General features: G+C 69.4%; 52 protein-coding genes (2 of these 52 cut by a window edge). 25 read left to right on the forward strand and 27 right to left on the reverse strand.

The window, feature by feature from the left end; all coding sequences use genetic code 11:
* A protein-coding gene (locus NWFMUON74_RS07025) for a metallophosphoesterase (RefSeq protein ID WP_187687147.1) crosses the window boundary here: on the reverse strand, positions 1-199 show its start. 1,505 nt of this gene lie to the left of the window's left edge; the window shows 199 of its 1,704 coding nt (coding positions 1-199); its start codon is at positions 197-199; its stop codon lies beyond the left edge, outside the window.
* 120 nt (positions 200-319) lie between these two features.
* Here NWFMUON74_RS07025 and NWFMUON74_RS07030 point away from each other — a divergent pair, with 120 nt between their 5' ends.
* The 3 genes from NWFMUON74_RS07030 (at position 320) to NWFMUON74_RS07040 (ending at position 4,296) form a co-directional block, all read left to right on the forward strand.
* Positions 320-655, forward strand: a complete 336-nt coding sequence (locus NWFMUON74_RS07030; RefSeq protein WP_187687148.1) for a TfoX/Sxy family protein — start codon at positions 320-322, stop codon at positions 653-655.
* Positions 656-849: 194 nt separating this feature from the next.
* Entirely contained in the window at positions 850-2,520 is a 1,671-nt protein-coding gene (gene casG, locus NWFMUON74_RS07035) for a steroid-24-oyl-CoA synthetase (protein ID WP_187687149.1), read from the forward strand.
* 36 nt (positions 2,521-2,556) lie between these two features.
* Complete coding sequence (locus tag NWFMUON74_RS07040; protein WP_187687150.1) at positions 2,557-4,296, forward strand: N-acyl-D-amino-acid deacylase family protein; 1,740 nt, start codon at positions 2,557-2,559, stop codon at positions 4,294-4,296.
* A gap of 41 nt (positions 4,297-4,337) precedes the next feature.
* Here NWFMUON74_RS07040 and NWFMUON74_RS07045 read toward each other — a convergent pair whose 3' ends face one another.
* The 9 genes from NWFMUON74_RS07045 to NWFMUON74_RS07085 form a co-directional block, all read right to left on the reverse strand.
* Positions 4,338-4,850, reverse strand: coding sequence for an anthrone oxygenase family protein (locus tag NWFMUON74_RS07045; protein WP_187687151.1), 513 nt, complete (start codon positions 4,848-4,850; stop codon positions 4,338-4,340).
* Between the two features lie 93 nt (positions 4,851-4,943).
* Positions 4,944-5,375: a type II toxin-antitoxin system VapC family toxin gene (locus NWFMUON74_RS07050; protein ID WP_187687152.1), complete on the reverse strand. Its 432-nt coding sequence runs from the start codon at positions 5,373-5,375 to the stop codon at positions 4,944-4,946.
* Positions 5,372-5,644 carry a type II toxin-antitoxin system Phd/YefM family antitoxin gene (locus NWFMUON74_RS07055; protein ID WP_232110888.1) on the reverse strand — a complete coding sequence of 91 codons (273 nt, stop codon included), beginning with the start codon at positions 5,642-5,644 and terminating at the stop codon, positions 5,372-5,374. Before NWFMUON74_RS07055 ends, NWFMUON74_RS07050 begins: the two co-directional genes overlap by 4 nt.
* Positions 5,645-5,680: 36 nt before the next feature.
* Positions 5,681-6,424 carry a respiratory nitrate reductase subunit gamma gene (gene narI, locus NWFMUON74_RS07060; protein WP_187687153.1) on the reverse strand — a complete coding sequence of 248 codons (744 nt, stop codon included), beginning with the start codon at positions 6,422-6,424 and terminating at the stop codon, positions 5,681-5,683.
* Positions 6,421-7,101, reverse strand: a complete 681-nt coding sequence (gene narJ, locus NWFMUON74_RS07065) for a nitrate reductase molybdenum cofactor assembly chaperone (RefSeq protein WP_187687154.1) — start codon at positions 7,099-7,101, stop codon at positions 6,421-6,423. The genes narI and narJ overlap by 4 nt, the downstream gene beginning before the upstream one ends.
* A gap of 46 nt (positions 7,102-7,147) precedes the next feature.
* On the reverse strand, positions 7,148-8,890 hold the full coding sequence (gene narH / locus NWFMUON74_RS07070) for a nitrate reductase subunit beta (protein ID WP_232111119.1): 1,743 nt from the start codon (positions 8,888-8,890) through the stop codon (positions 7,148-7,150).
* A gap of 42 nt (positions 8,891-8,932) precedes the next feature.
* Positions 8,933-12,607, reverse strand: coding sequence for a nitrate reductase subunit alpha (locus tag NWFMUON74_RS07075; RefSeq protein ID WP_232111120.1), 3,675 nt, complete (start codon positions 12,605-12,607; stop codon positions 8,933-8,935).
* Between the two features lie 462 nt (positions 12,608-13,069).
* Positions 13,070-13,381, reverse strand: a complete 312-nt coding sequence (locus tag NWFMUON74_RS07080) for a hypothetical protein (protein WP_187687157.1) — start codon at positions 13,379-13,381, stop codon at positions 13,070-13,072.
* A gap of 54 nt (positions 13,382-13,435) precedes the next feature.
* The gene (locus NWFMUON74_RS07085; RefSeq protein ID WP_187687158.1) at positions 13,436-15,733 is read right to left on the reverse strand and encodes an arylsulfatase; all 2,298 of its coding nucleotides are present in this window, start codon (positions 15,731-15,733) and stop codon (positions 13,436-13,438) included.
* Positions 15,734-15,997: 264 nt separating this feature from the next.
* Between NWFMUON74_RS07085 and NWFMUON74_RS07090 the strand changes: the two genes are divergently transcribed.
* From NWFMUON74_RS07090 to NWFMUON74_RS07105, 4 genes are read left to right on the forward strand one after another with little or no spacing between them, the layout of a single operon-like run.
* Positions 15,998-17,584, forward strand: coding sequence for an ABC transporter substrate-binding protein (locus NWFMUON74_RS07090; RefSeq protein WP_187687159.1), 1,587 nt, complete (start codon positions 15,998-16,000; stop codon positions 17,582-17,584).
* Positions 17,581-18,540: an ABC transporter permease gene (locus NWFMUON74_RS07095; RefSeq protein ID WP_187687160.1), complete on the forward strand. Its 960-nt coding sequence runs from the start codon at positions 17,581-17,583 to the stop codon at positions 18,538-18,540. Before NWFMUON74_RS07090 ends, NWFMUON74_RS07095 begins: the two co-directional genes overlap by 4 nt.
* Positions 18,537-19,397, forward strand: coding sequence for an ABC transporter permease (locus NWFMUON74_RS07100; protein WP_425300798.1), 861 nt, complete (start codon positions 18,537-18,539; stop codon positions 19,395-19,397). Before NWFMUON74_RS07095 ends, NWFMUON74_RS07100 begins: the two co-directional genes overlap by 4 nt.
* A complete protein-coding gene (locus NWFMUON74_RS07105; protein WP_187687161.1) occupies positions 19,397-21,034 on the forward strand; it encodes a dipeptide ABC transporter ATP-binding protein in 1,638 nt (545 codons plus the stop codon). The genes NWFMUON74_RS07100 and NWFMUON74_RS07105 overlap by 1 nt, the downstream gene beginning before the upstream one ends.
* A 14-nt stretch (positions 21,035-21,048) precedes the next feature.
* Here NWFMUON74_RS07105 and NWFMUON74_RS07110 read toward each other — a convergent pair whose 3' ends face one another.
* From NWFMUON74_RS07110 to NWFMUON74_RS07150, 9 genes are all read right to left on the reverse strand, one after another.
* Positions 21,049-21,522 (reverse strand): GtrA family protein, encoded by a 474-nt coding sequence (locus tag NWFMUON74_RS07110; protein WP_187687162.1) that lies wholly within the window; start codon positions 21,520-21,522, stop codon positions 21,049-21,051.
* Positions 21,523-21,602: 80 nt separating this feature from the next.
* Entirely contained in the window at positions 21,603-23,339 is a 1,737-nt protein-coding gene (locus NWFMUON74_RS07115) for an NTP transferase domain-containing protein (RefSeq protein ID WP_187687163.1), read from the reverse strand.
* 129 nt (positions 23,340-23,468) lie between these two features.
* Positions 23,469-24,038 (reverse strand): hypothetical protein, encoded by a 570-nt coding sequence (locus NWFMUON74_RS07120; RefSeq protein ID WP_187689629.1) that lies wholly within the window; start codon positions 24,036-24,038, stop codon positions 23,469-23,471.
* 340 nt (positions 24,039-24,378) lie between these two features.
* A complete protein-coding gene (locus tag NWFMUON74_RS07125) occupies positions 24,379-24,693 on the reverse strand; it encodes an MGMT family protein (protein WP_187687164.1) in 315 nt (104 codons plus the stop codon).
* Position 24,694: 1 nt separating this feature from the next.
* Positions 24,695-25,462, reverse strand: a complete 768-nt coding sequence (locus tag NWFMUON74_RS07130; protein WP_187687165.1) for an alpha/beta fold hydrolase — start codon at positions 25,460-25,462, stop codon at positions 24,695-24,697.
* A gap of 39 nt (positions 25,463-25,501) precedes the next feature.
* Entirely contained in the window at positions 25,502-26,278 is a 777-nt protein-coding gene (locus NWFMUON74_RS07135; RefSeq protein WP_187687166.1) for an alpha/beta fold hydrolase, read from the reverse strand.
* Positions 26,279-26,295: 17 nt separating this feature from the next.
* Entirely contained in the window at positions 26,296-27,033 is a 738-nt protein-coding gene (locus NWFMUON74_RS07140) for a MerR family transcriptional regulator (RefSeq protein WP_187687167.1), read from the reverse strand.
* Positions 27,034-27,044: 11 nt separating this feature from the next.
* Positions 27,045-27,968 (reverse strand): alpha/beta fold hydrolase, encoded by a 924-nt coding sequence (locus tag NWFMUON74_RS07145; RefSeq protein WP_187687168.1) that lies wholly within the window; start codon positions 27,966-27,968, stop codon positions 27,045-27,047.
* Positions 27,969-28,046: 78 nt separating this feature from the next.
* Positions 28,047-28,484, reverse strand: coding sequence for a MarR family winged helix-turn-helix transcriptional regulator (locus NWFMUON74_RS07150; RefSeq protein ID WP_187687169.1), 438 nt, complete (start codon positions 28,482-28,484; stop codon positions 28,047-28,049).
* 77 nt (positions 28,485-28,561) lie between these two features.
* Between NWFMUON74_RS07150 and NWFMUON74_RS07155 the strand changes: the two genes are divergently transcribed.
* The gene (locus NWFMUON74_RS07155; RefSeq protein ID WP_187687170.1) at positions 28,562-29,197 is read left to right on the forward strand and encodes a maleylpyruvate isomerase family mycothiol-dependent enzyme; all 636 of its coding nucleotides are present in this window, start codon (positions 28,562-28,564) and stop codon (positions 29,195-29,197) included.
* 171 nt (positions 29,198-29,368) lie between these two features.
* Positions 29,369-30,250 carry a glycoside hydrolase family protein gene (locus NWFMUON74_RS07160; protein ID WP_425300899.1) on the forward strand — a complete coding sequence of 294 codons (882 nt, stop codon included), beginning with the start codon at positions 29,369-29,371 and terminating at the stop codon, positions 30,248-30,250.
* A gap of 54 nt (positions 30,251-30,304) precedes the next feature.
* Here NWFMUON74_RS07160 and NWFMUON74_RS07165 read toward each other — a convergent pair whose 3' ends face one another.
* Positions 30,305-31,387: an NAD(P)H-dependent amine dehydrogenase family protein gene (locus NWFMUON74_RS07165; protein WP_187687172.1), complete on the reverse strand. Its 1,083-nt coding sequence runs from the start codon at positions 31,385-31,387 to the stop codon at positions 30,305-30,307.
* The gene (locus tag NWFMUON74_RS07170) at positions 31,384-32,391 is read right to left on the reverse strand and encodes a Rieske 2Fe-2S domain-containing protein (RefSeq protein WP_187687173.1); all 1,008 of its coding nucleotides are present in this window, start codon (positions 32,389-32,391) and stop codon (positions 31,384-31,386) included. The genes NWFMUON74_RS07165 and NWFMUON74_RS07170 overlap by 4 nt, the downstream gene beginning before the upstream one ends.
* Positions 32,392-32,570: 179 nt before the next feature.
* Between NWFMUON74_RS07170 and NWFMUON74_RS07175 the strand changes: the two genes are divergently transcribed.
* On the forward strand, positions 32,571-33,125 hold the full coding sequence (locus NWFMUON74_RS07175) for a TetR/AcrR family transcriptional regulator (RefSeq protein ID WP_232111121.1): 555 nt from the start codon (positions 32,571-32,573) through the stop codon (positions 33,123-33,125).
* On the opposite strand, the gene NWFMUON74_RS07180 is transcribed toward NWFMUON74_RS07175, so the two are convergent.
* On the reverse strand, positions 33,110-33,514 hold the full coding sequence (locus NWFMUON74_RS07180) for a hypothetical protein (protein WP_187687174.1): 405 nt from the start codon (positions 33,512-33,514) through the stop codon (positions 33,110-33,112). The genes NWFMUON74_RS07175 and NWFMUON74_RS07180 overlap by 16 nt on opposite strands.
* 152 nt (positions 33,515-33,666) lie before the next feature.
* Positions 33,667-34,335 carry a TetR/AcrR family transcriptional regulator gene (locus tag NWFMUON74_RS07185; RefSeq protein WP_232110889.1) on the reverse strand — a complete coding sequence of 223 codons (669 nt, stop codon included), beginning with the start codon at positions 34,333-34,335 and terminating at the stop codon, positions 33,667-33,669.
* A 103-nt stretch (positions 34,336-34,438) separates the two neighbouring features.
* On the opposite strand from NWFMUON74_RS07185, the gene NWFMUON74_RS07190 reads away from it, so the two are divergent.
* The 6 genes from NWFMUON74_RS07190 to NWFMUON74_RS07210 all read left to right on the forward strand — a co-directional run bounded on the left by NWFMUON74_RS07190 (position 34,439) and on the right by NWFMUON74_RS07210 (position 39,705).
* Complete coding sequence (locus tag NWFMUON74_RS07190; protein ID WP_187687175.1) at positions 34,439-35,410, forward strand: SDR family oxidoreductase; 972 nt, start codon at positions 34,439-34,441, stop codon at positions 35,408-35,410.
* 144 nt (positions 35,411-35,554) lie between these two features.
* Entirely contained in the window at positions 35,555-36,622 is a 1,068-nt protein-coding gene (locus NWFMUON74_RS35895; RefSeq protein WP_232110890.1) for a hypothetical protein, read from the forward strand.
* A 91-nt stretch (positions 36,623-36,713) separates the two neighbouring features.
* Positions 36,714-37,526, forward strand: coding sequence for an SAM-dependent methyltransferase (locus NWFMUON74_RS07195; RefSeq protein WP_232110891.1), 813 nt, complete (start codon positions 36,714-36,716; stop codon positions 37,524-37,526).
* A 103-nt stretch (positions 37,527-37,629) separates the two neighbouring features.
* Positions 37,630-38,112, forward strand: a complete 483-nt coding sequence (locus NWFMUON74_RS07200) for an MTB12 C-terminal domain-containing protein (RefSeq protein WP_187687177.1) — start codon at positions 37,630-37,632, stop codon at positions 38,110-38,112.
* Positions 38,113-38,128: 16 nt separating this feature from the next.
* Entirely contained in the window at positions 38,129-38,866 is a 738-nt protein-coding gene (locus NWFMUON74_RS07205; RefSeq protein ID WP_187687178.1) for an ABC transporter ATP-binding protein, read from the forward strand.
* On the forward strand, positions 38,863-39,705 hold the full coding sequence (locus tag NWFMUON74_RS07210; RefSeq protein ID WP_187687179.1) for an ABC transporter permease: 843 nt from the start codon (positions 38,863-38,865) through the stop codon (positions 39,703-39,705). The genes NWFMUON74_RS07205 and NWFMUON74_RS07210 overlap by 4 nt, the downstream gene beginning before the upstream one ends.
* A gap of 17 nt (positions 39,706-39,722) precedes the next feature.
* Here the strand turns inward: NWFMUON74_RS07210 and NWFMUON74_RS07215 are convergent, their stop codons facing one another.
* Complete coding sequence (locus NWFMUON74_RS07215; protein WP_269475323.1) at positions 39,723-41,033, reverse strand: cytochrome P450; 1,311 nt, start codon at positions 41,031-41,033, stop codon at positions 39,723-39,725.
* 328 nt (positions 41,034-41,361) lie between these two features.
* Here NWFMUON74_RS07215 and NWFMUON74_RS07220 point away from each other — a divergent pair, with 328 nt between their 5' ends.
* The 4 genes from NWFMUON74_RS07220 (at position 41,362) to NWFMUON74_RS07235 (ending at position 50,876) form a co-directional block, all read left to right on the forward strand.
* Positions 41,362-42,054 (forward strand): hypothetical protein, encoded by a 693-nt coding sequence (locus NWFMUON74_RS07220; protein ID WP_187687181.1) that lies wholly within the window; start codon positions 41,362-41,364, stop codon positions 42,052-42,054.
* Positions 42,051-43,337, forward strand: coding sequence for a hypothetical protein (locus NWFMUON74_RS07225; protein ID WP_187687182.1), 1,287 nt, complete (start codon positions 42,051-42,053; stop codon positions 43,335-43,337). Before NWFMUON74_RS07220 ends, NWFMUON74_RS07225 begins: the two co-directional genes overlap by 4 nt.
* Before the next feature lie 181 nt (positions 43,338-43,518).
* Entirely contained in the window at positions 43,519-47,010 is a 3,492-nt protein-coding gene (locus tag NWFMUON74_RS07230) for an ATP-dependent helicase (protein WP_187688995.1), read from the forward strand.
* Positions 47,011-47,060: 50 nt separating this feature from the next.
* Positions 47,061-50,876: an ATP-dependent helicase gene (locus NWFMUON74_RS07235; protein ID WP_187688994.1), complete on the forward strand. Its 3,816-nt coding sequence runs from the start codon at positions 47,061-47,063 to the stop codon at positions 50,874-50,876.
* A gap of 10 nt (positions 50,877-50,886) precedes the next feature.
* Here NWFMUON74_RS07235 and NWFMUON74_RS07240 read toward each other — a convergent pair whose 3' ends face one another.
* Complete coding sequence (locus NWFMUON74_RS07240) at positions 50,887-51,279, reverse strand: DoxX family protein (protein ID WP_197986979.1); 393 nt, start codon at positions 51,277-51,279, stop codon at positions 50,887-50,889.
* A 97-nt stretch (positions 51,280-51,376) separates the two neighbouring features.
* On the opposite strand from NWFMUON74_RS07240, the gene NWFMUON74_RS07245 reads away from it, so the two are divergent.
* Both NWFMUON74_RS07245 and nudC read left to right on the forward strand, forming a co-directional pair.
* Positions 51,377-52,432: a potassium channel family protein gene (locus NWFMUON74_RS07245; protein WP_187688997.1), complete on the forward strand. Its 1,056-nt coding sequence runs from the start codon at positions 51,377-51,379 to the stop codon at positions 52,430-52,432.
* Positions 52,433-52,493: 61 nt separating this feature from the next.
* Positions 52,494-53,420, forward strand: a complete 927-nt coding sequence (gene nudC, locus NWFMUON74_RS07250) for an NAD(+) diphosphatase (protein WP_187687183.1) — start codon at positions 52,494-52,496, stop codon at positions 53,418-53,420.
* 11 nt (positions 53,421-53,431) lie between these two features.
* On the opposite strand, the gene NWFMUON74_RS07255 is transcribed toward nudC, so the two are convergent.
* Positions 53,432-53,683, reverse strand: a complete 252-nt coding sequence (locus NWFMUON74_RS07255) for a mycoredoxin (RefSeq protein ID WP_269475324.1) — start codon at positions 53,681-53,683, stop codon at positions 53,432-53,434.
* A gap of 73 nt (positions 53,684-53,756) precedes the next feature.
* On the opposite strand from NWFMUON74_RS07255, the gene NWFMUON74_RS07260 reads away from it, so the two are divergent.
* The 3 genes from NWFMUON74_RS07260 (at position 53,757) to NWFMUON74_RS07270 (ending at position 56,811) form a co-directional block, all read left to right on the forward strand.
* The gene (locus NWFMUON74_RS07260) at positions 53,757-55,925 is read left to right on the forward strand and encodes an ATP-dependent DNA helicase UvrD2 (RefSeq protein WP_232111122.1); all 2,169 of its coding nucleotides are present in this window, start codon (positions 53,757-53,759) and stop codon (positions 55,923-55,925) included.
* Positions 55,926-56,031: 106 nt separating this feature from the next.
* A complete protein-coding gene (locus NWFMUON74_RS07265; protein ID WP_187687186.1) occupies positions 56,032-56,364 on the forward strand; it encodes a hypothetical protein in 333 nt (110 codons plus the stop codon).
* A 162-nt stretch (positions 56,365-56,526) separates the two neighbouring features.
* On the forward strand, positions 56,527-56,811 hold the full coding sequence (locus NWFMUON74_RS07270; protein ID WP_425300410.1) for a WhiB family transcriptional regulator: 285 nt from the start codon (positions 56,527-56,529) through the stop codon (positions 56,809-56,811).
* 89 nt (positions 56,812-56,900) lie between these two features.
* On the opposite strand, the gene NWFMUON74_RS07275 is transcribed toward NWFMUON74_RS07270, so the two are convergent.
* Positions 56,901-57,671, reverse strand: partial view of an ABC1 kinase family protein gene (locus NWFMUON74_RS07275; protein ID WP_187687187.1) — the 3' portion only. Its footprint extends 573 nt past the window's final position; 771 of the gene's 1,344 nt are visible here — the last part of the coding sequence; its start codon lies beyond the right edge, outside the window — the gene reads right to left on this strand; the stop codon is at positions 56,901-56,903.

Here is a 57,671-nt window from a genome sequence, read left to right on the forward strand (position 1 = left end):
CGAACGGTGTGGCGCCGACCGCCGCGACGGCGGCCGCCGCGGCCGAGCCGCGCAGGAAATTGCGCCGCGAGACCGGGTGCCGGCGCAGGTGCGCGCGGTGCCACTCGTACTGCTCGGCCATGGTCAGGGTGGCGGCCAGCGGCTCCGGGATCCCCGTGTCGGGAATATCGCCGGCCGGGTTCAGGCGATTCGACGGCATGAGATCGGATGCTGGTCCACCCGCTGTGGCTGGGCAACCGCCCACCTCGCCGTCGCTGGGGAATTCTCGGTGAATTCTGCGCGCGGCCGAACCTGTCGGTGGCCGGGGTCACAATGCGGTATGGCCTACGACGAGGAACTGGCGGACCGCATCCGGGACCTGCTCGGCCCGGCCCTGCCCGAGACGGTGGAGAAGAAGATGTTCGGCGGGCTGGCCTTCCTGGTCGGCGGCAATATGGCCGTCGCGGCCAGCGGCAAGGGCGGTCTGATGGTCCGGGTCGACCCGGACGAGGCCGCCGGGCTGGCCGACGGGGAGCATGTCGCGCCGATGGTCATGGGCGGCCGCTCGATGCGCAACTGGCTGCGCGTGGATTCGGAGGTCGTGGCCGACGACGATGCGCTGGACCAGTGGATACAACGCGGCGTCGCCTACGCACGCGGCCTGCCGCCCAAGTAGGCGGTGTTGTCTCGACTCCGCCGGACTCGTGGTCACGGGGTCGCGTCAGGTGCTACGGTGTGTCCCACGCCACGATAACTGCAACGAGTTCTAGTTAGAGTCTCGGGACCGCGTCCGGCTCGGGGCCCGCGATGAACGACTCGTACGGGTGAACGACGTACCCGGCGGCGACGCGGCGCGGAGGAGAGTGTGCCTTGACGAATACCGTTGACCCGCAAGCCGTCGCGGCCCGTGTCACCGCCGAGCTGACCGGTCCCGGCGGCCCCTTCGAATCGGCCGTCGAGGAGGTGCTGGGCGCGCCGATCCCGGTGATGCGCACGCGGCGTCGCTCGCTGGGGGAGATGCTGGACGACTCGGCCGCCTGGGGCGAGCGGGAGTACCTCGTCACCGCGGATGCCCGGATGTCGTTCGGTGCGCACGCGGCCGCGGCGGGAGCGCTCGCACAGGCGCTGGCGCAACGATACGGCGTCGGCAAGGGCGACCGCGTCGCGATCCTGGCGGCCAACACCCCCGAATGGGTGGTGACGTTCTGGGCGGCCCAATGCCTCGGCGCGATCGCCGTCGGATACAACGCCTGGTGGGCTCCCCGGGAGATCGAATACGCCCTCGGGCACACCCGCCCGGCCGTGGTGATCGCGGATGCGAAGCGAGCCCGGCGACTCGGTGACATTTCGAGCCGAGCCGAGGGCCGAGGTTCTGTCATTCCCGTGCTCACCATGGAGCACGATCTCCCGCGACTGATCGCCGAATACTCCGGCGCGCACCCTCGCACGGCCGTCGCCGAGGACGATCCCGCGGTGATCCTGTACACCAGTGGCACCAGCGGCCGCCCCAAGGGCGTCGTGCATTCGCATCGGAACCTGGTGGCCGTCACCGACTATCACCGGTTCACCGATGCGATGGTGGCGGGCCTGCGCGGACTGCCCCATCACGAGCCCAGCGACAAGCGTTTCCTGCTCACCTCACCCCTGTTCCACATCGCCAGCCTGCACAACCTGGTCATCCCGCGCCTGGCCACCGGCGCCGCCGTGGTCATCCATCAGGGCTCGTTCCAGGTCGATCGGGTGCTGCGCCTGGTCGAGCGGGAGCGGGTCACCAACTGGGGCGCGGTGCCGACGATGGCGAGCCGGCTGCTCGAACACGACCTGTCCGGCTACGACCTGTCGTCGCTGGCCGCGTTCTCGCTCAATGCCGCGCCCTCCTCACCCGCGTTCCATCAGCGGCTGCGCGAGCGGCTGCCCGTCGCGCAGGTGGCGCTGACCACCAGCTACGGCCTGACCGAAAGCGGCACGGCCGCAACGGTCGCCACGCCGCCCGAGCTGGCGGCGCACCCGGACACGGTCGGCCGCCCCATCCTCGGCGTCGCCGTGCAGATCCGCGACCCGGACGGCACGCCGGTGCCCGACGGCACGGAGGGCGAGATCTGCATCCGCAGCCCGTACGTGATGCTCGGCTACTGGGACGACGAGCAGGCCACCGCGGCGGCGATCGACGGCGAACGCTGGTTGCGCACCGGCGATTTCGGCATCCTCGAGCAGGGTCGGCTCCGATTGTCCGGCCGCCGTAGCGATCTCATCCTGCGTGGCGGGGAGAACGTGTACCCGACCGAGATCGAGAACGTGCTCGACGAGCACCCGGCGGTGCTCGAATCCGCGGTGCTCGGCGTCCCGCACGACGATCTCGGCCAGGAGGTCGCCGCCGTCGTGGTCGTCGGCGATCCGGCGGCCGTCACCCCGGCGGCGCTCCGCGATTTCGCCGCCGAACGGCTGGCCTACTTCAAGGTGCCCGCCCGCTGGACGATCACCGACAAACCGTTGCCGCGCAATGCCACCGGAAAGGTCGTCCGTCGTGAGATAACGCTCTGACGGCGAGTGTCCCCGGGCACCGAAAGAGGAAACACGATGTACGACAGCATCATCAAAGGCGGCCGCTGGTTCGACGGCACCGGCGCGCCGTCCGCCCTCCGGCACCTCGGCATCCGCGACGGCCGCGTCGCCACCGTCTCGGCGGTGCCGCTCGACGAAACCGGTTGCGGCACAGTGATAGACGCCGAAGGCAAATGGGTGCTGCCCGGCATGATCGATATCCACACGCACTACGACGTCGAGGTGCTGCTGGACCCCACCCTGTCGGAATCGGTCCGTCACGGCGTCACCACGGTGCTGCTCGGCTCCTGCTCGCTGTCGACCGTGCACGTCGACGCCGAGGTCGCGGGCGATCTGTTCGGCCGGGTGGAGGCGATCCCGCGCCGCCACGTCATCGACGCCGTCGGCGATCTGAAGACGTGGCGCAGCGCCCACGAGTACGCCGCGGCGCTGGAGGAGTTGCCGCTCGGCGCGAATGTCGCGTGCTTCCTGGGGCATTCGGACGTGCGCGCCGCCGAGATGGGCTTGGACCGCGCCACCCGCAAGGACGTGCGACCCGGCGCCGACGAGGTCGCGGCGATGGAACACAAGCTGGTCGAGGCCCTCGACGCGGGCTTCATCGGCATGTCGTCGCAGCAGCTGCTGTTCGACAAGCTCGACGGCGAACTGTGCCGCTCGCGCACCCTGCCCTCCACCTATGCGACGACCCGCGAGCGGCGCCGCCTCAACACGGTGCTGCGCGAGCGCCATCGCGCGCTGCAGGGCGGGCCGGACGTCTCGCGCCCGCAGAGCCTGCTGACCATGGCGGCGAGCAGCCTCGGCCTCTGGCGCGAACCGCTGAAGGTGAGCCTGCTGTCGGCCGCGGACATCAAGGCGATCCCGTTCATCGCCTACATCTTCCCCGCGCTGGCGCGCGTGATGAACGCACTCGGTGGCGACTTCCGCTGGCAGCACCTGCCGGTGCCGTTCGAGGTGTATGCCGACGGCATCGACCTGGTGGTGTTCGAGGAATTCGGTTCCGGCGCAGCGGCGTTGCACCTGTCGAACCAGCTGGCGGAGCGCGAGGAACTGCTGCGCAGCGAGGCGTACCGGCGGCGGTTCCGCAAGGACTACGACAAGCGGTTCGGCCCGCGGGTGTGGCATCGCGACTTCTTCGACGCCGAAATCGTCGACTGCCCCGACAGTTCCGTGATCGGCAAGACCTTCGGGCAGGTCGGGCAGGATCGCGGCGGCCTGCATCCGGTGGACGCCTTCCTGGATCTGGTCGTGCAGTACGGTGGCAAGGTGCGCTGGCGCACCACGATCTCCAATCACCGGCCGCGCGTGCTCGACAGGTTCGCCGCGGATCCCGGTGTGCAGCTGGGCTTCTCGGACGCGGGCGCGCATCTGCGCAATATGGCCTTCTACAACTTCGGGCTGCGGTTGCTGCGCCGGGTGCGGGACGCGCAGGAGTCGGCGCGGCCCTTCCTGACCATCGAGCGGGCCGTACACCGCCTCACCGGCGAGCTCGCCGACTGGTACGGCCTGGACGCCGGGCACCTGCGCGTCGGCGACCGCGCCGACGTGGTGGTCGTCGACCCGCGACACCTGGACGAGCGCCTCGACGCGTACGCCGAGCAGACGGTCCCGTACTACGGCAATCTGTCCCGCATGGTGAACCGCAACGACGCCGCGGTGTCGGCGGTATTCATCGGCGGCGCTTACGTGTTCGGCGACGGACAAGCGGGCGAGGCACTGGGGCGCCGGCGCACCGGCCGCTTCCTGCCCGCCGCCTGAGCGCGACATCGGGAGACGGCCGTACGCCCCTGACCGGGCCCTCATCCACGCCCGGCGCACCGCAGTGCCCAGGCCAGGGCGCCGATGGCGGCGGTATTGGCGACACCGCGCAGGATGTTCAGCCGCACCCACGAATCCTCGAATTGCTCGCGCAGTGCGGCGAAATCACCACCCGAGGTATCGGCGAGCTGATTGTTGAGCGGAATGTTGCCACCGGCCGTGATCAGAAAGCTGATCACATTGAGCACCAGCGCCGCCAGAATCCACCACAGCACCGTCCGCTGATCTCCCCGCAGGTGTAGCGCCGCCGCCACCCCCGTGAACACGATCGAGCCGAGAAACCCGAACATGAACGCCGGATTGACTATCACCACGTTGATCCGGTTCATCACATCCACGAACGTCCGATCATCCACCTGCCGCAGCGCCAACATCACCGAACTGGCATAGGCGTAGAACACCCCGGCCAGCAGCCCGGTCGAAATGGTAGCCACCACAAGGGAAGCGGAGCCCAGCGCGGAGGTAGCGGTACTTGCTTGCGTCGTTGTCGTCATGCCACAAGTACACCGCTCCGCCCGACTTCCCGACATCGCCACAACGCTCCCCTACATAAGCGAGCGTCCAGGGGTGGTCGAAATCCCCGATTCTTACTGTGGTGTGTTCGTGTCGGCGGTGGTCAAACCCAGTTTCGAGCATGCTTCGAGGAGTTTGCGGTCGCCACTGACGAAAACGAGATCGGGATCGTCGAGTTCTTCGGCCGAAGCGGCATGGACGGCGTCGTAGCCGCGCAGGGCAAGCTGAAAGGCGAGTACGGCGGCGCGCTCGGTGACTCGATCGTCGGCTTCGATGACATCGAACTCCCGCCACATGCGCAGATGTAACCGAAGGGCGTCGGCGTGCTGCGCTTCGGTCAGCCGCCCGAGCCGGGTGCCTTGGGCCAGGGCCGCCGCCGTCTCGACGTAGAGGAGTCGGGAGGTGACGACGCTATCGGCGGTATTCCACAGTTCCTGGCAGCAGGACGTGCTGGGCTCGGCGACGAGCAGCGGCACATACCCCGAGGTGTCGAGGTAGGCGATCATCGGCGTTGCTCGGAAACGAGATCGCTCACCGAGCCCTCGGTCCGAATCGGCTCCGGGGCGTGCCGCCTGGGCCGTGCGGCAGGCTTGACTCGGCCTTCTTCGATCAATCGTTCCAGGGCGGTCGGCTGCCCGGCCGGCACGATGCGGGCGATGACCGTGCCGTGATCGGTCACCGTCACGGTGTGACCTGCCCGCACCATGGCCAGATGGCGACTCAACGCATCGCGTAGATCGCGCACCCCGACTCGCATCTCGCCTCCTGTGGCCATAATTCCGCCTCCTATTATAGCCACAATAGTGCGGGTTCAGCGGGTTCTGGTCGGGGGGATCACCGGGGAGTCCCAGGCTCGGGCGTAGCGGCGTTTGTCGGCGGCGTTGTGTTCCTTGCTGCGGTAGACGACGTAGGGGCGGACGAGGTAGCCGAGGGGTGCGCTGAACATGTGGACCAGGCGGGTGTAGGGCCAGAGGCCGATGAGGGTGAGGACGATGAGGCCGTGGGCCTGGAAGGTCCAGGGGGTGCCGACCATGAGATCGGGTTCGGGGTGCAGGGTGAAAAGGCTCCGGAACCACGGGGATACGGTTTCGCGGTAGTTGTGACGGCCCCACAGCAGGTTGCTGCCGACGGTGTTGAGCAGGCCGGTGATCAGCGCGCCCGCCAGCAGGGCGTACATCACCTTGTCGTTGGTGGTGGTGGCCTGCCGCACCGCGGGCACGGTCAGGCGACGGTACAGCAGGATGGCGATGCCGGCGATGACGGCCACCCCGGCGACGGTGCCCGCCGACACCGCGACCAGGTGATACAGGTGTTCGGAGACGCCGATCGCCGCGGTCCAGGACTCGGGGATCAGTACGCCCAGCACATGTCCGCCGATGACGCCGAGCATCCCGAAGTGGAACAGCGGACTGCCCAGCCGCAGCAGCCGGCTCTCGTAGATCTGCGAGGATCTGGTGGTCCAGCCGAACTGGTCATTACGGTAGCGCCACAGGTGGCCGAGCAGGAACGACGTGAACGCCACGTAGGGCAGCGTCATCCAGAGCATGGTGGTCATCGGCGGCCTTCCGATCCGGTGAACAGCGAGGGGTCCATGGCGAACGGGTCCAGCCCGACCTCCTCCTCCGGCGGTCCCTGCGCCGCGAGTTCGGCGATGCGGCGGCGGTCCGCGGTGGTCAGCGGCGGCAGGGTCGCGACCACCGCCGCGAGGATGTCCGCATAGGGAGAGCCGCTGTCGGACAACGACAATCGCAGCAGCTCGAGCACCGGGACATGCTCGCCGAGCAGCCGTTCGCCACCTATCGGGTCTACGGTGGCGGCGAATTCCAGCAGCACCGGCAGATGATCGGGCAGCTCGCTGTCGTCGAGTTCGACGCCCGCGTGCCGGTAGGCGTGCTTGAAGCGCAGCAGCGCCATGCCGCGTTTGCGGGTGTCGCCGTAGGCGTAGTAGGTCAGGTGCAGGCTGGCGCGGCGGCGCAGGTCGAATGTCTCGACGTACTGCTGCGCGAGCGCCAGCGGGTCGGTGTCGCACAGGTGCCGCAGGAACCGGTCCAGGTTCTCGCGCACCTGCGGCGGCAGTTCTGCTGTGGCGCCGGACAATTCGCCGACCAGCGCCAGGGTTTCGCGGCCGGGGTAGTCGAGCAGCAGGGCGGCGATCCGCCACACCAGGCGGCGGTCGCGCTCGGAGATCGGTATCGCGGGCCCGGGGCGTCGCCGCACTTTCAGCAGGTTCACAGCTCGGCTCCGCCGCGGTGCGGTGGAACGGCGGCCGGTAGAACGCTCATCGACTCGCCCCGGTCGGCTCGGGCTCCGCGATATCGTTCGCCGCGCCGTTCGCGGTACCGCCGTTGTGATCGCCGTTGGCGCCGACCATGCCCACAGCCGGACCGTCGGCCCCGTTCGCTCCGTCGGCATCGAGACCCGACCCGTTGTGCCCGTTCCGCTCGGGCAGCAGCCCGCTGGTCGACTTCCCGTCCCAGTTGAGCAGATTCACCCGGCTCGACTTCTCCTCGGGCGCGGCATCATTGGTGTCGGTGAGGTGGAACTTGTCCGCCATGACGTCGAACGCGGTCATCCCGGGTCCGCCGTCGTTGTCCAGGCTGCATCCGGTCGCCAGCGAATCCAGTTCGTGCGCACGGGAAGTCGCACCGCTGGGGATCACGTAGCGGTGCTCGTACTTGGCGATGGCCAGCAGCCGGTACATGGCCTCGATCTCCTCGGGCTCGAGCCGCACCGCCTCGGGGATGGTGAGGTCGGGTTCCTGGCCCAGGTTGATCGAGCGCATGAACGCCCGCATGCCCGCCAGCCGCTGCAGCGCGGCCCGGACCGGGCCGACCTCACCGGCGGTGAACAGCTCGGCGAGATATTCGACCGGGATGCGCAGCGCGTCGATGGCGCCGAACAGATTGGCCATGTTCTCGCCGTCGTGCCCGGTCTCCGACAGCACGTCCACCACCGGCGACAGCGGCGGCACGTACCAGACCATCGGCATGGTGCGGTATTCCGGATGCAGCGGCAGCGCGATCTGGTAGTCCACGATCAGCTTGTACACCGGCGAATCCTGCGCCGCCTGAATCCATTCCGTCGAGATCCCGGCCCGCTCGGCCTCGGCGATCACCCGGGGGTCGTGCGGGTTCAGGAACACGCCGAGCTGCGCCGGGTAGAGGTCCTTGTCGTCGGTGACCGACGCCGCCTCGAGCACCGCGTCGGCGTCGTAGAGCATGACGCCGATGTAGCGCAGTCGTCCGACGCAGGTCTCCGAGCACACGGTCGGGATGCCGACCTCCACGCGCGGGTAGCAGAAGGTGCACTTCTCCGCCTTGCCCGTCTTGTGGTTGAAGTAGATCTTCTTGTAGGGGCAGCCGGTGACGCACTGCCGCCAGCCGCGGCACTTGTCCTGGTCGACGAGCACGATGCCGTCCTCGGCGCGCTTGTAGATCGCGCCCGACGGGCAGGACGCCGCACACGACGGGTTGAGGCAGTGCTCGCAGATGCGCGGCAGGTAGAACATGAAGGTCTGCTCGAACTCGAGCTTCACCTGCTCGGACAGCTTGCCCAGCAAGGGATCCCGGCCGACCTGCTCCGGCCCGGAGCCCAGGTCGTCGTCCCAGTTGGCGCCCCAGGTGACCTTGGTGTCCTCGCCGGTGATCAGCGATTTCGGCCGGGCCACCGGCGTGGTGTCCATGGCGGGGGAGCTGAGCAGATTGTCGTAGTCGTAGCTCCACGGGTCGTAGTAGTCCGACACCGTGGGCAGGTCCGGGTTGGCGAAGATGTTGAGCAGCCGCTTCATTCGCGAGCCGGACTTCAGGGTGAGGCGGCCCCGGCGGTTCAGGGTCCAGCCGCCCTTCCACTTCTCCTGGTCCTGGTACCGCCGCGGATAGCCTTGTCCGGGACGGGTTTCCACGTTGTTGAACCACACGTACTCGGTGCCGCCCCGGTTGGTCCACGCCTGCTTGCAGGTGACGCTGCAGGTGTGACACCCGATGCACTTGTCCAGGTTCATCACCATGGCCAGCTGTGCCATGACGCGCATGTCAGTACTCCTTCCGTCCACGAGGCGCGCGCATCAGTACGCCACCTGCTGCGAGCGGCGCCGGATCGTGGTGACCTCGTCGCGCTGGTTGCCGGTGGGCCCGTGGTAGTTGATGGCGAACGACTGCTGCGCGTAGCCGCCGATCAGGTGCGAGGGCTTGATCATGATGCGGGTCAGCGCGTTGTGGATGCCGCCGCGTTTGCCCTTGGCGCCGTTGACATTCGGCGTGCCCTCGATGCGCGGGACATCGACGGCGCGGTCCTGCGCGTGGTACATGAACACGGTGCCCTCGGGCATGCGGTGGCTGACGATGGCGCGGGCGACGACGATCCCGTTGCGGTTGATCGCCTCGATCCAGTCGTTGTCGGCCACGCCGATCTTCGCGGCGTCCTTCTCCGACATCCAGATCGCCTGACCGCCGCGCGAGAGCGTGAGCATGTGCAGGTTGTCCTGATAGGCCGAGTGGATCGACCACTTGGAGTGCGGCGTGAGGTAGCGGACGGTGACGCCGTTGTCACCGACGCTCCCCACCCCCGGCTCACGGAACAGTGCGGACATGTCCAGCGGGGGGCGGAAGATCGGCAGTTGCTCGCCGAGTTCGATCATCCAGTCGTGGTCGAGGTAGAAGTGCTGGCGGCCGGTGAGGGTGTGCCAGGGCTTGAGCCGCTCGGTGTTGATGGTGAACGGCGAGTACCGCCGCCCGCCGGTCTCGGAGCCGGACCACTCCGGCGAGGTGATGACCGGAACGGGCCGGGATTGCGTGTCGGCGAACGTGATTCGCTTGCCCTCGTGTTCGGCGGCCAGGTCGGCGAGCCGGGTTCCGGTGCGCCGCTCGAGCGCCTCGAACCCCGCCACCGCGAGCCGCCCGTTGGTGGTGCCGGACAGCGCCAGGATGGCCTCCGCCGCGTGTGTGTCCTTGGCCAGTGACGGACGACCCTGTGCCGCACCGGAGATCACGGTGCCGTTGACTCCGGCCAGATACTCGACCTCGGTGTCGGGATAGGTGGTGACGCCCTTGGTGGTGACGCCCAGCGTCTCGATCAGCGGCCCGAGGGCCGCCATCTTCTCGGCCAGCTTCGGGTAGTCCCGCTCCACCACAACGAGTTTCGGCATCGTCTTGCCGGGAACGGGCTCGCACTCCCCGGCCTTCCAGTCCAGCACCCGCCCGCCGGGCTGGGCCAGCGCGTCGGGCGAGTCATGTTGCAGCGCGACGGCGACGAGATCCTTGCGCACACCGAGGTGCTTCTCGGCCAGCCAGGAGAAGCCGCGCGCGATGCGGTGGAACGCCTCGAAGTCGGTCTTGGCCTCCCACGGCGGGGAGATGGCGGGGGAGAAGGCGTGCACGAACGGGTGCATGTCGGTGGAGGACAGATCGTGCTTCTCGTACCAGGTGGCCGCGGGCAGCACGATGTCGGAGAACAGCGTGGTCGAGGTCATCCGGAAGTCAAGCGACAGCAGCAGATCCAGCTTCCCGGTCGCCGCCTGGTCGCGCCATTCCAGTTCCTGCGGGCGCACCCCGGCCACGTCGGTCGTCTGCAGGTTCGAGTCCGTGCCCAGCAGGTGCTTGTGGAAGTACTCGTTGCCCTTGCCGGAGGAGCCGAGCAGGTTGGCCCGCCACACGGTCAGGCAGCGCGGGAAGTTCTCCGGCGCGTCCGGGTCCTCGCAGGCGAACCGCAGTTCGCCGGACTTCAGCCCGTCGACCACATAGTCCTGCGGCGTCTTGCCCGCCGCCTCCGCCTCGTCCACCAGGTCGAGCGGATTTCGATTGAGGGTCGGGTAGCTGGGCATCCAGCCCAGCCGCGAGGCGAGCGCGATGTTGTCGGCGGCGGTGCGCCCGGCGAACCGGCCCGGGGCCATGGGGGAGGAGAAGGTTTCGGCGGTGAACGGGTCGTAGCGCCACTGGTCGTTGGCCAGGTACCAGAAGATGGTGCCCTGCATCTGCCGTGGCGGGCGCTGCCAGTCCAGGCCGAAAGCCAGTGTGGCCCAGCCGGTCACGGGTCGGCACTTCTCCTGCCCGACGTAATGCGCCCAGCCGCCGCCGTTCACGCCCTGGCAGCCGGTGAGCAGGGTGAGGGTGAAGAACGACCGGTAGATCTGGTCGGAGTGGAACCAGTGGTTGGTGCCGGCGCCCATCAGGATCATCGAGCGGCCGCCGGACCGGTCGGCGTTGTCGGCGAACTCCCGCGCGATCCGGGCGGCCTGCACGGCGGGCACGCCGGTGACGGCCTCCTGCCAGGCGGGCGTGTAGGGCTCGCTCGCGTCGTCGTAGCCCGTCGGCCAGATGCCCGGCAAACCGGGTCGGCCCACGCCGTACTGTGCCAGCAGCAGATCGAAGACGGTCGTCACCCGTTTGCCGCCGACGATTCTCGTCGGCACCCCGCGGGTGAGTACGCCCTCGCCGTCGTCGAAGCGGGGGAACTGCACGGCCACAGCGTCGTCGGTGTGGCCGTGCAGGGTCAGCAGGGGATCGACGTCCCCCAGGTCCAGATTCCAGCGGCCGGTGCCGGACGCGGAGAAGCGGTCGCCGAGTGTGCCGTTGGGTACCACGGGCTCGCCGTCGGCGTCCAGCAGCACCGTGCGGTGCGCGGCGCCCTCGCCGCTGTGGCCGAGATCGGCGGCGGTGAGGAATTTTCCGGGGGCGAAGGCATGGCCGCGATACTCGCCGTCGGCGTTCCAGCCGCCCTCCCGCTCGTCCAGAGTGATCAGGAACGGCAGGTCGGTGTAGCGCTTGACGTAGTCGAGGAAGCGGGGCGTGTCCCGGTCGAGGAAGAACTCCTTCAGGATCACGTGGCCCATCGACATGGCGAGGGCCGCATCGGTTCCCGGCCGCGCCGGCACCCATTCGTCGGCGAACTTGGTGTTGTCGGCGTAATCGGGGGAGACCACCACCACCTTCTGGCCGCGGTACCGGGCCTCGGTCATGTAGTGCGCGTCGGGTGTGCGGGTCACGGGAACGTTCGAGCCCCACATGATCAGGTAGCCCGCGTCGAACCAGTCCGCGGACTCCGGGACGTCGGTCTGGTCACCGAACACCTGCGGCGAGGCCACCGGCAGGTCCGCGTACCAGTCGTAGAACGACAGCATCGACCCGCCGAGCATGGAGATGAACCGGGCGCCCACCGCGTGCGACACCATCGACATGGCGGGGATCGGCGAGAACCCTGCCACCCGGTCCGGGCCGTACCGCTTGATGGTGTAAACGTGTGCGGCGGCGGCGATCTCGGCCGCCTCCCACCACTCGGCGCGCACGAAGCCGCCCTTGCCGCGGGCCGACTTGTACCGTTTCGCCTTCTCCGGGTCCTCCACCAGCGACTCCCACGCCGCCACCGGATCCTTCACCACCGCCTTGGCCTCGCGGTACATCTCCAGCAGCACGCCGCGGATGTACGGATACCGCACGCGCGCAGGCGAATACGTGTACCAGGAGAACGACGCGCCGCGCGGGCAGCCGCGCGGTTCGTACTCGGGCTTGTCGGAGCCGACGGACGGGTAGTCGGTCTGCTGGGATTCCCAGGTGATCACGCCGTCCTTGACGTAGATCTTCCACGAGCAGGATCCGGTGCAGTTCACGCCGTGCGTGGAGCGCACCACCTTGTCGTGCGCCCACCGGTCCCGGTAGAACTCGTCTGCGCTGCGCCCGCCCACCTTGTGCAGGGTGCGCAGATCGCCGGAGACCTCGCCGCGGTGGAAGTATTTGCCCAATCGCAGCAGTGCGTCACCGGATGCCGCGGATCGTCCGTTCGTATCGGAGGGGGTCGAACCCTTTGTATGCGAATTAACCACAACGCCCCCTTCGAGCTGTGAACCGGGCTGTTGCACCGAGAGTAAGGACGTCGGGGGAGGGGACAAAACGGTTCTCTCACAACGCTCGCGGCCCCGTGGTGAGTTGTGAGGTGGGGGAAACGTGGTGGTCACTGTGCGGCATGGGGCCCACCCGACCTGGGCGGAGGCGACCTGGGCCGATGCCGTTTCCGGCGGGCCGGGCGGGCGGTGACGCTGTTTCCGGTGATGCTTTGGAAACGGCCGGTTCTCGGGCACTTTACATTTGTTTACATATCCGGGACCCGGTGCGACCACCGTTTTTGCCATCCCGATGAGACGGACGTCGCACAGGTTACGAGATCCGAATTACCGCGTGGTAAATCGTTTGCCCGGCGCTCGCGGCCGAAATCACCAGCAGAATCGCACCGGGTGGGCGAACATGGCCGCGACCACGATCAGGTCGACGACGACCGCCGCCCAGGCCGCCGGGACGGCCCAGCGGGAGCGGAACACGAACGCGCAGAGCACGAACGGCAGCGTCCAGACCGCGAGGGTGACGATGACCCACCAGCCACCGGCCATGTTCACGCGCGGTGTGGTGGCGCCGCAGCGGGTGTCGGCCGCGGCGAACAATCCGGTCGCCACACTCCACGCCGCCGCGGCCGTCCACGCGATCGCCGCGGCCGCCACCCAGGGAATGCGCCGGTGCACGATCCTCATCCTGCAACGGCGAACGCCGGGCCGTGGTCGTTTCCGTGCAGACCGTTCGCCCGCCTATTCGGCGACCAGTTCGGCCTCCGCCTCGACCGCGCGGACGGTCCGCTCGGGGACGCGCAGCGGTCCCGGCGTGTAGGTGATCGCGCGCAGGTCACCGGTGTAGCGGAACGGGCCGCGGCGGGCGCGCAGGTCCCAGTCGACCGGCCCGCGCGCGTCCACGCCGACCGAAATCCCTGTCCACGGGGACATTCCGACCAACTGCACCTGATCGGGCAGGCTGCCCACCGGTACGCCGTCGATGTGCAGGGTGAAATCCCAGCGCAGCCTCGGCCGCACCGTCGCGGCGAGGCCGATCTCGCGCGCCCCCGCCGGGATCGCAGCCGTGACGGTGACGTAGCGGCCATAGCCGTTGAATCCGAACACGACCCGGCCGTTCTCGACATACAGCAGGTAGCCGCCCTGCGGATCACCGTGCGCCACCAGCACGCCCTCGTCCCCGTCGACGTAAGCCGCCAGTTCCGCCGTGACGGTGAAGTCGCGGTAGGCGATCAGCCGTTGCGAGCGGTACCGCTCCAGGGTCGGGGTGCCCGGCAGCAGCCGCACCGGCTCGGCCAGCCGCGCCTCCTCGGGTCTGCGCCGCGCCAGGTCGGCGCGGGTGAGCAGCGGGAACACGGTATTGTGCCAGGCGGCCTCGTCCCAGGCGTGGGCCAGTTCGGCGACCTTCCCGGGGAATTCGTGCGCCACGTCGTGCAGTTCGGTCGGATCGGCGCGCACGTCGAACAACTGCCAGCGCGGGGCGTCGACATCCGCGCCGGGTTCGTGCAGAGCCAGCAGCTTCCAGCCGTCGCGGTAGAAGCCGCGATGACCGGTCATCTCCGAATACTGCTCGACGTGCGCCGACGCGGCCCGCGGATCGCGCAGCACCGGCGCGGCCGAGACGCCGTCGAACTCCTTGGCGGGCAGGCCGTTACGCACTGACGGCCGCCGCAGACCCGCCAGCTCCAGCAGGGTCGGCGCCAGATCGGTCACATAGCTGTACTCGCGGCGAATCTCGTCGGCGGGCAGTCCGTTCGGCCACGACACCAGAAACGGGACGCGCACGCCCCCGGCGAAGGTCTGGCCCTTGTAGAACCGGAACGGGGTGTTCGACGCCTGGCCCCAGCCGCGCGGGTAGTGCACGCCGAGCCGGGCGGTGCCGATCAGCTCCTCGTCGTGCGGCACGTCACCGACCCAGTCCGGATCATCGACGTGCGCGAATTCCGCCAGGTAGCTGCGGGTTCCGACCGGGCCGCCCTCCGCGGTGCCGCCGTTGTCGGAGGTGAACACCACGATGGTGTCGTCCAGCTCGCCGAGCTGTTCGACCGTGTCCAGCAACCGGCCCAGATTCTGGTCGATGTTGTCGACCATGGCGGCGTAGACCTCCATGTAGCGCGCGAAGCGCCGCTGTTGCTCGACGGACAGCGAATCCCATTCCTGCGCTTCGTATCCGGGCTCGGTATTGCGGGGTTTCTGCTGTGTCCCCGGCGGAAACAGGCCCTGTGCGAGCTGGGCGGCGAAACGGCTGTGCCGCAGCCGATCCCAGCCCTCGGCGTAGCGTCCCCGGTACTTCTCCAGGTCGACGCGCTTGGCCTGCAGCGGGCCGTGCATGGCGACGTGGGCGAAGTACAGGAAGAACGGCTTCGCCGCATCGTGCGCGCGCAGGTCCTTCAGATACGAGATCGCCTTGTCGGTGAGATCGTCGGTGACGTAGTAGTCGTCGGGGTACGCCTCGACGTCGACCACCGAGCTGTCGGAGACGATCTGGTTCGGGTAGAAGAAGGAGTTGAACCCCTCCAGCGACCCGTAGTAGCGGTCGAAGCCGCGCTGCGTCGGCCACGAATCGCGGTGTGCCGCGGGGTTCATGGTGGCATCGCGCACCAGATGCCACTTGCCGACGGCGTAGGTGGCGTAGCCGTTGGCGCGCAGGATCTCCGGCAGCGTCAGCACGTCGTCGGCCAGTTCCAGCCGCAGCCCGGGATAGCCGGGATCGGCATTGGCGACGAATCCGAAGCCCGCCCGGTGCGGGTTGATGCCGGTGAGCAGCGCGGCCCGCGACGGCGAGCACAGCGGGGTGGTGTGATAGTTGGTGAGCCGGATGCCGCGCTCGGCCAGGCGGTCCAGCGTCGGGGTCTCGATCTCCGAGCCGAACGGCCCGATGTCGCTGAAGCCCATATCGTCGACCAGCACCACGATGATGTTCGGCGCGTCGGCGGGCGCGGCGGGCGGATAGGTCCACCGCGGGCTGGAGTCGGCGGTGGTCCGCCCGATCGTACCGGTGAAGTTCTCGTAGCCGCGGGCATGATCAGGCACAGACATCGTTTCAGCGAAGCCCGGCGCCGACCGGGATCGCCAGGGTTTCGCGCAGGGTGCGCGCAACCGGTGCCGGACGGGCCGGGGCTGATTACCGTGACCGCTGTGCACACGAGTCGACGCCGCGCGCCCCGGATCGGTCCGGGCGACTCGTCGTGCTGCTGTTGTCGCGGATGTGACTGAGGCCCAGCATATTTCGCCCGGCACCGGCCGGGATCGCAGTCGGTCGCCACGCGACAGTGGCCCCGGCGGTATTTCGAGGATCCAACCATGAGTTCACCACCCGGCATCATAGGTCGCCGCAGCTTCCTGCGCGGGGCGGGCGCCGCCGCGCTCGCGTTCGCCGGCGGCGGGGCCGCGGCGGCCTGCACCTCGGCGGTACACGAACTCGACGCCGCCGGTGACGACGCCACCCCCGTGCGCGGCGGTACCCTGAAGGTCGGCACGCCGTGGGATATCGTGCCCGCCAACATTCTCACCAACACCGCGACCACGCCCGCGCTGATCGGCCTGGTGTACGAGTCGCTGATTCGCTACCCCAACGACCGGCTGGAGCCGCGCCCGCTGCTGGCGAAGTCGTGGAGCCTGGCTCCCGACGGACTCTCGATCGCCCTGGAGCTGCGCGACGACGTCACCTTCCACACCGGTCGCCCGTTCACCTCGGCCGATGTCGAATTCGCGCTGCGCACCTACGCCGACCCGAAATGGTCGGCGCAGCTGAAGAGTACGGCGGCGGCGATCACCGAGTACGACACCAGCGCGCCGCATCGCATCGTGCTGAAATTCGCGCACCCGCTGGGCAATATCTTCGACCTGCTCGACACCGCGCCGATGCTGGACCGGGAGACCATCGGTCGGCTGGCCACCGGCGACGCCTTCGTCGGCACCGGGCCGTTCCGGTTCGTCGACCGAATCCCCAACAGCCGGTTGGTGTTCGAGCGCAACGAGCACTACTGGGTGCCGGAGCGGCCGTACCTGGACAGGGTCCAATTGTCGATCATTCCGGACAGTCAGGCGCAGCTCAACGCGCTGCGGTCGGGCCAGGTCGGGCTCGCGCACGGGCTGAACCCGCGTGACATCGAAAACCTCGCCGCGCGACCGGGTTTCAAGTCGATCACCTACGACGGCGCCGAACTGCAGATGTATGTCGGTGTGAACGTGCGGCATCCGGCGCTGGCCGATGTCCGGCTGCGGCAGGCCATCGCGTACGCCCTCGACCGCGACCGCATCATCGGGGAGGTGTTCCGCGGCGCCGGATATCCGCTGAACGTGCCGTGGCCGCGGAACTCGCCCGCCTACGACGCGGCGCGCAACACCAAGTACGCCCGCGACCTGGGCAGAGCCCGGGAACTGGTCGCGCAGGTGGGTAGGCCGCCGCAGATCCCGCTGTCCTACAACACCAGCACACCGTCGCACGGGGCGACCGCGCAGATCGTGCAGGCCAATCTCGCCGACGCCGGGATCGAGGTGACCCTCGACCCGAACGACGACGGTACCGCGGTCAAGAAGCTGATCGGCGGACAGTATCCGGGCCTGTGGGTCACCGACCACTCGTGGGCGCAGTTCGTGCCGTCGACGCTCACGGTCAGCGCCTATCCGTTCAACGCCCGCAAGAACGCCTCGCACTACGAATCCGCCGCCTATGTCGCGGCCGCCGACGCGGCGTGGCGGCGCAGCGGCGGTACCGACACCGCGGCGGTCGCGGCGTATCGGGCCGTCAGCGACCAATTGCTGGAAGGACTGTTCCTCATCGAGATCGGCGTCCGGTTCAACCAGGCGGCGGCGTCCAAGCGGCTGCACGGGGTGTCGTGGACCAAGCGCCGCGAGACCGTACTGACGGAGGCGTTCCTGTCGTGACCCGATATCTGTTGCGGCGCTTGCCTTCCGCGCTGCTGGTCCTGTTCCTGTCCTCGGTGCTCATCTTCCTGCTGATGCGCCTGGTTCCGGGTGACCCCGCCGCCACTCTCGCCGGTCCCGACGCGACGCCGCAGAGCGTCGAGGCGATCCGGCGCCAGCTGGGGCTGGACCGGTCGATCCCGGCGCAGTATCTGAGCTGGCTCGGCGGCCTGGCCACCTTCGACCTCGGCCGGTCCTATGTGCTCGGCGGGCAGATCTCCGAACTGGTCGGCCAGGGCCTGACGAACACGCTGGTACTGACGGCGGCCGCGCTGGCGCTCGCGGTCGTGGTGAGCCTCGCGCTGGCAGTGGCGTCGGTGGTGCGGCCGAATCGGTGGCTGAACGCGGTGATCGCGGCGGCCGACACGGTTGCCGTCGCACTGCCCACCTTCGTGACCGGTGTGCTGCTGGCGCTGCTGTTCGCGGTCGCGATCCCGGTCCTGCCCGCGGGTGGCGTGCCGCCCGACGGGTTCATCGCGCGGCCGGACATCGCCGTACAGTATCTGCTGCTTCCGGCGGTGTGCCTGGCACTGCCGGTCGGCGCGGCCCTGACCCGATTCCTCACCGAGTCGCTGCGCACCGAACTCGGCAGGCCCTACGTGCTGACCGCGCGGTCGCAGGGAATCTCGCAGTGGCACATAGTGACTCGCGGCGCGCTGCGCAACGCGCTACCCGCCGTGCTGACCGCCCTGGGCATCCAGACCGGCCATCTGCTCGGTGGCGCGGTCCTCGTCGAGGCCATCTTCGCGTGGCCGGGGATCGGGCAGCTCATCGAACAGGGCATCAATCGGCGCGACTATCCGGTCGTGCAGGTGCTGTTGCTGCTGTCGGTGACCGTTTTCGTGGCGCTGCAGCTGGTCACCGACATCGTGCACGCGTGGCTGGATCCGCGGATCCGGATCGGAGGCCGGTCGTGACCGAGGTCGTGCCGGCCGGGGACATCGGCTCGGCGGCAACGGAACCCGAGCGCGAGCGGTTCGCTCTGTGGCACGGACAGGTATTGGCCGGATTGATCCTGGTCGGGGTGATCGTGCTGGCGGGGCTGTGCGCGGGGGTGCTGTGCCGCCAGGATCCCGTCACGCAGATCACCGGGGCGAATCTGCTGGGGCCTTCCGCGGAGCACTGGCTGGGCACCGACGACCTCAATCGGGACGTGTTCGCGCGGGTGCTGCACGGCCTGCGGATCGACCTGCTGATCGTATTCGTCGCGGTGCCGCTCGCCGCGGTGCTCGGGTCGGCGATCGGACTGGTCGCGAGCCTGCATCCGGTGGTGGATACCGTGGCGCAGCGCGTCTTCGACGTGATTCTCGCCTTCCCCGCGCTGATTCTCGCCATCGCGCTGGCGGCCATCACCGGGCCGGGCGCGCACGCGGTGATCATCGTGATCGTCGCCGCCGAGGCGCCGGTGTTCGGCCGCCAGATCCGCACCGCCATCCTGCGGGTGCGCGAGCAGGCGTTCGTCGAGGCCGCCGAGGTGATCGGCGCGGGCGTCTGGTGGACGTTGCGTAAGCACGTGCTGCCTCACGTGCTCGAACCGCTGGGAGTGCAACTCGCGCTGTCGATGTCGATCGCCGTGGCGGTGGACGGGGCGATGAGCTTCATCGGGCTCGGTGTGCGGCCACCTCAGCCGTCGCTGGGATCGGTGGTCGCCGAATCGGTCTCGAACATGGACGCGAATCCGGCGATGGCCGTCGGCCCCCTGGTGGTGGTCGCGGGCCTCACGCTCGGGTTCCTGCTGATCGCCCAGGGGCTGGGCCGGGCGAGGAGGATCTGATGAGTGACGATGTGGTACTGCGCATTTCGGACCTGGCGGTGCGGTTCGGGGAACGGACGGTCGTGGACCGGGTCGGCTTCGACGTGCGGCGCGGCGAGGTGGTCGCGCTGGTGGGGGAGTCCGGTTCCGGGAAGTCGCTGACCGCCCGCTCGGCGCTCGGGCTGCTGCCGGACGGGGCCTCGGCCTCCGGATCGATCCGGTTGAGCGGCGCCGAGATCGTGGGGGCGAGCGAAGCCCAGCTGCGTGCGGTCCGGGGCACGCGGGCCGCGATGGTGTTCCAGGAGCCGCAGACCGCGCTGAATCCGGTGCAGCGGATCGGCACCCAGATCGCGCAGGCACTGCGCGCGCACGCGCCGATCTCGACGCGCGATGCGCGTACCCGGGCGGTGGAACTGCTGGCCCTGGTGGATATTCCGGAGCCGGAGCGACGCGTCGACTGGTATCCGCATCAGCTGTCCGGCGGCCAGAAACAGCGCGTGGTCATCGCGCTGGCGCTCTCCGGCGAACCGGATCTGCTCATCGCCGACGAGCCCACCACGGCCCTGGACGTGACGGTGCAGGCCGAGATTCTGGCACTGCTTCGAGAGCTGCGGCGGCGCAAGGGAACCGCGGTCCTGTTCATCACTCACAATCTCGGGGTGGTCGCGGAGATCGCGGATCGGGTTGTCGTCCTGCGCGGCGGACGGGTGGTGGAGCAGCAACCCGTGCGGGACCTGTTCGCCGCGCCGCGCGAAACCTACACTCGCGCACTGCTCGCGGCCGTGCCCACGTTGCCCGAGGGCGCCGGTGACGTGGATCTGGAACTCGCCCCTCCCGATGCGACCGAGGGGCCCGAACCGGTGGTGTCGCTGAGCGATCTCCGCGTCGTCTACCGATCCCGCGGCAAGCGATTCCGGGCGCTGGACGGCGTATCGCTGTCGGTCGCGCCGCGCGAGATCGTCGGTCTGGTCGGCGAATCCGGTTCGGGCAAGAGCACTCTCGGGCGGGTCGCGTTGGGTCTGGTGCCCGCCGAATCGGGGGAGGTGGTGCTGCAAGGGGTGTCGCTGCGCGGGCTGAGCGGCCGGGAGCTGCGTGGCCTGCGCAAGCATGTGGCACTGGTGCACCAGGACGTCACCGCCTCGCTGGATCCGCGGCGCACCATCGAGGACTCGATCGGCGAACCGCTGCGGGTGCATCGGGTGGCGAGCGGGTCGCTGCTGCGGGAGAAGGTCGGGCGGCTGCTCGAATCCGTGCGGCTGCCGGGCGATTACGCCGCCCGGCGGCCCGGTGAACTCTCCGGCGGGCAGCGGCAGCGAGTGGCGCTGGCCCGGGCGCTCGCGCTGGCGCCGCGGCTGGTGGTGGCCGACGAGCCCACCAGCGCCCTGGATGTCTCGGTGCAGGCGCAGGTACTCGAGCTGTTCGCCGACCTTCGCGACGAGTACGGGTTCGCCTGCCTGTTCATCAGCCATGACCTGGCCGTGGTGCATCAGGTCGCCGACCGGGTGGTGGTGCTGCGGGCCGGGGCGGTCGTCGAGACCGGTACGCCCGGCGAGGTTTTCGGGCGTCCCCGGGAGGACTACACGCGGCGGCTGCTGGCCGCGGTTCCCGTCCCTGATCCCGCGCGCCGGTATCACGAGCCGCTGGCACTCGGTGCGTGAGCGCCCGCCCGATGTCAGCGCCGGAAGACCACCCACCGCATGGCGCAGTACATGTAGACCGCCTCGCAGGCTCCGGCGGTGATCCGGGCGATGTGGTATTCGACGCCCAGTGCGTTCAACACGCTGGACACGCCCAGGATGAATGCCAGGTAGTTGATCACCACGACCACCACGTACACCGTGAACTGCGGGCCCACCGCGGCGTGCGAACGAAAGTTCAGTGTCCGGTTCGCCAGGTAACTCAGTCCGAACGCACAGACATAGGCTACGGTCACGGCGACCGGCAGGCCCACGCCCCACCAACTGTGAAGCACGGTCAGCAGCATCAGATCGATCGCGAATGTACACCCGTTGATCAGCGCGAAGCCGAGAAACGTCGCGGGCACGACCCCGGCCAGCCCCCACGGCAGCCGCCCCGCCACCACCGCACACCAGCGATGGAACCACTCGGCCCGCCCCGCCTCCTCCGCACTCGTATCGACCCGCACGCCGCCACCGTGCCATCACCAGGTGTCGGGAAGATGATCGGCGGGTGAGCGGGGTTACGGCCGCCTGAACACCTCCCGCGTCAGGTGGGCAGCGGGAGGAATTCGACGTGGGCGCCGTCGGGGGCGTCGGGGGGAACGATGACGAGGCCGTCGCGGTCGAGAAGGCCGGCGAGATGGGCGGTGCGGATGTTCGGGTCGCCGAGCCAGCCGCCTTCGGGGGCCGTGCGGGCTGGGACCATGCGTGGGGCGGGGCCGGAGATTTCGGCGGCGTTGAGTAGTGGCCCGGTGATCTTGCGGGTGGGAGTGCGGCCGCTGCGGCCCGCCACCACGGACGGGGCCAGGGCCAGCAGGGTGGCGACCGCGGCGAAGGGGTTGCCGGGCAGGCCCAGAATCGTGGTGGCGCTGTCGGTTTCGGCTACCACCGTGGAGCCGCCGGGACGCATGCGCAAGCGGTGCACCAGGATTCGCGCGCGGAGCCGGTCGAGGGCGTCGCGGAGTTGATCGGCGGCGCCGCCGCCCGTGGCGCCGACGACCACCAGCAGTTCGCAGTCCGTGGCGGCCGCCAGCACCTCGTCGAAACCGTTGGCGGTGTCGCGCAGGTGGACTCGGTCCACGGCGCGAATCCCGCACCAGGCCAACAGGTCCGGAAGTACCGGGCCGATGGAGTCTCGGGTCTGGCCGGGGTGCAGCGGGCCCTCGCTGCGGATCTCGTCGCCGGTCATCACGATGCGGGCGCGGATCGGGCCGCGCACCGCGGCCGTGGCGACCTCAGCGGCGGCGGCCACCGACAGCAGAGCGGCCGAGACCGTGGCGCCCGCGGGCGCCACGATGTCGCCCGGCTGCCAGTCCTCGCCGCGGCGGCGCACATCGTCGCGGATCGGGGTGTCGGGCAGCCGCCGCAGCAAGCCCTCCGGTTCGATGTGCGCGAATTCGTCCCGCACCACCGTCGTCGTGCCCTCCGGAATGTGCGCGCCGGTGGCGATGCGGACGGCCTCACCGGCCAGCAACCCGACCGGCCGTTCCCCGCCCGCGAAACCGACATCGTGGCGCAACTGCCACGGACCGTCCCCCGACACCGCGTACCCGTCCATCGCCGACACGTCGAACCGGGGCAGCGCCTCGGCGGCGGTCAGCGGTTCCGCGAGCGTCGCACCGGGCACGGAACGCAACGTCGCCCGATGGACGGGCAGGCGGGAAAGCTTGCCGCGCAACACACTTCGCGCCTCGTCGAGTGACAGGGGCGTCGCCTGCGCCCGCGCCCGGCGGATATCGTCGGCGGTGTCGCAATCGGCCACGCCCGGCAGTGGCACCATCACCGTGTCGACCGGAACCAGGGCCTTCATGGGCTGGTTCATCAGCGAGTCCAGCCGCTGCAGTCCGGCCAGCAGCGCCGTGCGCCGCCACACCCCGACCAGATATTGCGGCCGCCCGGACTCGTCGGCGGCGAAGACCGCGTCGGTGCCGGACTCGTTCGCCTGCCGACGCAGGTCCTCCACCACGGCCGCGGTGAGGAACGGCATATCCGCGGCGAGTACCACCACGAGCTCGGCCGGGAAATCGCATTCGGCCAGCGACCGCAGCCCCGCGGCGATGGCGGCCACCGGACCCGACCCGGCCGGCACCTCCTGCGCCTGTCGCACCTCCGGACCCAGCTCGGGCCGATGTGGCCCGACCACCACGGTCCGCGCACACCCGACCACCGCGCCCAACGCCGCATCCAGCATGGAACGCCCACCGACCACGATCGCGGGCTTGTCCACCCCGCCCATCCGGCTGGCCCGCCCCCCGGCCAGCACGATCGCATCGGCGTCGGTCACGAGCCCACCCCCGCTGCGTTCGTCATGCGCCGATCGTAGTTCGTCCACGGACCCGAACGCCCTGACGGGCGTGCTCGGCGAGTATCGCGCAAAGACCGCGACGCGGTGCGGTGTTCAGCGGTGCGGTGTTCAGCTGCCCGCGCTGCCGGTGGACGGTCGCGCCCTGCGCAGTTCGCAGGCCAGCCGGTCGGCATCGGGCCGGTCCGCGCCCGAACGAGCACAGCCCTGGGAGGTGTAGCCCTCCGCGTTGTAGCCCTGTCGGTCGTAGCCCCACCGGTCGTAACCCCAGCGGTCGTAACCCCAGCGGTCGTAACCCCACCGGTCGTAACCCCAGCGATCGAAGCCCCAGCGGTCGAAACCCGAGCGGTCGAAACCGTCGGGGCCGTAGGGGTCTTCCGGCTCATCGGGTTTCGGAAACGACGGGGTCGTCACGGGCGGGACCGTGGTGACCGGCGGGGTGGTCGTCACCGGCGGGGTTGTGGTCACAGGAGGTGCGGTGGTCACGGGGGGTGCGGTGGTCGCCGGAGGCGCGGTGGTCACCGGCGGCATCGTCGTCACGGGTGCGGTGGTACCCGGCGTCTGCGGACTCGCGAATGCCGGTATGACGAGCGCGGCCGGAGCAAGCGCCACCGTTCCGGCGACGGCGGCCAGCAGGACCGTCCGCCGAACCGTGTGCGGACTTCTCCTCCACTGCGACATGGGTTTACCTCCACCTCGAGATGAGCGCGCGCATCGCACCCCGAGTCCCTATCGGTCGAATGATCAACTTTGCTACACGGGCCACAGTCGAGCGCCCGGTGCAGACGGAACTCGGCGGTTTCCGGGTCCGCCGGGTGCCGTCGGTGATCGGTCGTGAAATCGGCCAGCACCGTGCCTTGGCCGAAATCGAGGTGCCGGGCGCCGAGACGGTCGACTCCCAGCCGAGCAACTCGGCCCAGGACCGGGCGAGGGCGCGGCCGGTCCGCGTCGAACACCACGCACGCCGGACGGGTGGGCATGACCCCCGGTAATCGCCGCGCCGGTCCGCGGGGGTGGTCGGTCAGATTGTGCCGCCGAAAGATTCGAAGCGGTGCCGGGCGGCCGTCAGGTCGACCCGGTCGCCGCGCAGCGGACAACCCTCTTCGGCCAGCCGTCGCAGTTGCCGCTGGGCCAGGTGCGGCGCGGGCGTGCCGTTCGCGCGCAGCACCCGGTGCCAGGGCAGGTCGGCGGCGTCGGTGCGCATGATCCAGCCGACCGTGCGCGGCGTCGACAGGCCCGCCGCCGCGGCGATATCGCCGTACGTGGCGACCCGTCCCGGCGGAATCGCCGCGACCAGCTCGCGCACCCGTTCGATCTCGGCGTCGGTGGTGGCCATCTCAGAGCGCCGCGCGCACGACGGCGGCGGTTTCGGCGGGGCGCGCCTGGGCCACCATGTGGTCGCAGTCGAACTCGTGCACGGTGAGGTCCTCGCCCAGCCGCTCGGCCAGCGCCGCCCGCAACCGCGGCGTGACCAACGGCGATTTCAGCGCGTGCACCAGCACCGTCGGCAGCCCGGCGGGCGGCAGCACCAGCTCGCGGGCGAGCTGACCCCAGAACGACACGACCGCAGGCAGATTCATCCGCCAGCCCACGCGGCCCGCCGCCGTGGGCGCCAGATGCTCGTCGAGTTCGGCCGCGAGCAGCGACGGCGCGACATCGGCCCACGCGGTGTGCAATTTGTCCAGGCGAGCGGCCTCGACATCGGGATAGTCGGGCGCGGCCAGCGTGCTCTCCGCGATGTCGAGCAGCATGGCCGGGTCCACTGCGATCGCGGGATCCAGCAGCACCAGCCGGCGCACCAGTTCGGGGCGGCGGTGTGCGAGGTGCAGCGCGACGGCGGCGCCGAACGAATGGCCGACCACGACGGCCGGTGTGTCGTCCAGCAGCGGGAGCACATCGTCGACGACCGTCTCGAAGGTCCACGGCGGCAGCGCGGTGGAGCGGCCGTGGCCGCGCAGGTCGGGAGCGACGACGCGCACCTCCGGCAGCGCGGCGGCCAGCGCCTCCCACCGTCTGCCATGGCCGGTCAGCCCGTGCAGGGCCAGCACCGAGGGGCCGTCGGCGGGACCGTAGCGATGGACGTGCAGATCGGACACGCGGACCATTGTGCCGGGCGGCTCCGACGGCCGCCGGGCGGGAGCCGTTCAGGACGCGCCGGCGATGATCCGGGCGATTTCCGCGGCATGGGTGAAGACCAGTCCGTGATCGGCCTCCAACCAGGTCACGGCGATATCGGGCCGCTCGCGCCGCAGCCGCTCGATCCCGGCCCGCCAGTTGCGATTACGCGGCGGCGCAAGCCCTTCGGCGTCCGCACCTGCCATCGCGGTCGACATGATCATGGTGATGGGCAGGTCGATCCGGCGGTACCGGCCGAGGATCTCGGCGCGCACCGCGTCCACCTCCAGATTCAGGTCGAGAATCTCCCGCCCCGAGAGCAGCACTTGCCGCGCGGTGCCCCGGTTCGCCGCCTGCTCGGCGGCCAGGTCCTCCCACATCGCCCGGAACTCCGGCAGATCCGCCTCGGTGAGGAACGGTTCGGGCACCGGGTTCGCGCCGTCGACGAGCACGAGTTCGGCGACGCTACCGGGGTGCTCGGCGGCATAGTGCACGACCAGATCGGCGCCCAGCGAGTAGCCCGCGAGTACGGGCGGCACGGACAGGCCGAGCCGTTCCACCGTTGCCATGACGGCGGTGAGGTCGCCGAGGAAGGCGTCGAAGGTGTAGCGGTCGGTGGCCGAGGCCAGTCCGTGGCCGCGCAGGTCGAAGGTGATCACATCGTGGTCGCGCCGCAGCAGGCCGATCAGCTCGTGCAGGTCCGCCTGGGTGGAACTCAGCCCGGGGCACAGCACCAGGGGCCGTCCGGTCCCGCCCCGCGACACCGGGATCGTGCCGCCATCGTGCTGAACGGTGAACTCCTGCACAGCTTTCCACGTTCCTTTCAGTTCTGCGGCCTCGATGCGGCCCGGCGCTGCGCGGCGCGATGAGCGAGGCCGTCGAGGATGCGTTGCCAGGCCGGGCTCTCCTCGGCGATGCGGGAGGAGGTCAGCTCCGTGCTGCCCAGCCGCTCGGCTCCCTCGTGCGCGATCTCCCAGGCGTCCAGCTCATCGATCAGCCGGTCCAGGCGCGGGTCGTCCGCGTCCCAGTCCACCGCCTCGTCACAGGCGTGGTACAGGCGGGCCGTCTCGGGGTCGTCGAGGGCCGCGTTCTTCTCCCGAACCCGCTGCGGCACGGCGCGGGGATCCAAGGCCCGCATCAGAATCCACGCGTCGCGTTCGAGCCGCACCCGGCGTTCGCTGATGCCGAGACCGCGCATCCGATCCAGGACGGCGACCACCTCGGGCGGCAGCACGAGTCGCTCGCCGCTGTCCAGGTCGCCGATCCGGCGGCGGAACTCGGCGAGCTGGTCGATCCGGCGGCCCAATTCGGCATCGATCTCGGTGCGGGCCGCGGCGAACTCGGCCGGCCGCGCGTGCAGCAGCGCGTCGATGCGGGACAGCGGCACTCCGGCATCGGCGAGGGTCCGGATCCGGATGAGGTCCACCGCCGCCTGCGCGCGGTAGCGGCGGTAGCCGGAGGCATCGCGCTCGGGCTCGGGCAGCAGGCCGACGTGGTGGTAGTGCCGAACGGTGCGCACGGTCACGCCGGCGGTCGCCGCGAGCTGGCCGATCGTGAGCACCGTCCTCCTTCCTACGACCCTGCCGAGTCTAAGGGTCGCGCCGAACGGCCGACGACGTCGCGGATCGCCCGAACCACCGCGTCGGGGCGGTCGAAGCACAGCCGGTGGTGGGCGGTGTCGGTGAGAATGCGCTGTTCGCCATGCGAGACCGCGCTCACCAGAGCGGCATCCAGTGCCTTCTTGCCCTCGTGCAACTGCCGTGACAACCGCTCGGGTATCGCTACGGGCTCGTCGCCCAGCGCCGTGAGCGCGACCACCGGAACATCGGGTATGCCCGGCCCGGCCCGCAGTTCGGCGGCGAGCGGAGTCAGGGTGGCGCGCTCGGCCAGGCCCACCCGGATCCATTCGTCGCTCGCCTTGGCGTGGAGCAGGGATCGCCGGATCGACTCCGGGTAGTCGGCCAGCAGCTCGGTATTCATCTCCCGCAGGGCCGGGCGCAGTTGGTCGAGCCGGTCCGGGTCGGGTGCGGTCCGTTCCGTGGCGGCCAGTCCGGCCTCGGGCGGCATGTGGTCGTCCCAGTCACGATGCAGGGCGTCCAGCCAGACCAGGCCCGCCACATCCTGCGGATACAACTGCGCGAACCGGAAGGCGTAGAAGCCGCCCAGCGAGTGCGGCGCGAGAACGTACGGGGCGGCGATGTTCCCGGCCCGCAGCAGGTCGCGCAGTTCCGTGGCGACCGCGGTGGCCGTGCGCGGCAGCGGCAGCGGATCGCTGTAGCCCGTGCCGCCGCGGTCGTACACGACGGCGGTGGTGAATCGCGAAACCTGTTGCTGGACACCGTAATAGTCCAACCCCACCGCGCCCGCGCCCGCCAGGAACACCACGGCCGGCCCGCCGCTGCCGGACCGGTGCACGAACACGCGGCGTCCGTCGATCTCCTCGAACCCTCCGACCGGCGGCGCGAGCCGGGCCGAGGGAATGCTGTCGTTCGTCATGCGACCAGCCTCCGACCCTGACGCAACGTCAAGGTCAAGCGGTTGTCCGGACGTCCCGTCTCGAGGCCCCTACTGAAATCAGGCGTACGGATCGGTGATCTCGCGCAGGCTGGTCAGCGCCGCACGCAGGTCCCGCATCCGGCGCGCGCCCAGATGCGCGGCCCATTCGGCCTGCACGGTCGCGGCGATCTTGTTGGCGTGGTCGGCCATCGTGTGGCCGCGGGGCGACAGCCGCACCAGGCGGGCGCGGCCGTCGGAGGGGTCCGGGACCCGCTCGGCATAACCGGCCCGTTCGAGCTGGTCGACCAGGAAACCGGCGGTCTGCTTGGTGACCTGCGCCTGCTCGGCCAACTCGGTGATGCGGGAACCCTCCGGTGCCAGCCGCCCCGCCAGCCTGCCCTGCGCCACGGTGATATCGCCGTAGCCCGCCTCGGTGAGACCGGCGTAGACCCGCTCCTCCATCGCTCGGTACGCGATGAACATCAGCAGGCCGACATTTAACTCGTCGTCGGACATTCCACTCCTTGACCTGGTAAGCAACACTGACCATAATAGTCAGTGAATCTTACTAATTCTGGACGTGAGGGGCTGCTATGGACCGCGAAACCTCCTGGCAGCACATCGAACAACAGCGCCGCGCGATCGCCGATCTGCTCGCCGACCTCACCCCCGAGCAATGGGAGGCGCCGTCGCTGTGCGCGGGCTGGCGCATCCGGGAGGTGGCCGCCCACCTCGCCCTGACCCCGGAGCCGCCCTCGCCGTCGGTGCTGGTGCGCACCGGGCTGCGCGTGCGAGGCGACTACAACCGCCTCATCGACGAACTCACCCGGGCGCATGCCGACCGTCCTCCGTGGGAACTGGTCACTCGGCTCCGGGTGAACGCGGCCTCGCGGACGTTGCCGAAGCTGACCAACTACTCCAACATCCTGTTCGACACCATCGTGCACGGGCAGGACATCGCCCTGCCTCTCGGCCGCACCATCGCCGTCCCGCCCGAGGCGGCAGCGGCGGGGGCCACGCGTGCCGCGAAGGTCGGCCGGCCGGTCTGGAACCGGCACCGCCTCGACGGAATTCGGCTGTGCGCCATAGACATCGAGTGGGCGTACGGCACCGGCCGGGAGATCTACGGGCCGATCCTGGCGCTGCTGCTGCTCGTCACCGGCCGCACCGCCCTGCTGGATCAGGTCACCGGTCCGGGGGTGGTCCGGCTCACGCGCCAATTGGCCTGACCGTCCCGCCGGCCCCGGCGTCCGGTGTGTCGGCAAACCTTCAGCGTTCGTGCACTGGATACTGTGCGCATGACGTCGGGTCGGCTGTCGCGTAGATCGATACTCGCCTTGGCGGCGGTGCTGCCGTGGAGCGGGATGGCATCGGGCTACGCGGCGGCTAGGGTGTCGTCGATGCGATACACGATGACGGCGTTCACCAATCGCAGCCAGACCGACATGTGGGTCTTCGAATCCACCGACGCGACGAACTTCTCGCTCGTGGCCCCGGCCGCCTACCGCCCGCCGCAGGCCGACCCCGCCGCCACCCCCGCGGCCGCGGTCACCGACAAGAAGGGTTTGTGCCGCGACCCCAACATCTTTCGGCACGCCGACGGCGCCTACTACCTGACCTACACCACGGCGTGGGACGGCGATGCCATCGGTTTCGCCCGCAGCGTCGATCGCGTCGACTGGACCTTCCTGTACGAGTACACGTTTCCCGGGGCCGAGCACGCCTGGGCGCCGGAGTGGTTCGTCGACGCCGACGGCACCGTGCACGTGGTGGTCAGCATTCACGACGGCGAGGTGTTCCGCCCCCACCTGATGACCGCGACCGACCCGTCGCTCAGCGCGCGGCAGTGGACCGAGCCGACGCCGCTGCTGGGTTTCACGCCGGAACCGGACACCCTCGGCTACATCGACACCACGATCGTCTTCGCGCAGGGCCGCTATTACGCCTTCGTCAAGAACGAGTCGACCAAGAACATCGAGGTGGCGGTGGCCGAGGATCCGGTGGGCCCGTACCGGTTCGAGCGGACCGGCAACTGGGCGCAGTGGGGCGGAACGGGTACGGGTGAGCCGCGCGAGGGCCAGTGCGTGGTCCCGCTGCCGGACGGGCGGTGGCGAATCTACCTGGACGCCTACAACCTCGACGATCCCGACCACGGCCGCTATCTCTACAGCGACACCGTCACCGACGACCTGCTCGGCGCATGGACCACACCGCAAGACCTGCCGGGCCTGTCGGGACTCGTCCGCCATCTCACGGTGCTACCCGAACCCGTACCGCTGTAACCTGTTCCGGCGTTCAGCGTTTGAGTCGGTCGGGGAAACAACTTGTTCCGGCATTCAGCGCTTGAATCGGCCGGCGAAACCTCGCAGCGGCAGATCGGCGCTGGTGATGATGCCCGGCCGGGCCGCCACGACGGATTTGATCGCATTGAGGGCGGGCAGCCCCGTGACGGTCATGCCGATGGCGGCGAAGTTCTCCGGGTCGGACAGATCGACGTCTTTGCGGGGGAAGATCATGTGCTTGCTGTAGATATTCGGGTCGCCGGTGATCTGGGTGATATAGCAGCCCTTGATGTTCCACGCGGGATCGGTGTGCGGTGTCATCTGCCATTCGAGATGGGACTCCACCCGCGGCACGCCGTCGACCAGGCCCTGATATTTGATGTAGCTGGCGCCCAGCGAATCCTTGGGCAACCGGTACCAGCCGAGGTCGACATCCTTGGTGCAGGCGCCGAGTTCGTAGCCGAAGGTCACCTCGTCCAACGCCAGGTCGAAGGCGTCGGCCATCAGATACACCGAGTCGGCGAAGACGGCGGTGTACTTGTACAGCGAATCCGGGATGGTCGGGTCGTCGATCGGGCGACCGTAACCGACGGCTTTCCAGGTATCCACGGAATGGTGACAGGAGACGTCGACCGATTCGGTGACGGTGACATTCTCGATCTCGGAGACGTCCGCGCTGTGGACGATCCCGAGAATCTGGCACAGACCGGGATTCATGCCGGTGCCGTAGAACGTCGAGTTCCCGCGCTCGCACGCGGCCTGGATCACCTCGCTGACCCTGCGCCCGGAGGGGTGCGGATGATTGGTGTCGCGGTGGTATCCGGTGATCCAATCCGCGGTGGTCACCACGTCGATACCCGCTTCGAGGACCCGCTCGTACAGCTCTTCGTCGGGAAACACTCCGTGAAAGGTGAGGACGTCGGGCTCGGCGGCGATGATCGCCTCGATCGTTCCCGTCGCGATGACCCCGATCGGGCCGATGCCGACGATCTCACCGGCGTCGCGGCCGATCTTGTCGGGTGTGTAGCAGTGCAGTCCGACCAGTTCGAGATCGGGATGGCTGCGGATACGACCGATCATCTCGGTCCCGAGATTCCCGGTGGCGACCTGGAATACCCGTACGGCGGGAGTGCTCATCGCGTGGCCCTTTCCGGCTGTGCTTCGGCGGGATAGAACTGCTGCGCCCAGTGCCGTAATGCCTTGAACCCTGCGAATTCCTTCGGCGACAAGGCAGGCGGGTCCGAATAGCGCTGATGCGACCAGATGTGGACGTCGGCCTCGAACTGTTCGATGACGAAGTCGGCCATCGTCTTTCCGTACCGGGTCAGCTCCGGCGCGTCGTCGCCGGGCTTGCGGCCGATCCACACGGTGAAGCGCACATCGCAGGTGCGGTCGTCGACCGGTGTCACCGCGGGCATGGTGCGGTTGTCGACCATGCCCCAGCTCTTGGTGATCGAACAGCCCAGCCCGGCATTGATCGATTCCACCCCGCTGTCGATCCGATCGGCGGCCACGTCCGCGTCGAAGGCGACGGTGAAATCGACGTAGGAGACCGGCCCGGAGAAGTCGTGCCGGGTGAATTCGGGGACGAACGGCGTCTTGTGCACGAACTTGAAATGGGCGAAATCGACGCCGTTCTCCATGACGTACTGCGGGTGCAGCTCGAGTCCCTGCCGGAACAGGGTCGCGCCGGGCACGGGCGGGTAGTAGTCGGCGGCGGTCCTGCCGTCGCCGAAGGCCGTGAACATATCGGGGACCTCGAAATACGGTGCGCGGCCGCGGGTGTCGTACCAGATCCAGACGGCTTCGTTGCGTTCGGTCACGGGGTAGCTGCGGATGCGGCGGCCCTTGTTCGGATGAGATTCGTACGGGATGCAGACGTTGCGGCCCTCGCGATTCCACTCCCAGCCGTGGAACGGGCACACCAGATTCTCGCCGTCGACACGGCCGCCGTAGCCGAGGTGCGCGCCGAGATGCTCGCAGTAGGCGTCGAAGACCGCGACCCGGCCCGCCGCGGACCGCCAGGCGACCAGCTCCCGCCCGAAGTACTTCATCCGGTGCACCGCGCCGACGGGGATCTCGGTACTCCAGGCGACTTGGAACCAGCCCGTCGGCTCCATCGGCAGGGGCGGTCTGGCCATCGGGAACCTCCACGCTCGCGCACTGGGACGACCTGATCGTAGAACCCTCTTCGAAACAATTCAAGAGCCCTCTGTGAAACTGGTTGTAGCTGGTCAGCGCTGCTAAACTCGGCGTCGTGACGGAAGTGGAGGTCGGTGAGCGCCGCGCGAACAAGCGGGGGATCCGGTCCAGGGAGTCCATGCTGGAGGCGGCGATCGCGTCGCTGGCGACCGGCGACCCGGCCGCGGTGTCGGGCAATCGGATCGCCCGCGATATCGGCGCGACCTGGGGTGTGATCAAGTACCAGTTCGGCGATATCGACGGGCTGTGGGCGGCGGTCCTGCGCTACACCGCCGACAAACGCGGCGACCTGCCCGCCGGAATCCACCCCGGCGGCACCCTGCGCGAGCGGGTGAGCGCGATGATCACGGCCATGGCGAGCGGATTGCGCCGGCCCGAATCGCTGGCCATCGAGACGCTGCGCGCCGCACTGCCCCGCGACCACGCCGAACTGGAGCGCGACTACCCGCTCACCGCTGCCGAACTGGCGTCCTGGAAACCCAACTGGGACAGGGCTTGTCAGAAGGCATTCGCGGATCTGGACCTCGACCCGGCCCGAGTGCGCCAGGTCGCCGCCCTCATCCCCGCCGCCATGCGCGGCATCATCTCCGAACGCACCCTGGGCACCTACGGCGATCTCGACGACGCGATGCAGGCATTGATCGGCGGCATCGTCGCCTACCTCGAGCGCTGAGCGTTTCCGTGCAGCGCCGCGGCGATCTTGCGGGTCATCTCGCCGGTGACGGGGCCGGGTGTGGTGGTAGCGGCCTCGACAGCGACCAGGACGGTGCTGCGGAAGTCCTCGGCCTCGGCCGGATCGCGCTGTTGCAGCAGGGTCACCGCGGCGGTCAGGGCGGGCAGCACCCGGTCGGCCAGTTCGGCGACGTTCTTACCGCTGAGGGTGATGTCCTTGGCCTTGGCGGCGAGCACGTGCCCGACGGGTCCGGTCGCGGTCAGCAGCGCGAGAGATCCGGCGGTGGCGGCCTTGTGCGGCTTGGCGTCGGCGGCGGCCAGCAGCGAGACCGCACCGTAGGCGGCGGTGCGGACGGTGGCCTGGTCCTGGGCGCTGAGGGTGGCGAACATGGTGTACTCCTTGTGTTTTCGGCCCGGATCGGTATCGGTACCGGGTCTGTGTTCCTCGATGTACACACTGTGCCGGGGCCGCCTGACAGCGACCTGACGCTGCCCTGACACGGCCGCTGACACCCTCGCGGGCGGCTGCGGTGGTGCCGCCGTCAGGCTCGGGGTCGGCCGAGCAGCCCCTCGGTGATCAGGTCGGCCAGTTGCCGGGCGGTGCGTTCCTGGCTTTCGCGGGTGACCGGCTCGGGGCGGCCGAGCCGATGGGCGAGGGGGAGTTGCACCAGGGCCGCGACCGGGCTGATCACGGCGAAGAAGAGGACGTCCATCGGCACGGCGGGCATGCGGCGTGCTGTCATGAGCCGTTCGAGGGACGGGATCAGCGGGTTCAGCGTGGGTGCCACGTACTTGTCGTACAGGTAGTCCAAACGTTCGGACTCGCGGGCGAACTCGTCGGCGAGCAAGCGGCCGAACAGCGGCGTTTCCACGGCGGCTCGATAGAAGTGGGCGATCACAGCGCGCACCCGCTCGGTGTCGTCCAGGTCGGCTTCCAGTAGCTGTTCGCGTTCGCGCTGATCGCCCGCCAGCGCCGAATCCACCACGGCCCGCCAGAAATTGGCCTTGGACCCGTAGCGATCGTTGATGAAGTTGTGGCTGACGCCGAGCCGGCGCGCGAGCTCCCGCGCCGAGGTCCGGTCGTAGCCCAACTCGGCGAATGCCTCCATGCCGCGCCGGAGGATCTCGGCCTCGGACGGCAGCGGCCGCGTCCCCGACCCGGGCCGCCCGGCCCCTCGCACCGCGCCGGTCGCCGACTTCTCCATCGCCATGCGTTCATTCTCCCGCGCGCCTCGTCCTGGACTGCTTGACACCTGTCAGATCAAGCCTAATCTGACAGGTGTCAGCCCGGCTGTCGAATCGGAGGCCCCACGCATGGCACGCACCACACCGGATATCCCGGTTCCCGATCTCGCGGGCAAGCTCGCGGTGGTCACCGGCGCGAGCGACGGTGTCGGCCTCGGGCTCGCGACCCGCCTCGCCGCGGCGGGCGCGGAGGTCGTCATGCCGGTCCGCAACCCGGCGAAGGGTGAGGCCGCGATCGCGAAGATCCGGGAGCGGCATCCGAATGCCGAAGTCTCCCTGCGTGATCTGGATCTGTCCGCGCTGGCGTCCGTCGCCGCGCTGGCCGGCCGGCTCACCGCGGAGGGGCGGCCGATCCACATTCTCGTGAACAACGCCGGGGTGATGACACCGCCCGAGCGGCAGACCACCAGGGACGGTTTCGAGCTGCAGTTCGGCACCAACCACCTCGGGCACTTCGCCCTGGTGGCCCGGCTGCTGCCGCTGCTGCGCGCGGGGCAGGCGCGGGTCACCTCGCAGATCAGCATCGCCGCCGACCAACGCGCCATCAACTGGGACGACCTGCAGTGGGAGCGCAAGTACAACGGCAACGGGGCCTACAGTCAGTCGAAGATCGCGTTCGGACTGTTCGGTCTCGAACTCGATCGGCGCAGCCGCGCCGGTGGCTGGGGCATCACGAGCAATCTCTCCCACCCCGGGGTGACGCCCACGAATCTGCTCGCCGCGCGCCCGGAGGTGGGCCGCGCACGGGATACGCCGCTGGTGCGGTTGGTCCGCGCCCTGTCCGCACGCGGCATCCTGTTCGGTAAGGTCGAGTCGGCGCTGCTGCCCGCACTGTACGCCGCGACATCGCCCGCCGCGGAAGGCGGACATCTCTACGGGCCCAACGGTTTCCGGCACCTGTCCGGCCCGCCGGCCGAGCAGAAACTGTATTCCCGCCTGCGCAGCTTGGAGGACGCCCGCCGAATCTGGACGATCTCCGAAGAACTCGTCGGTTACCGGTTCCCGGCACGCACCGCGACGACCATGGGCGGCACGAGCTGATCGAGCACCCGAGCTGGAACGATCCGGTCGGTTTGTTGTGCTGCGGCACAACGACATCGAGCCCGGAGATGTGACGCCGACCGTCCGCTCGGGACAGTCATATGCGACACTGGCGCCGTGCAGCCGAAGCGTAGGGTTCACTTCGTGGGCAGCTTGCCCGCGCAGCTGGACAGCCCGGAGAAGGCGATGACCTTCGCCGTCGACACCGCCGGTGAGTTCCTGGACGGCATGGTTCCCGGCGGCGAAGCGGATCCATATCGCGCCCAGTGGTACATCAGGCCGATCATCGACCGGCTCGACAGCATCCCGGCGCTGGAGCCCGTGCGCCGCGGTGATTGGTCGACACTGCGCTCCCGCAACACCTTTCGGCTTCGGGCAGGCCACTCGCTGGGCGAAGCCGATATCGACGCCGCGCTCGGCTACGCGGCGGAGACCGAGCGTGCCGTCGAGGCGCTGACCGAGTTGCGCCGTACCGATCCCGGACTGCGCCTGCAGGTGGGCATACCGACGCCCTTCGTCATCGGTTTCATCGCCTTCGAAGCGCGGATGCTCAGATTGCGTCGCGGCTCTGCCCGCCGTGGTGACCGCACTTTTCCCTATTACCGTCCGATTCTCGACGCCACCGTCCGAGAGATCGTCCGTATTCAGGAGATGTTGCAGGGCAACGTCGTATTCCAACTCGAACTGGCCGCGGAGACGCTCCTCTGTGCGCGGATGCCCGGGGTCCTGCGGCAGGGCCCGGCCGCCGCGGCCGGTCGAGCGATCGCGCGCCTGGTCGGCCGGGCGCCGCATGATTCCCGCTTCGGCGTGCATCTGTGCTACGGCAGCCTCGACGACAAGCCGGTCGTGGCGCCGAGATCGACCGCCGCGGTCGTCGCGTTGACCAACGCCATAGCGCGATACTGGCCCGCCGGTAGACATCTCGACTTCGTCCACCTGCCCATCGGCGACGGCAGCCAGGCGCCGGTGCGGCCGCGCTACTACGCACCCCTGGCGGGCCTCGAATTGCCTGCCGGCACGCGGGTTGTCGCCGGGCTCGCACATGCGGCGCAGCCGCTCGCGCAAGCACGACAGGCGCTGGCGGCGGCGGAGTCGGCCTACGGCGGCCGCTTGGACGTCGCGGCCCCGTGTGGTCTGGGCCGCTACCAGACCGTCGAGCGGGCGCGGTCCGCGGTCGCACACGCGGTCGACTTGGCTCGAACCGAGCCGTAAGACGGCCGCTCGGCTACCGACCGCACAGTCCGTCGAGGACAGATCTGTGGACGCGCACCCACCCGAGGGGGCGATCGGCTACGGTGGCACCGTGGTCGAAGGAACTGAAGGCCCTGCGCCGGAACGCAATCGGACACCGGAACCGTTCGATCCCGGCCAGCTGAACTCCGCCCGGGTGTACGACTACCTGCTGGGCGGGAAGGACAACTACGAGGTCGACCGGGACATGGCGCGCCAACTGCTGTCGAGCGCACCCGAACTCAAGACCTTGGCCTGGTTCACCCGGACATTCATGCGCAAAGCGGTCGAGATGGCCGCCGATGCCGGTATCCGCCAGTTCGTCGATCTCGGCTCGGGTATCCCGGTCTCGCCCAATGTGCACGAGGTGGCTCAGGAGATCGAGCCGTCGGCACGGGTGGTGTACGTCGACTACGATCCGCTAGTGTTCGCCCATTGCGACGCGCTGCTGGCCGGATCGGCCGGTGTGACAGCGCTGTTGGGAGATGTTCGCCGCCCCGACGAGCTCCTCGATCAACTGAGCGAGCGCGGCCTGATCGATCTCGACGAGCCGGTAGCCATCACGCTCGTCAGTGTGCTGCATTACGTGATGGACGACGAAAACCCCGCCGGCATCGTCGCCGGTTTCCGAGATCGGCTGGCACCGGGCAGCTATCTGGCGCTCACGCACGGCTCCAGTGACTCGGACCCGGCGATACTCCAGGTACTCGCCGGCACCGCCAACACCTCGGCCCAGGTCTGTTTCCGCTCCACAGCGCAAACGGAGGCGTTCATGGACGGTTTCGAGTTGCTCGAACCCGGTGTGGTGCCGGTACAGCAGTGGCTGCGCCCCGGCTTGCCGGACACTCGAATGGTCATGCTCGGTGCGATCGGCCGCAAACCCTGAGAATCCGATCCGACCGGAGTAGTCTCGAACCCGCCATTGTGTTGGCCGCCTGCACATTCGAGCGTGCATCAGGTGCTGCCCCAGTCGATCAGAGGATGAAGAAATGAAGACCCTCAACATTGTCGCTGGTGTCGTGTCGACGATCGCAACGGTCGCCGCGGTCACAACCGGCGTCTCGGTTGTCAATGCCCCTGTCGCCGCCGCCGCTCCCGGCGAATTCCTCATCACCAAGGAGGTTCCCACCCTGGACGATCTCGACGCGCAGGTCGCGTTCCTGATCGAACAACCCGCTTCCGACGAGGCCAAGGCCGCCAATATGGAAGGCGGCATGCGCGCGGTCGTGGTCGCGCGCACGCTCTACAACATCGGCATGTACCGCGCTCCGCGCGGGTCGAACGAGATCACCGGTCCCGAGACCCACGCGGGCAACGTGCACACCGCCATGCTGCGCAGCAAGTCGGCGGGACAGCCGGATCTGGTTGCGCGCGTGGTCTGGAAGCGTATCGATGGTGTCTGGAAGCTGTCCAACAGTTCCGTGTGTGAGGGCGTCAAGGCCGTGGGACTGGCGATGGCCTGCGACTTCTGACGGGCTGCGCGCGCCGGTGATCGAAATCCGCGACCTCACGCTGAGCTATCCCGGCGTGACCGTCCTCGATGTTCCCGAACTGACCGTGGCCGACGGTGCACTCACTTACCTGATCGGCCTCAACGGCACCGGCAAAACCACGCTGCTGCGGTGTATTTGCGGTGTCATCGCGCCTGCCGTCGGCACCGTCCGGGTCGACGGCACGCTCGTCCGGGCACATCGGACCACACCGGCAACCCTCGGAATGCACTTGAACTACCGCGCTTTCGACCCACGTCACACCGCGCGGCGGCATCTGCGCTGGATCGCCCGCGCGCGTGGACTGCCCACCGGCCGGGTCGGCGATGTGCTCGAGATCGTCGACCTCGTCCGGGTCGCCGATCGCCGGCTGGGCCACTATTCGCTCGGGATGCTCCAACGCGTCGGCATCGCCGCCGCGCTGCTCTCCGAGCCCCGGACCCTGCTGCTCGACGAACCCCTCAACGGCCTCGACATCGCGGGCATCCGCTGGATACGCGAACTGCTGCGCCGTCTCGCCGACGCCGGGACGTGTGTCCTGGTCGCCACGCACCTGCTCGACGAGGTGGAACGCAACGCCGACCACATCGTCATCCTCGGTGACCGGCGCATTCTGGCCGACCAGCCGTTCGCTCACCTGATGGACACCCTCGAGCCCGGCGAGAGCAGCCTCGAGGACGCCTATCTGCGGATCGCCGGTCTGCCGACCGACGTGACGTCGGGTGTGGCCCCGTGAGCGGCCCCGGTCCGGTGACCCTGATCCGCCGCGGCATCGCCGCCGAATGGACCCGCACCACCGGGCGTGGCTTCCTGTGGACCGTCGCGGTCCCCCTCACGTTCGTGCTGCCGCTGGCCGTCACGTTCGGAATCGCCGCTGTCGCAGAACGTCTTGCGAGCCTGCCCGGACAGAGTTACCTGGCCACGGTCTCCACCACCAACTCCGTGTACTGGGTGATCACCTTGTCGGTGTCGGTCATGATGGTCGCCACCGCTTACGCCCATGCCACCCAATGGCGCGGTCAGGCAAGCGATCTCAACGCGTTTCTGTTCGCCCGATCCTGGACGGTCGCGTTGGCCCGGTGGATCTACTACGGCATCATCACGGCGATATCGACAGTCGTCCTGCTCGTCGTCGTCATGGTCACGCTGCCGCACCAGTTCCCGCAAATCTATGGGGACGTGGACATTACGGACTCCGCCGGTATCCGTTTCCTGTGGACCGTGCCGAGTTACGCGTTCGCCGCGTGCGGTGTGGGCGTCGCGGCCGGGTCGATGATCCGCACTCCGTCCGCCGCCGTCGCCGTGCTGTTGTTCTGGGTCTATGTGGCCGAGAATTCCATGAATCTGCTACCCCACGGGTACACCTTGCAGGCCTATGCCCCGTTCCTCAACGCGGTCGCCGCGACCGGGCAGGAAGTCGCCTTCATCCCTCGTTTCGGCCGCAACGGCTCGCTGCTCTACTTCGTTGTCGTCGCCGTCGCCCTTTTCGTCCTCACCGCCGTGCTGCCCATCCTCGGGCGCCGGATATCCGGATATCGCAGGGCGGCTTCGCTCACCAAATCACGCGCAGCCTGAGCCGGGCCGCCGCGCGATCACACCGATACCGGCTGAACCTCGAGCGGAAGACTTCGCATGCCGGGGATCGGGCCCATGGCTCGCACGGGCTTGGTCGCGACCGGCTTGAACTCCCACTTCGACAGCAAACTGTGCAGTATCGTCTGCATGGCCTGCCAGGCGTAATTGTTGCCGAGGCACATCTGGTTGCCCATGCTGAACGGAACGAAGCTCCGGCATTTCGAGCCGGAGTTCCCGCCGGACCACCGATCGGGGTCGAATGTGTGCGGCTCGGGGAAGATGTGCGGGTTGCGGTGAACGGCAGCGATGCTGTAGCCGATATCGGTTCCGGCAGGAAAGGTGAACCCGCCGAGTTCGACCGTGGTGACGGTGCGCCTGGTCTGCAGTAGTGGCGAATGGAACCGCGTGACCTCGTTCAGGAATCGGTTCAGGTAGTCGAGTTGGTCGAGGCTGCGGGGATCCGCTTCGCCCGCGGCGGAGATTTCCTGCCGCAGCTTCGACGCCACCTCCGGACGCTGTGACAACTCGTACAGCGCCCAGGTCAGCGTGGCGGTCGAGGCGTCGATACCGCCGAAGAGAACGGTGACCGCCTGCGCGGCCAGGAACTTGTCGCTGCGGTGTTCCGCGTCCGAGGAGTACAGCAGGATGTCGAGCAGGTCGTCCCGGCGCTCGCCCCCGGCCCGGCGCGCGGCGAGCAGTTCCTGACAGTAGCCCCGCAGCCGGGTTCCCGCCGACAGGAATTTGCGGTTCACCGGCAATGGCAGGCTCGCCAGCTGTTTGGGCAGCACACTGCCGACAATGGCGCCCGCGCCGATATCCTCGATCAGGCCCGAGATCAGTTGGAGCTCCGCGGTTTCGGGCTCGTGCGAGAACAAGGACCCCAGCAGATTGGCGATCACCACGTCCAGCAGCGCGGAACGAGCTTCGATGATCTGGCCCGGTCGCCACGAACTCGCCAGCGCGTCCGCGTTACGTTTGATGACGGGCGCGTAGCTGTCCAGCTCTGCTCGGTGGAACGCCGGTTGCAGCAGGCGACGAAGATCCCTGTGTTCCTCGCCATCCGCGACGATCAACGAATCCTCGAATATGAGGCGGATACGTTCGAAGAGAAGCCCGCGCTCGTAGGCGTCGGAATTCTCCACCAACACCCGGTGCAGTAGTTCGAAATCGGTGATGACGTAGACGACGCGGCTGCCGATATCGACTCGCGTGATCTTCCCGACGCCGGCCAGGTCCACCATGAACTGGACCGGATCACGCCACATTCTCCAGCCGTGTCCGACGACAGGCAAACGGCCGGGTCCGCTCGGGACGTCACGAAGATCCACTCGTCTCTTGCCCTTTCCTCACAGGTGCAAGGACTTCGGCGGATCGGATCGCGATCGCCGAGGTCCGTTGGCGATCCACACGTTACCTCAGCCTGGACTCGCGTGACGGCGGTTGACAAGCGAAAACGGCTGTCCCGCAGGCATGATGGCACTTGCTGACGATTCTCCACCGGCAGCGTTCGCCTTGGCCCGGGCACCGGCTTCCGCCAGTGGCGCAGCGCCCTACCAGCATCGGCGGGCAGCACCAGGTCGATGCGAGAGCCAAGTTCACGGGAACATACCGGCGAACGTCCACGCGGTGTCATCGCGTCTCGCTACTGTTCTTGTCGTGCTGGTCATCTCGGTGCAAGCCATCCTGGAGGAGGCGTCCTCCATCGGTCGCTTCGACAGCGGAAATATCAAGCAACTGCCCAGCCTGCTGGAAGCGGAGAATCTGAGGCGGTTCCGGCAGGCGTACTCGACTGTCTGTTTCCTGGCCTTCGACGCTGTCGCGGACCGGGCGGTCGCGGACTATGTGCAGGGGTCGACGCTCGCCGATGACAGCGGGCCGAACATACTGGTCATGTTCACCTGGCACCGGCCCGCGCCGATCGTGGTGCCGGTGTCGGGTGCGGATGCCGGGCAGGTGGGGGAGATCCACCGCGGCGTGAATCCTTCGTACGACTTGCTCCGCACGCTGTTCGACGGTGGCAAACGCGTGCCCCGGCCACCCGGACTGGTGGTCTTCGGTGACTTCACTGAATCGACGGACGGCGTATACCTGTCCCTGCATCAGGAGACCACGGACGAGGTCCGCACGCATTTGCGTTCGGTGTTCGCCGATATCGAGGAGATCGCCGAGCAAACCAAGCCGCGGAAGTTCCTGGACGCGCTCGGTGTGCATTGGACCCATGTGGGCCTGGAGTACGACCGCACCAGCGCACGGCCCATCCGCGAGTGGCTGCTCAAAGGGTTTCAGGTGGCGCGGCGCAATGGCGGCGACATCGTGGGGGTCGTCGGCGGACTCGGGGTGCTGGGATGATCCCGATCGGTTTCACCGCCGATCGTGGTGTCCGCGGGCTGGACACACTCGCGGGGGTACTCGCCTTTCTGATGAAAGAGGCGTTGTTCGTCAGCGCATCCGAGGCGGTGACGCCGCATGCCGCCGATTCCGTATCGGATCGGCGGGCCCGGCACAGCGTTGTCCACGACCTCGCTCGCGGCCTCGAGCAGGCCGTTGGCTTGCGGTTCACCGGTATGCGCACACCGCTTCTGCACCACGCTATCGACAGTGCGCCCGACGCCGAATTGAGTGGTTATCTGGCCGAGCACCCGCGATACCCGCCGTCGGAGTGGTTGGTCGACCTGTTCGTTCGCTGGGAGGCGCACCGCGAGGTGTGCCGAAACTCGGCATCATCCGATGGTGACAGCTCTGTGCTGGAGTCGGCACGTCTGCAGCGAGCCGCACTGTATCACGCCTGGAAGTCTGGAAGTATCTCTGCCGCAACGGAGTTCGTTCTCGACGTCGTGGACGGCGGCCTGTGTCGCGACGCACGCGGCGCGGCGCGTGCGCTCACCATGCTGTTGTGGGCGGTCCGCGACGACGACACCCCGGAGGACTTGGTCCGCCGCTATTTCGACGGTCACGTCCCGGCGACCGTGCACGACTGGACGCGACTGTCGTTCACGGAGCCCGACCGGCCCGCACGATTCTCCGCGGCGGCATCGGCGGCGCTGACCGACCTGCTGCCGCGTCCATGGACGCGACTGGCGGACGCGCGCGGGGCAGCGGATGTGGACGAGTGGTTCATCGCCCTGATCCGGGCCATGGGCGCCATCCAGTGCACGCTGTATGTGCTGCAATGGGTGTCCGATCGCCTCCCGCTGGGAGCCCGCGCGGTCTACGGCCAGCTCACCGAACTCGACGCCGACCACGGCAGTACCTGCGCGCTGCTACGGTTCCACGGCACGCTGGATATGCCCGGATTCATTGCCCGCCAACGCGATCAGGCCGCTGTCTACCGCCGCAACGGCGACACCACCGGCGACCGATTCGCGAACGAGCGAATGGTGCTGCCGCGGTGGCTGTTGGAACACGAGGGCGAACTGCCCGCGCCCTGGCGGCATCCCGGTTGGCGCACCGCAACCCTGCTGAACCCACCGAAATCCGCCCTGGCGCGACTACCACCCGAACACGCGGTCGTAGTCGACCCACTCGCCCCCCAGCACTGGCAAGCCTTGGCACGTCAATTCGGTCAGGACGGCGCGACGTGGGCAGCGGCAATGGCGGAACACATGTCCACAGCCGCCGCCAACCGGAGTTGAGCCGCGTCGAGGAACAGAATATATGTTCGAATCGACGGTTCCGGCTCGACAGTGAAAATCGGGCGGGCAATAACGGTGGTGTGCGATGCCTATCACAGCGCGGATACGGCGGTGATCGGGGACGCGGTTTGCTGCGGTGGCCGCATTTCTGTCGGACGGGTCTGTTGAAATAGCGGTCGTGATGCGATCGGATGGCTCGGTGCGATTGGTGCGTCGCGGCGAGACGGCCCCCCGGGTGCGGGAATGGGGGGCCGAGGTCCGCGCGCTGTTCGACGGCGCGGCCGGGGCGGCCGGGTGGCTGCCCTGGCAGGTGCTCGGCGGCCCGGGGTCGGGTAAGACCGCGCTGCTCACCGATATCGCGTCCGAGCGGATCGCCGCGGGCGCGGACCCGGATTCGATTCTGGTGCTGACCCATTCCAAGCAGGCGGCGCTGCGGGTGCGCAACGCAGTCACCCGGCAACTGGCCGCCGCGTTCGGCGGGGTGCCCGGGGCGACGCGGGAACCGCTGGTTCGCACGGTGCACTCCTACGCCTTCGCGATCGTGCGCCGGCATGCCGCCGCGCACGGCAACCCGCCGCCACGGCTGCTCACCGGCGCCGAGCAGGACGTGGTGCTGCGCGAGATGCTTCGCGGCGAGCTGGCCGATATCCAGGAGGGTTACGGCGGGGACACCGACCGCTGGCCGCAGCGACTGCAACCGGCGCTGGGCACGATCGGATTCGCCGAGCAGTTGCGCGATCTGATGCTCCGCACCACCGAGCGCGGGCTCGGGCCGGAGGACCTGGTCGAATTGGGCCGCCGGTACGACCGGCCGGAATGGGAGGCCGCGGGCCGCTTCGCCGAGCGCTACGAGCAGGCTATGCTGCTGCGCTGGTCGGTCGGTGTGGAGGCGCCGGAGGCGAGTGCGCCCGCGCTGGACGCCGCGGAGCTCGTCGGCGCGGCACTGGATGTGCTGGCGCTGGACCCGGAGCTGCTGGCGGCCGAACGCGAGCGGGTTCGCTGTCTGCTCGTCGACGACGCGCAGCATCTGGATCCGCTTGCGGCGCAACTCGTTCGCGCCATCGGGTCGGGCGCGGCGACGACGGTGGTGGCCGGTGACCCCGACCAGTCCGTGTTCACTTTCCGCGGCGCGGACGCCCGCTTCGTCGCCGAGCTGGACGTGCCCGCCGAGCGGCGAATCATCCTGCGCGAGAATCATCGTTGCGCGCGTGCCGTGCACGAGGCCGTGGTCCGGGTGTCCGGGCGGCTGCCCGGCAGCGCGCCGCAGCGCTTCGACGGACGCGAAAACCCCACTGTCACAGCCGAAACGGTCACGGACGGCGGCGAGGTCCAGGTGCGGGTGCTGACCACCCCGGCGAAGGAAGCCGCCCTGATCGCCGACCACCTGCGCCGCGCCCATCTGACCGACGGCGTGCCCTGGTCGCGCATGGCGGTCGTCGTCCGCTCGGTACCGCTGTTCCTCGCCCCGCTGCGCCGCGCCCTGCTGGCAGCGGGAGTGCCCGTCCTGCAACCGAAACCGGACGTTCCCCTGGCCCGCCGCCGCGGGGCGGCCTGGATGCTGCTGTCCTTACGTGCCCTGCTCTCCGGCGACCGCGACCGCCCCGACCTGTTCACCGAGGACGACACCCTCGACCTGCTCTCCGGCCCCCTGGGCGGCGCCGACCAGATCACCCTCCGCCGCCTCCGCCGCGGCATCCGCCGCACCCTCCTGGAGCGCGGATCCCGCGCCGCCACCGACGACCCGTGGGCAGGCGCGGCCGACGGTGACGACGCCCCCGCCGCTGCCGCGAGGGAAGCGGAAGGCCCCGCCGATGTGACCGGCCAGGCGAAGGGGGGTGTTGTGGATGACGACTTCGCTTGGGAGGCAGTGGATTCCGCTTACTCTCCGGATTTGGATCGATCGTCGGCGGAGGTGTTGCGGGAGCTGATCACCGGGGTGGGGGATTTCACGGTGCTGGATCGGCTCACCGAGGTGGAGGCGGCGCCGTTGCGGCGGGTGTTGAAGGCGGTGGGGCGGGCTCGGAAGGCGGCGCGGCGCGGCGCGGGGCTCGAGGACGTGTTGTGGGCGTTGTGGACGGCGTCGAATCTGGAGCGGCGCTGGGTCGGGCAGTCCGAGCGTGGGGGCGCGGTCGGCATGCAGGCCGACCGCGATCTGGATGCGGCGGTCGGATTGTTCGATGCCGCGGCCGCCTTCGTCGACCGGCTGCCGCGCGCCACCATCGAGGGCTTCGTGGAATATCTGGAGCTCCAGGAGATCCCGCAGGATTCGGCGCCGCTCACCGACCCGGGCGACGCCGTCGCCATCGTCAGCGCGCACGCCGCCGCGGGCCGGGAATGGGATGTCGTCGCGGTAGCCGGTGTGCAGGAAGGGATCTGGCCCAACCTGCGCCCGCGCGGCACGCTGCTCGGCATCGAGGATCTGGTGGACCTGGTCGCCGGCGTGGTGGATTCCGGTGACCGGGTGAGCCGCGCGGCCCCGATCCTGGCCGAGGAGCGGCGACTACTGCTGCTGGCCTGCAGTCGCGCGCGGCGGTCGCTGCTGGTCACCGCGGTCGAATCGGTCAGCGGCGACCGTGATCTGGTGCCCTCCCGGTTCCTCGGCGAACTCGACGAGACGGCCGACTCCAGCGAGCCGGGCCGCATCCCGTCGCCGGTCGATCCCGGCCGAGCCCTGGTGATGCAGGCACTGATCGCCGAATTGCGCGGTGTCGCATGCGATTGCGAGGAGAATCCGCGGCGTCGGCAGCGCGCGGCGCGCGAACTGGCCCGGCTGGCCCGCGCGGGCGTGCGCGGCGCACACCCCGACGACTGGTACGGCACCGCCGAACTCAGCTCGCAGATGCCGCTGTGGGGAGACGACCAGGGCCCGGTCGCGCTGTCCCCGTCCACGGTCGAGTTGTTGCAGACCTGCCCGCTGCGCTGGGCCCTCGAGCGCCACGGCGGCAGCGACGGCGACAATCCGTACGCGGTCAAGGGCAACCTCGTGCACACGCTGGTGCAGGCGCTGGCCGGACAGGTGTCGGAGGCGCAGGTCAAGGCCGCGCTGGTGCGCGCCTGGAAGACCGTCGATCCCACCGCCTCCGACGACGGCCCGCACAGCTGGCACTCCCGCCAGGAACTGCGCCGCACCGAATCCATGCTGGACACGTTCCTGGCCTGGTTGCACAACACCCGCAACGAACTCACCCAACTGGGGGTGGAGGTGCCGGTCGACTGCGTGCTGCCCGCCCGCGCGCCGGGGGAGTACGCCGTGCGGATCCGGGGCCGCGTCGATCGGGTCGAGCGCGATGCGTTCGGGCGCTTCGTGATCGTGGACGTCAAGACCGGCAAGACGCCGATCTCCAAGCAGGCCGCGCAGGACCACGCGCAGCTGGCGACCTACCAGGTCGCCGCGGCCGCGGGCGCGCTGGACGACGGATCGCCCGACGCCGAACCCGGCGGTGCCCGGCTGGTCTACGTCGCCAAACCGAGCACCAAGGAGGGCGCGGCGCAGCGGATGCAGGCCGCGCTGGACGCCGACGGTGTCGAGCAGTGGCGCGACGCCATCCATCAGGCCGCGGCCGCCACCCGCGGTCCCAGCTATCTGGCGATGCGCAACGACGGCTGCCGGCACTGCTCGGTGTCCGGCAGCTGCCCCGTGCAGGACACCGGGCGGCAGGTGACCGATACGTGAGCGGGCCGGGCGGACCGATCACACCCGAGCGGCTGGCCGAGGCGCTCGGTATGCCGCCGCCCACCGCCGAGCAGGCCGCGGTGATCGCCGCCCCGCCCGGCCCGACGCTGGTGGTGGCGGGAGCGGGCGCCGGTAAGACCGAGACGATGGCCGCGCGCGTGGTGTGGATGGTCGCCAACGGTTCGGTCGCGCCCGACGCGGTGCTGGGCCTGACCTTCACTCGAAAAGCCGCGCAGCAGTTGACCACTCGCATCCGTACCCGGCTGGCGCGGCTCGCCGGGTCACCGCTGCTGCGCGAGGTCGATCCGAGCGGCCGGTTGCGTGCGCGGGTATCGGGCTCCGAACCGGAGATCAGCACCTACCATTCGTACGCCGGTCGGCTGCTCGGCGAGCACGGGTTGCTGCTGCCGGTGGAGCCGAACGCGACCCTGCTCACCGAGACCCAGCTGTGGCAGCTCGCCCACCGGGTGGTCACCGGCTGGGACGGCGATCTCGACACCGACCGCACTCCGGTGTCGGTCACCGAGGCCGTGCTGGCGCTGTCCGGTCAGCTCGCCGAGCATCTGGTCGAACCCGAGCAACTGGCCGAGGCGCACACCGAACTCGAGAAGCTGATCCTGACCCTGCCGCGCGGCCCGCGCCAGCGCGGCGGCCCCAGCCAGGAGCTGCTCGGCATCCTCGGCGTCCAGCACGAACGAGTGGCGCTACTGCCCCTCGTGCAGCGGTTGGGCGAGGAGTTGCGCCGCCGGGGCGCACTGGATTTCGGTTCCCAGATGTCGCTGGCCGCGCGGCTGGCCGCCGAGCATCCGGAGGTGGGGGCCGCCGAACGAGCCCGGTTCCGCCTCGTGCTGCTGGACGAATACCAGGACACCGGCCACGCCCAGCGTATCCTCCTCGCCGCCCTGTTCGGCGATCTGGACAGCGCCCGCGGAGTCGACGGGCCGGACGATGCTGCGAACACCTTCGAAGATTTCGGCCCGCCGCGGCGGTCGGCAGACGAGGATTGCCACAGCGGTGCGCGGGCAGTCGGAGCGGATCGAGAGACGGGGCAGCCGGGGGAGGGGCCGCCCGGTTCCGGTCCGGACAACGCTCGCGGCGGCGGCTCCGAGGGCGATGCGGTGGCGTTCGAAGGGTTCGACTCTCCGCACGCGTCGGCCGCGGAGGATTCGCGTGGCGGTGAGCGGGCGGCCGGGGCGGATGCCGAGACGGGTGTGGCACGGGACCATACGGTGGGTTCCGCTGCCGCCGAAGGGGTCTCGGCGGGCGAGGGCTCGGCGATGGGGGCAGTTCCCGGGCAGCGGCTGGCGGTGACGGCGGTCGGTGATCCCATGCAGTCCATCTACGGCTGGCGGGGTGCGTCGGCGGCGAACCTGCCGCGGTTCGCTACCGATTTCCCGGTGGCGCCCGGGGTGCCGGCGCCGGTCCTGCCGCTGCTCACCAGCTGGCGTAATCCGCCGGAGGCGCTGGAGCTGGCGAACTCGATAGCCGAACCGCTGCGGCAGACGCCCGGGGGTGTCGCGGTCGACGCGCTGCGCCCCCGGCCCGACGCCGCGGCCGGGACGGTGGCGCTGGCGCTCGCCGAAACCGTTGCCCACGAACGCGAGTGGGTGGCCGAGCGGATCGCCGCCGAATGGGAGGCGCACGCCGACGCCGGTGCGGCCCCACCGACCTCCGCGGTCCTGGTGCGCCGCAACGCCGACGCCGCGCCGCTGGCGGAGGCGCTGCGTGAACGCGGATTGCCGGTGGAGATCGTGGGGCTCGGCGGCCTGCTGGCCACCCCGGAGGTGGCCGATGTGGTCGCCACGTTGCGCCTGATCGCCGATCCGGGCGCGGGCAGCGCGGCGGTGCGCATCCTGACCGGCGCGCGCTGGCGGCTCGGTGTGACCGATCTGGCCGCCCTGGCCCGCCGGGCGCGCGAGCTGTCCATCACCCGGCCGCCCGAGCAGGCCCCCGCGATCACCGACCCGGCCGCGCTGGCCGAGGCCCTGCGCTCGGTGGCGCCGGAACCGGCGGAACGGGCCGGGCTTGCCGACGCCATCGCCGATCCCGGTCCGGCGGAACAGTATTCGGAGGCCGGTTACCAGCGCATCGTCGGGTTGGGCCGGGAGCTGGCGGCATTGCGCGAACGCAGCGGGCAGTCGCTGCCGGAACTGGTCGCCGACGTGGAGCGCACCATCGGCGTCGGCGTCGAGACCCAGGCGCGGCGCGCCTCGGCGGGCGGCGGCGCGGGCCGCGAGCACCTCGACGCCTTCGCCGAGGTGGTCGCCGACTACGCGAGCGACCACCGTGCCTCGCTACCCGGCCTGCTGACCTTCCTGGCCGCGGCCGAGGAGGTCGAAAACGGTTTGGAGCCAGGCGAAATCGAGGTCGCCCGCGACCGCGTCCAGGTCCTGACCGTGCACGCCGCCAAGGGCCTGGAATGGGAGGTCGTGGCGGTCCCGCACGTATCGCGCGGAGTGTTCCCCTCCGGCACCGCCGCGGGCAGCTGGCTCGGCGCCCTGGCCGAACTCCCCACCTCCCTGCGCGGCGACCGCCGGCGCGACCTGGACGGGGCAGACGGTGAGGGGGTGCCCGTGCTGGATCTGTCGGAACTGTACGACCGGAGTGACCTGGACCGTGCGATCAAGGAGCACAAGGACGCGCTCAATCGGCGGCGGCTCGACGAGGAGCGTCGGCTGTTCTATGTGGCGCTGACCAGAACCGAACGGGCACTGTTCGTTTCGGGCCACCACTGGGCGGAGACCGGCTCGACGCCGAAGGGTCCGTCGGATTTCCTGCTGGACCTGAAGCGCGTCGTCGAGGATCCGGACGCCACCCCCGCCGCGACCGTCCGCGTCGACCTGTGGGCCGATCCCCCCGCCACCGACGCCGCCAATCCCTTCACCGACGACCCCGCCTCCGCCGAATGGCCCCGCGACCCACTGGGCAAGCGCCGCACCGCGATACAGGAGGGCGCCGCCCTGGTCCGCGCTGCCCTGGTCCGCGCCGCCCTCGCCGGGGAGGCATCGGACGCGCCGGCGAAATCGTCCGCCTCGGACAGCCGAACGCCCGACGAGAGGGACACGCGCCGCGGTCCCGCGGGGCAGCTGGCCCTGTTCGACACGACCACCTCGCCCGTGGACGAGCCCGCCGATGACGATCCCGAGGGCTGGGCGGCGGATGTGGACGCCCTGCTCGCGGAGCATTTCGCCGCCGATGCCGGGGTGCGGGAGGTGGAGCTGCCGGGGCAGCTGCCCGCTACCGCGCTGGTGGAGTTGCGGGCGGATCCGGCGAAGCTGGCGGCGCGGTTGCGGCGGCCGCTGCCCTATCCGCCGAGTCCGTTCGCGCGGCGCGGCACGGCTTTTCACGCGTGGTTGCAGCAGTGGTTCGGCGCGACCAGGCTGCTCGAGCTGGACGAGCTGCCGGGCGCGGCCGACAGCGGCGGCGCCGACGCCGAGCTGATCCGGCTGCAGGAGGCGTTCCTGTCCTCACCGTGGGCCGATCGCAATCCGGCGGAGGTCGAGGTGGCGTTCGAAACGTCGTTGGCGGGCACGCTGTTTCGCGGTCGCATGGACGCGGTCTTCGCCGAGCCGGACGGCCGCTGGCTGGTGGTGGACTGGAAGACCGGCGCCGAACCCACCCGCGCCGAGGAACCGGCCGTGGCGATGCAGCTGGCCGTCTACCGCCTGGCCTGGGCGCGCCTGCTGGCCACCCGCACCGGCGCCGACGAACACGAGATGCTCGAAAAGATCGGCGCCGCATTCCATTACGTGCGCACCGGCCGCACCATCGCCCCGCCGAACCTGCCGGGCCCGCAAGAGCTGGCGGAGTTCCTCACGGCCACCGTGCCCGCCTGGGCGGCGCCTCCCGACGCGGACACCGAGTGAAGCGCGGGACTCAGGCCGCTTCCCGGCGCACCTTCCACGCCTGCCGCACCATGGGCACCTGCAGCGGCAGGCGCAGCAGCGAGATCGCCTTGAAAGCCGTGGGCGCCTTGGGATTACGGACGCTGTCCACCGCCATCTGCACGTTCGCCGGATACACGGCGATGAACAGCACCATCGCCAGCAGCCCGCCGAGCCGCCTGGTCCGCGGCACGGCCAGTGCCGTCGCCACGCCGATCTCCGCCACCCCGGACCAGTAGGTGTAGGTCCGCGCCTTGCCGGGCAGTGCGGGTGGCACGATCGAGTCGAACGGCTTCGGAACGACGAAATGCAGGGTGCCCATGCCGAACAACGCGGCGGCCATCAGCTGTGCGCGCCGCGGCCGGGCGGGGGAGTCGGTGGTCATGCCGCAACGATGCCATCCGCGTGCCGCGGTGTCGAGCCGATCCCGGCCCGGTACGCTGCGGTTCCGTGGTGCAGGACAGGACCGGTGATACCCCGTGATCGATGAGCCCCCGCGCGGCCTCCGCCGCCTGACCGACCGCCCCGATTACGCCCTGGTCGGAATTCTGCGTATTCCCGAAATTCAAACCAGCCCATGGGTTTCACTGGCCCGTCGCGTGGTGTTCGCGGTCGCGTTGCTGGTGGGCGCGACACTGGTGGTGTATTTCGGGCGGGACGGATATCACGACAATCAAGGTGACGAATTGTCGCTGCTGGACGCGGCGTACTACTCGACGGTGTCACTGTCGACGACCGGCTACGGCGACATCACGCCCAGCACCCCGCAGGCCCGGCTGATCAATATCATCGTCATCACACCGCTGCGGGTGCTCTTCCTGATCGTCCTGGTCGGTACCACCTTGCAGGTGCTGACCGAACGGTCCCGGCAGGTGTTCAAGATTCAGCGATGGAGGCACAAGGTGCGTAATCACACCGTGGTGGTCGGCTACGGGACGAAGGGCCGCACCGCCGTCGACGCGATGCTGGGCGACGGTGTGCAGCCGGGGGACATCGTCGTGGTGGACACCGATCCGGTGGCGTTGGAACGCGCCGCCACCGCGGGCCTGGTGACCGTGCACGGCTCGGCCGCGCAATCGGACGTGCTGCGGCTGGCCGGCCTGCAGCACGCGTCGTCGGTGGTGGTGGCCGCCAACCGCGACGACACCGCGGTGCTGGTCACCCTCACCGCCCGCGAGCTGAATTCGAAGGCCAAGATCGTCGCCTCGATCCGGGAGGCGGAGAACGTGCACCTGCTGCGGCAGTCCGGCGCGGATTCGGTGGTCGTGTCCTCGGAGACCGCGGGGCGGCTGCTCGGCATCGCCACCACCACACCGAAGGTCGTCGACATGGTCGAGGATCTGCTCACCCCGGAGGCGGGCTTCGCGATCGCCGAACGCGACGTGGAACCGGACGAGGTGGGCGGCTCGCCGCGGCACCTGCGCAACATCGTGCTCGGCGTCGTCCGCGGCGGCGCGCTGATCCGCGTCGACGAGCCCGAGGTGGACGCGCTGGAATCCGGCGACCGGCTGCTCTACATTCGCCGCGTGCAGAAGTGAGGCCGGGCGAGCGCCCACCACCGCCGCCATCCGTGTCACCGCCGGGGGATACGCTCGGAGCGTGCCTGGTTTTCAGCTGAAAGACGTTCCGCTGCTGTCGCGTTCCGTGCTCGACCGCGCCGAGGAGCTGCGCTCGGACGAGCAGGCGCTGAAACAGGGCTGGCCGGGCGCCCGGTTGCTGCGGATGAACCGGCGCGGCCAGGTCCGCGTCGACGGCGACTCGATCCTGCTGGAACCGGCGACGACGCTGGCGCCCGAACCGGTGCCCGAGGCGGTCTTCCTCGGCATCGACGGTGGCAGCCACCTGTGGGCGGTGCGCGACGAGGAGATCGACGGCAAGCTGATGGACCTGCGGGTCGTCAGTACCCTGATGCAGCTCGACGACGTCACCCTGGGCATCCTGTCCGCCGCATTGGCCCTGCTCAACTGGCACGACCGCGCACGGTTCAGCGCCGTCGACGGCACGCCCACCGTGCCCGCCAAGGCGGGCTGGACGCGGGTCAGCGAGGCCGGTCACGAGGAGTTCCCGCGCATCGACCCGGCGGTCATCTGCCTGGTGCACGACGGCGCCGACCGGGTGCTGCTGGCGCGTCAGCAGGTCTGGCCCGAGAAGATGTTCTCGCTCCTGGCCGGGTTCGTGGAGGCGGGCGAGTCGCTCGAGCGGTGCGTGCAGCGCGAGATCCTCGAGGAGGTCGGCGTCCACGTGCGGGAGATCCGCTACCTCGGCAGCCAGCCGTGGCCGCTGCCGCGGTCGCTGATGCTCGGCTTCGCCGCGGTCGCGGACCCGGGGCAGCCGCTGACCTTCACCGACGGCGAGATCGTCGAGGCGCACTGGTTCACCCGCGACGAGGTACGCCAGGCGCTGGACGCCGGGGCGTGGGGCGCGCCGCTCGGGGACTCCGCCGCCGTCGCCGAGCAGCGGCTGTTCCTGCCGGGCTCGATCTCGATCGCCCGCAGCATCATCGAGTCCTGGGCGGCCGAGCGGTAGCGCCCGACCGCTCAGGCGATGGCGGCCAGGGCCTGCTTCACCTGCGCCAGAGTGGGATTGGTCGCGGTGGAACCGTCGGCGTACCGCACGGTCGGCACCACGTGGTTGCCGCCGTTGACGCTGCCGACGAACTCTGCGGCCGCGGGGTCCTGCTCGATATCGACCTCGGTGTAGGTGATGCCGGACTCGTCGAGCTGCTTCTTGAGCCGACGGCAGTAGCCGCACCAGGTCGTCGAATACATGGTCAGGTCGGTTGCTGTCACGCCAGCATTCAACATCGGCCGCCCCGGACCTGTTCCCGTGGGTTGTCGATATCTGTCGGACCGCACTGACATGATGGTGGCCGTGCCCGCCCCGACCACCCCGCCCGCGCTGCGGCTCGACGGACTCGATCCCGAGCAGGCCGCCGCCGTCACGGCGCCCCGCGGGCCGGTGTGTGTGCTGGCGGGCGCGGGCACGGGCAAGACCCGCACCATCACCCATCGCATCGCGTATCTCGTGTCGGCGGGGCATGTGCGGGCCGATCAGGTGCTGGCGGTGACCTTCACCGCCCGCGCCGCGGGCGAGTTGCGCAATCGCCTGCGGGGCCTGGGTCTGGGCGGTGAGGCGAAAACGGTGCAGGCGCGCACTTTTCACGCCGCGGCGCTGCGGCAGCTGCGCTACTTCTGGCCGCAGATCATCGGCGATGTGCCGTGGCGGCTGATCGACAGCAAGTTCCCGATCGTCGCGCGGTCCGCGCAGCGGGTGGGCTTGTCGACGGCCACGGAGAGCGTGCGCGATCTGGCCGGCGAGATCGAGTGGGCCAAGGCGTCGCTGATCGCCCCGGAGGACTACGCCGCCACCGCCGCCCGGCTGCGACGCGAGCCACCGTACGAGGCGGGCAAGGTCGCCGCGGTCTACTCGGGATACGAGCAGTTGAAGAACACGGCCGACGGCCTGCTGCTGGACTTCGACGATCTGCTGCTGCACACCGCGGCCGCGCTGGAGGACTACGCCTCGGTCGCGGAGGAGTTCCGCGGCCGCTACCGCTGCTTCGTCGTCGACGAGTACCAGGACGTCACCCCGCTGCAGCAGCGCGTGCTCGACGCCTGGCTCGGCGACCGCGACGATCTGACCGTCGTCGGCGACGCCAACCAGACCATTTATTCGTTCACCGGCGCGAGCCCGAACCACCTGCTCGACTTCTCCCGCCGCTTCCCCGAGGCCACCGTGGTCCGGCTGGAACGCGACTATCGCTCCACGCCGCAGGTGGTGTCGCTGGCCAACCGGGTGATCGGCGCCGCCCGCGGCCGCATCGCGGGTACCCGGCTGCAACTGATCGGCCAGCGGCCCGAGGGCCCGGAGCCGACGTTCGCCGAATACGACGACGAGCCCGCCGAGGCACTGTCGGTGGCCAAGTCGATCGCGCGTCTCATCGGCAAGGGCGTGCCCGCCGCCGAGATCGCCGTGCTGTACCGGATCAACGCGCAGTCCGAGGCCTACGAGCAGGCGCTCACCGAGGCCGGTATCCCGTACCAGGTCCGCGGCGGCGAAGGCTTCTTCCAGCGTCCGGAGGTGCGCCAGGCGGTGCAGGCATTACGGCAGACGGCCGCCCGCGACGACCTCCCGGATGCCCGCGGCGCCGATCTGGTCAGCCTGGTTCGGGCGGCCCTGGGCCGATTGGGGCTCACGGCCACCGAGCCCAGCGGCGCTCAGGCCCGGGAGCGATGGACGTCGCTGGTCGCCCTGGTGCAGCTGACCGAGGAACTGGCCGACCACGATCCGGAGCTGGATCTGGGCGGCCTGCTGCGCGAATTCGCCACCCGCGCCCAGGCCCGGCACCCACCGACCGTCCAAGGCGTCACGCTGGCCTCCCTGCACGCGGCCAAGGGCCTGGAGTGGGACGCGGTGTTCCTGGTCGGTCTGGCCGACGGCACCCTGCCCATCGCGCATGTGCTCGGTGACGGCGGTGTCGTGGCCGACGAGGCCGCGCTCGAGGAGGAGCGTCGGCTGCTCTACGTCGGTGTCACCCGCGCGCGCGAACATCTGCGGTTGTCGTGGGCGCTGTCGCGCAGCGCGGGCGGCCGGAAGACGCGGCGCCGCAGCCGTTTTCTCACCGGTCTGGTGCCCGAGGATTCACCGGCCTCCCGCATCGCTCAGCCCCGCACCGACACTCGCAAGCGCAACCACCCGGCCTGCCGGGTCTGCGGTCGTCCGCTGCTGGGCACGAAGTCGACCATGCTGGGCCGCTGCTCGCGCTGCCCGGGTGAGATCGACCCCGTGCTGCTGGAGGCGCTGCAGGAGTGGCGGCGGGAGAAGGCCGACGAGCTGTCGGTGCCGAACTTCGTGGTGTTCAGCGACACCACGCTGACCGCGATCGCCGAACAACTGCCCGCCGACGACCGCGCGCTGGTCGCCATCCCCGGCATCGGGGCGAAGAAGCTCGGGCAGTTCGGTGCCGACGTACTAGCGATAGTCCGCTCGCGCGCTCGTGCGCAAGACCATAAAACTGCAGGTGAAAAATAGGTTGTGCGGTTGTGTAGGGCCGCCGTAGTGTGAGGAACACGCACCGGGAGGTCATTCCGGCGCGCACAGTGACCATTCGGACAACGAGAAGGAGGGAGGCAGACCCATGAACGAAATCGTGTACATCGCTTCGACCGCCGTTGCGGCGACGGCGATTCCGTCGGTGCCCGCCTCCCGGGGGGTCCTCGCCTTGCAGGGGACCGGTCTGTCCGGCGTAAGCATTCTCGGGGCCAGCGCCAAAGCCTCGACGCATGCCATCGATACGGACAAGCCCGAGCGGGGCTGGCACCCGGCCTTTGCCGACGCATTCGCCAGTGCCGACGCATTCGCCAATGCCTACGCAGCCGACCACCAGGCGGTCGGTATGCCGGCAGCCCGCCTCCGCCGCACCCACCCAGCGACCGTGATCAGGTCTCGACATCGAAGTCGACTCAGATAGGGAATATTTCCCCTGAGCCTCCTGGCCACGGATCGCCCGAAGCGAGACCGTGGCCATAGTTTCAACGGCCCTCAGCCACCGGCACCGGTTTCGCGGAAGACAACGAAACGACCGCTGCACGAGCTGAAGGAGACCGACGTGTCCACCGCGACCGTTTCTCGCGTGACATGCTGCACGACCGTGGCCCCGACCTCCCGCACCCGGGGAGTCACCCTCAACCTGCCCTGCCGGGTCGGCGACCCCGACCTGTGGTTCGCCGAGAGCCCCGCGCAGCTGGAGGAGGCGAAGGCCCTGTGCGCCACCTGCCCGATCCGCAAGGGCTGCCTCGCGGCCGCCCTGGACCGTGGCGAGCCCTGGGGTGTGTGGGGCGGTGAGATCTTCGACCAGGGTGTCGTGATCGCCCGCAAGCGCCCCCGTGGCCGGCCGCGCAAGGTTGCCGTGGCGTGATGGCTACGCACGACTCGAATATCGACCGAGCCCCGCATCTCTGTCCGAGGTGCGGGGCTCGCCCTTTCGGTCGGGTCGGTCGCCCGAATTCAGCTGGCGGTGCGGTATTCGGCGTAGCCGGGCACCCAGTCGTGCATCAGTTTCATGAACGGCACCTCGGCGTCGAGCTGCGCGCAGATGCCGATCGAGCCCATCAGCACCCGGAAGATCATCACGTCTTCAGGCGGAAGTTGCAGGGACATACCGGTTTTCATCTCGGGACGGCTCACGTCGGTGGCCTTGCCCGCGACCCGCTGCATCCACTTGCGGGTGAAGTGGAACGACTCGGTGCGGATGGGATCGGTGAACGGGCGCAGGTAGTCGGCGATCTCGCGATGGCTGACGGTGCGGCCGGGGATGACGAAACCGTTGGCGTACATCATGTCGGTCAGCTCGTCGAAGCGGTCCTCGACAGCCAGGGCCACCATCTGCCCGAGGATGGGCGGGAAGCCGTCGGGCAGCGGGGCGCAGGCGCCGTAGTCGATGACGGCCAGGCGGTCGTCGGCCAGCACCATGAAGTTGCCGGGATGCGGGTCGGCGTGCAGCTTGCCGACGATCGCGGGGGCGGAGAAGTGGAACTCGCCCATCAGCTCCGCCACGCGATTGCGCAGTGTGACGGTGCCCTCCGGATCCTCGTTGCCACGCTTGATGATCGCGGAAACCGGTGTGCCGTCCAGCCATTCGGTGACGATCACCTTCGGGGCACTGGCGACCACCTTCGGCACCACGAAGCGTGGATGCCCGTCGAAGGCCTTGGCGAACGCGCGCTGATTGGCGGCCTCGGTGCGGTAGTCGAGTTCCTCCTCGGTGCGCTCGGTGAT

It is taken from the genome of Nocardia wallacei, assembly GCF_014466955.1.
Taxonomy (GTDB): Bacteria; Actinomycetota; Actinomycetes; order Mycobacteriales; family Mycobacteriaceae; genus Nocardia; species Nocardia wallacei.

Coding starts and splice junctions, on each gene's coding strand:
- NWFMUON74_RS07030 (WP_187687148.1), top strand. CDS start 320: ATGGCCTACGACGAGGAACTGGCGGACCGCATCCGGGACCTGCTCGGC.
- NWFMUON74_RS07040 (WP_187687150.1), top strand. CDS start 2,557: ATGTACGACAGCATCATCAAAGGCGGCCGCTGGTTCGACGGCACCGGC.
- NWFMUON74_RS07045 (WP_187687151.1), bottom strand. CDS start 4,850: ATGACGACAACGACGCAAGCAAGTACCGCTACCTCCGCGCTGGGCTCC.
- NWFMUON74_RS07050 (WP_187687152.1), bottom strand. CDS start 5,375: ATGATCGCCTACCTCGACACCTCGGGGTATGTGCCGCTGCTCGTCGCC.
- NWFMUON74_RS07055 (WP_232110888.1), bottom strand. CDS start 5,644: ATGGCCACAGGAGGCGAGATGCGAGTCGGGGTGCGCGATCTACGCGAT.
- narI (WP_187687153.1), bottom strand. CDS start 6,424: ATGACCACCATGCTCTGGATGACGCTGCCCTACGTGGCGTTCACGTCG.
- narH (WP_232111119.1), bottom strand. CDS start 8,890: ATGGCACAGCTGGCCATGGTGATGAACCTGGACAAGTGCATCGGGTGT.
- NWFMUON74_RS07080 (WP_187687157.1), bottom strand. CDS start 13,381: ATGAGGATCGTGCACCGGCGCATTCCCTGGGTGGCGGCCGCGGCGATC.
- NWFMUON74_RS07085 (WP_187687158.1), bottom strand. CDS start 15,733: ATGTCTGTGCCTGATCATGCCCGCGGCTACGAGAACTTCACCGGTACG.
- NWFMUON74_RS07090 (WP_187687159.1), top strand. CDS start 15,998: ATGAGTTCACCACCCGGCATCATAGGTCGCCGCAGCTTCCTGCGCGGG.
- NWFMUON74_RS07105 (WP_187687161.1), top strand. CDS start 19,397: ATGAGTGACGATGTGGTACTGCGCATTTCGGACCTGGCGGTGCGGTTC.
- NWFMUON74_RS07120 (WP_187689629.1), bottom strand. CDS start 24,038: ATGTCGCAGTGGAGGAGAAGTCCGCACACGGTTCGGCGGACGGTCCTG.
- NWFMUON74_RS07125 (WP_187687164.1), bottom strand. CDS start 24,693: ATGGCCACCACCGACGCCGAGATCGAACGGGTGCGCGAGCTGGTCGCG.
- NWFMUON74_RS07130 (WP_187687165.1), bottom strand. CDS start 25,462: ATGGTCCGCGTGTCCGATCTGCACGTCCATCGCTACGGTCCCGCCGAC.
- NWFMUON74_RS07145 (WP_187687168.1), bottom strand. CDS start 27,968: ATGACGAACGACAGCATTCCCTCGGCCCGGCTCGCGCCGCCGGTCGGA.
- NWFMUON74_RS07150 (WP_187687169.1), bottom strand. CDS start 28,484: ATGTCCGACGACGAGTTAAATGTCGGCCTGCTGATGTTCATCGCGTAC.
- NWFMUON74_RS07155 (WP_187687170.1), top strand. CDS start 28,562: ATGGACCGCGAAACCTCCTGGCAGCACATCGAACAACAGCGCCGCGCG.
- NWFMUON74_RS07160 (WP_425300899.1), top strand. CDS start 29,369: ATGCGATACACGATGACGGCGTTCACCAATCGCAGCCAGACCGACATG.
- NWFMUON74_RS07165 (WP_187687172.1), bottom strand. CDS start 31,387: ATGAGCACTCCCGCCGTACGGGTATTCCAGGTCGCCACCGGGAATCTC.
- NWFMUON74_RS07170 (WP_187687173.1), bottom strand. CDS start 32,391: ATGGCCAGACCGCCCCTGCCGATGGAGCCGACGGGCTGGTTCCAAGTC.
- NWFMUON74_RS07175 (WP_232111121.1), top strand. CDS start 32,571: ATGCTGGAGGCGGCGATCGCGTCGCTGGCGACCGGCGACCCGGCCGCG.
- NWFMUON74_RS07180 (WP_187687174.1), bottom strand. CDS start 33,514: ATGTTCGCCACCCTCAGCGCCCAGGACCAGGCCACCGTCCGCACCGCC.
- NWFMUON74_RS07185 (WP_232110889.1), bottom strand. CDS start 34,335: ATGGCGATGGAGAAGTCGGCGACCGGCGCGGTGCGAGGGGCCGGGCGG.
- NWFMUON74_RS07190 (WP_187687175.1), top strand. CDS start 34,439: ATGGCACGCACCACACCGGATATCCCGGTTCCCGATCTCGCGGGCAAG.
- NWFMUON74_RS07200 (WP_187687177.1), top strand. CDS start 37,630: ATGAAGACCCTCAACATTGTCGCTGGTGTCGTGTCGACGATCGCAACG.
- NWFMUON74_RS07225 (WP_187687182.1), top strand. CDS start 42,051: ATGATCCCGATCGGTTTCACCGCCGATCGTGGTGTCCGCGGGCTGGAC.
- NWFMUON74_RS07230 (WP_187688995.1), top strand. CDS start 43,519: ATGCGATCGGATGGCTCGGTGCGATTGGTGCGTCGCGGCGAGACGGCC.
- NWFMUON74_RS07235 (WP_187688994.1), top strand. CDS start 47,061: ATGCCGCCGCCCACCGCCGAGCAGGCCGCGGTGATCGCCGCCCCGCCC.
- NWFMUON74_RS07240 (WP_197986979.1), bottom strand. CDS start 51,279: ATGACCACCGACTCCCCCGCCCGGCCGCGGCGCGCACAGCTGATGGCC.
- NWFMUON74_RS07260 (WP_232111122.1), top strand. CDS start 53,757: ATGGTGGCCGTGCCCGCCCCGACCACCCCGCCCGCGCTGCGGCTCGAC.
- NWFMUON74_RS07265 (WP_187687186.1), top strand. CDS start 56,032: ATGAACGAAATCGTGTACATCGCTTCGACCGCCGTTGCGGCGACGGCG.